This is a genomic window from Klebsiella sp. M041 (assembly GCF_059759695.1).
The window spans coordinates 1-55,439 of the sequence record NZ_JCAXWU010000002.1 but is presented as its reverse complement, the minus strand read 5'-3'; the positions used below and the strand labels follow the sequence as shown (position 1 = coordinate 55,439).

58 protein-coding genes and 1 riboswitch (1 of these 59 running past the window's edge) are annotated in these 55,439 nt (G+C 59.0%); of the genes, 19 read left to right on the top strand and 39 right to left on the bottom strand.

Annotated features, from left to right (window positions below):
* From AC6CWS_RS02345 to AC6CWS_RS02330, 4 genes are all read right to left on the bottom strand, one after another.
* Positions 1-568: the 5' end (the start) of a metallo-dependent hydrolase gene (locus AC6CWS_RS02345; protein WP_498256380.1), read on the bottom strand. It extends 596 nt beyond the left edge of the window; only the first 568 of its 1,164 coding nucleotides appear in the window; it begins with the start codon at positions 566-568; its stop codon lies beyond the left edge, outside the window.
* 12 nt (positions 569-580) lie between these two features.
* Positions 581-1,975, bottom strand: a complete 1,395-nt coding sequence (locus tag AC6CWS_RS02340; RefSeq protein WP_060589793.1) for a DASS family sodium-coupled anion symporter — start codon at positions 1,973-1,975, stop codon at positions 581-583.
* A 64-nt stretch (positions 1,976-2,039) separates the two neighbouring features.
* Positions 2,040-2,738, bottom strand: coding sequence for an RraA family protein (locus tag AC6CWS_RS02335; RefSeq protein ID WP_065882855.1), 699 nt, complete (start codon positions 2,736-2,738; stop codon positions 2,040-2,042).
* Between the two features lie 10 nt (positions 2,739-2,748).
* Positions 2,749-3,702: a hydroxyacid dehydrogenase gene (locus tag AC6CWS_RS02330; RefSeq protein WP_060589789.1), complete on the bottom strand. Its 954-nt coding sequence runs from the start codon at positions 3,700-3,702 to the stop codon at positions 2,749-2,751.
* Positions 3,703-4,037: 335 nt separating this feature from the next.
* Between AC6CWS_RS02330 and AC6CWS_RS02325 the strand changes: the two genes are divergently transcribed.
* Positions 4,038-4,313: a LysR family transcriptional regulator gene (locus AC6CWS_RS02325; protein ID WP_065882854.1), complete on the top strand. Its 276-nt coding sequence runs from the start codon at positions 4,038-4,040 to the stop codon at positions 4,311-4,313.
* A 34-nt stretch (positions 4,314-4,347) separates the two neighbouring features.
* Here AC6CWS_RS02325 and AC6CWS_RS02320 read toward each other — a convergent pair whose 3' ends face one another.
* From AC6CWS_RS02320 to AC6CWS_RS02285, 8 genes are all read right to left on the bottom strand, one after another.
* The gene (locus tag AC6CWS_RS02320; RefSeq protein WP_023291272.1) at positions 4,348-5,361 is read right to left on the bottom strand and encodes a magnesium transporter; all 1,014 of its coding nucleotides are present in this window, start codon (positions 5,359-5,361) and stop codon (positions 4,348-4,350) included.
* Positions 5,362-5,417: 56 nt separating this feature from the next.
* Positions 5,418-5,599, bottom strand: a riboswitch (M-box (ykoK) riboswitch).
* Positions 5,600-5,697: 98 nt separating this feature from the next.
* Positions 5,698-6,096, bottom strand: coding sequence for a nickel-responsive transcriptional regulator NikR (nikR, locus tag AC6CWS_RS02315; RefSeq protein WP_023291271.1), 399 nt, complete (start codon positions 6,094-6,096; stop codon positions 5,698-5,700).
* Entirely contained in the window at positions 6,084-6,875 is a 792-nt protein-coding gene (gene nikE, locus AC6CWS_RS02310) for a nickel import ATP-binding protein NikE (RefSeq protein ID WP_065883212.1), read from the bottom strand. The genes nikR and nikE overlap by 13 nt, the downstream gene beginning before the upstream one ends.
* Positions 6,872-7,636: a nickel import ATP-binding protein NikD gene (gene nikD / locus AC6CWS_RS02305; protein ID WP_023291269.1), complete on the bottom strand. Its 765-nt coding sequence runs from the start codon at positions 7,634-7,636 to the stop codon at positions 6,872-6,874. Before nikD ends, nikE begins: the two co-directional genes overlap by 4 nt.
* A complete protein-coding gene (gene nikC / locus AC6CWS_RS02300) occupies positions 7,636-8,469 on the bottom strand; it encodes a nickel ABC transporter permease subunit NikC (protein ID WP_065883207.1) in 834 nt (277 codons plus the stop codon). The genes nikD and nikC overlap by 1 nt, the downstream gene beginning before the upstream one ends.
* Complete coding sequence (gene nikB, locus AC6CWS_RS02295; protein WP_023291267.1) at positions 8,466-9,410, bottom strand: nickel ABC transporter permease subunit NikB; 945 nt, start codon at positions 9,408-9,410, stop codon at positions 8,466-8,468. Before nikB ends, nikC begins: the two co-directional genes overlap by 4 nt.
* Positions 9,410-10,978, bottom strand: a complete 1,569-nt coding sequence (gene nikA / locus AC6CWS_RS02290; protein WP_065883204.1) for a nickel ABC transporter substrate-binding protein — start codon at positions 10,976-10,978, stop codon at positions 9,410-9,412. Before nikA ends, nikB begins: the two co-directional genes overlap by 1 nt.
* Positions 10,979-11,115: 137 nt before the next feature.
* Complete coding sequence (locus tag AC6CWS_RS02285) at positions 11,116-11,976, bottom strand: LysR family transcriptional regulator (RefSeq protein WP_050534014.1); 861 nt, start codon at positions 11,974-11,976, stop codon at positions 11,116-11,118.
* Between the two features lie 97 nt (positions 11,977-12,073).
* Between AC6CWS_RS02285 and AC6CWS_RS02280 the strand changes: the two genes are divergently transcribed.
* From AC6CWS_RS02280 to arnF, 8 genes are all read left to right on the top strand, one after another.
* Positions 12,074-12,580, top strand: coding sequence for a phenolic acid decarboxylase (locus AC6CWS_RS02280; RefSeq protein WP_012540376.1), 507 nt, complete (start codon positions 12,074-12,076; stop codon positions 12,578-12,580).
* A 396-nt stretch (positions 12,581-12,976) separates the two neighbouring features.
* Positions 12,977-14,116 carry a UDP-4-amino-4-deoxy-L-arabinose aminotransferase gene (gene arnB, locus AC6CWS_RS02275; RefSeq protein ID WP_023291264.1) on the top strand — a complete coding sequence of 380 codons (1,140 nt, stop codon included), beginning with the start codon at positions 12,977-12,979 and terminating at the stop codon, positions 14,114-14,116.
* 1 nt (position 14,117) lies between these two features.
* Positions 14,118-15,101, top strand: coding sequence for an undecaprenyl-phosphate 4-deoxy-4-formamido-L-arabinose transferase (gene arnC / locus AC6CWS_RS02270; protein ID WP_065883203.1), 984 nt, complete (start codon positions 14,118-14,120; stop codon positions 15,099-15,101).
* Positions 15,098-17,083, top strand: a complete 1,986-nt coding sequence (gene arnA, locus AC6CWS_RS02265) for a bifunctional UDP-4-amino-4-deoxy-L-arabinose formyltransferase/UDP-glucuronic acid oxidase ArnA (RefSeq protein WP_065883202.1) — start codon at positions 15,098-15,100, stop codon at positions 17,081-17,083. The genes arnC and arnA overlap by 4 nt, the downstream gene beginning before the upstream one ends.
* Positions 17,080-17,982: a 4-deoxy-4-formamido-L-arabinose-phosphoundecaprenol deformylase gene (gene arnD, locus AC6CWS_RS02260; protein ID WP_065883201.1), complete on the top strand. Its 903-nt coding sequence runs from the start codon at positions 17,080-17,082 to the stop codon at positions 17,980-17,982. Before arnA ends, arnD begins: the two co-directional genes overlap by 4 nt.
* Complete coding sequence (arnT, locus tag AC6CWS_RS02255) at positions 17,982-19,637, top strand: lipid IV(A) 4-amino-4-deoxy-L-arabinosyltransferase (RefSeq protein ID WP_065883200.1); 1,656 nt, start codon at positions 17,982-17,984, stop codon at positions 19,635-19,637. The genes arnD and arnT overlap by 1 nt, the downstream gene beginning before the upstream one ends.
* Positions 19,634-19,972, top strand: coding sequence for a 4-amino-4-deoxy-L-arabinose-phosphoundecaprenol flippase subunit ArnE (gene arnE, locus AC6CWS_RS02250; protein ID WP_023291259.1), 339 nt, complete (start codon positions 19,634-19,636; stop codon positions 19,970-19,972). The genes arnT and arnE overlap by 4 nt, the downstream gene beginning before the upstream one ends.
* Complete coding sequence (gene arnF, locus AC6CWS_RS02245; protein ID WP_032454284.1) at positions 19,972-20,352, top strand: 4-amino-4-deoxy-L-arabinose-phosphoundecaprenol flippase subunit ArnF; 381 nt, start codon at positions 19,972-19,974, stop codon at positions 20,350-20,352. The genes arnE and arnF overlap by 1 nt, the downstream gene beginning before the upstream one ends.
* Here the strand turns inward: arnF and AC6CWS_RS02240 are convergent.
* From AC6CWS_RS02240 to AC6CWS_RS02145, 20 genes are all read right to left on the bottom strand, one after another.
* A complete protein-coding gene (locus AC6CWS_RS02240) occupies positions 20,349-21,398 on the bottom strand; it encodes an AI-2E family transporter (protein WP_004202085.1) in 1,050 nt (349 codons plus the stop codon). The genes arnF and AC6CWS_RS02240 overlap by 4 nt on opposite strands.
* A gap of 100 nt (positions 21,399-21,498) precedes the next feature.
* Positions 21,499-22,086: a 4'-phosphopantetheinyl transferase AcpT gene (gene acpT / locus AC6CWS_RS02235; protein ID WP_065883199.1), complete on the bottom strand. Its 588-nt coding sequence runs from the start codon at positions 22,084-22,086 to the stop codon at positions 21,499-21,501.
* A 1-nt stretch (position 22,087) separates the two neighbouring features.
* Positions 22,088-23,317: a beta-ketoacyl-ACP synthase gene (locus AC6CWS_RS02230; RefSeq protein ID WP_023291256.1), complete on the bottom strand. Its 1,230-nt coding sequence runs from the start codon at positions 23,315-23,317 to the stop codon at positions 22,088-22,090.
* The gene (locus tag AC6CWS_RS02225; RefSeq protein WP_023291255.1) at positions 23,314-24,045 is read right to left on the bottom strand and encodes a 3-ketoacyl-ACP reductase FabG2; all 732 of its coding nucleotides are present in this window, start codon (positions 24,043-24,045) and stop codon (positions 23,314-23,316) included. The genes AC6CWS_RS02230 and AC6CWS_RS02225 overlap by 4 nt, the downstream gene beginning before the upstream one ends.
* Positions 24,042-24,518 (bottom strand): hotdog family protein, encoded by a 477-nt coding sequence (locus AC6CWS_RS02220; protein ID WP_065883197.1) that lies wholly within the window; start codon positions 24,516-24,518, stop codon positions 24,042-24,044. Before AC6CWS_RS02220 ends, AC6CWS_RS02225 begins: the two co-directional genes overlap by 4 nt.
* Positions 24,515-25,684, bottom strand: a complete 1,170-nt coding sequence (locus AC6CWS_RS02215) for a beta-ketoacyl-[acyl-carrier-protein] synthase family protein (protein ID WP_048298523.1) — start codon at positions 25,682-25,684, stop codon at positions 24,515-24,517. Before AC6CWS_RS02215 ends, AC6CWS_RS02220 begins: the two co-directional genes overlap by 4 nt.
* A 1-nt stretch (position 25,685) precedes the next feature.
* A complete protein-coding gene (locus AC6CWS_RS02210) occupies positions 25,686-26,270 on the bottom strand; it encodes a DUF3261 domain-containing protein (protein ID WP_065883195.1) in 585 nt (194 codons plus the stop codon).
* Positions 26,267-28,585 (bottom strand): MMPL family transporter, encoded by a 2,319-nt coding sequence (locus AC6CWS_RS02205; protein WP_065883192.1) that lies wholly within the window; start codon positions 28,583-28,585, stop codon positions 26,267-26,269. Before AC6CWS_RS02205 ends, AC6CWS_RS02210 begins: the two co-directional genes overlap by 4 nt.
* Positions 28,554-29,159, bottom strand: a complete 606-nt coding sequence (locus AC6CWS_RS02200) for a LolA family protein (RefSeq protein WP_023291250.1) — start codon at positions 29,157-29,159, stop codon at positions 28,554-28,556. Before AC6CWS_RS02200 ends, AC6CWS_RS02205 begins: the two co-directional genes overlap by 32 nt.
* Complete coding sequence (locus AC6CWS_RS02195; RefSeq protein ID WP_032454265.1) at positions 29,156-29,578, bottom strand: acyl-CoA thioesterase; 423 nt, start codon at positions 29,576-29,578, stop codon at positions 29,156-29,158. Before AC6CWS_RS02195 ends, AC6CWS_RS02200 begins: the two co-directional genes overlap by 4 nt.
* Positions 29,579-29,581: 3 nt before the next feature.
* Entirely contained in the window at positions 29,582-31,273 is a 1,692-nt protein-coding gene (locus tag AC6CWS_RS02190) for a glycosyltransferase family 2 protein (RefSeq protein WP_065883190.1), read from the bottom strand.
* The gene (locus AC6CWS_RS02185; protein ID WP_023291247.1) at positions 31,264-31,617 is read right to left on the bottom strand and encodes an ApeI family dehydratase; all 354 of its coding nucleotides are present in this window, start codon (positions 31,615-31,617) and stop codon (positions 31,264-31,266) included. The genes AC6CWS_RS02190 and AC6CWS_RS02185 overlap by 10 nt, the downstream gene beginning before the upstream one ends.
* Positions 31,604-32,953 carry an AMP-binding protein gene (locus AC6CWS_RS02180; protein ID WP_065883186.1) on the bottom strand — a complete coding sequence of 450 codons (1,350 nt, stop codon included), beginning with the start codon at positions 32,951-32,953 and terminating at the stop codon, positions 31,604-31,606. Before AC6CWS_RS02180 ends, AC6CWS_RS02185 begins: the two co-directional genes overlap by 14 nt.
* Positions 32,950-33,531, bottom strand: coding sequence for a COG4648 family protein (locus AC6CWS_RS02175; RefSeq protein WP_023291245.1), 582 nt, complete (start codon positions 33,529-33,531; stop codon positions 32,950-32,952). The genes AC6CWS_RS02180 and AC6CWS_RS02175 overlap by 4 nt, the downstream gene beginning before the upstream one ends.
* A 6-nt stretch (positions 33,532-33,537) precedes the next feature.
* Positions 33,538-33,789: an acyl carrier protein gene (locus AC6CWS_RS02170; protein ID WP_023291244.1), complete on the bottom strand. Its 252-nt coding sequence runs from the start codon at positions 33,787-33,789 to the stop codon at positions 33,538-33,540.
* Positions 33,790-33,800: 11 nt separating this feature from the next.
* Entirely contained in the window at positions 33,801-34,058 is a 258-nt protein-coding gene (locus AC6CWS_RS02165) for a phosphopantetheine-binding protein (RefSeq protein WP_023291243.1), read from the bottom strand.
* Positions 34,039-34,872 (bottom strand): lysophospholipid acyltransferase family protein, encoded by an 834-nt coding sequence (locus AC6CWS_RS02160; RefSeq protein WP_171879206.1) that lies wholly within the window; start codon positions 34,870-34,872, stop codon positions 34,039-34,041. Before AC6CWS_RS02160 ends, AC6CWS_RS02165 begins: the two co-directional genes overlap by 20 nt.
* Positions 34,851-35,573 (bottom strand): beta-ketoacyl synthase chain length factor, encoded by a 723-nt coding sequence (locus AC6CWS_RS02155; RefSeq protein WP_065883184.1) that lies wholly within the window; start codon positions 35,571-35,573, stop codon positions 34,851-34,853. The genes AC6CWS_RS02160 and AC6CWS_RS02155 overlap by 22 nt, the downstream gene beginning before the upstream one ends.
* Before the next feature lie 20 nt (positions 35,574-35,593).
* Positions 35,594-36,655: a methyltransferase gene (locus AC6CWS_RS02150; protein ID WP_032454260.1), complete on the bottom strand. Its 1,062-nt coding sequence runs from the start codon at positions 36,653-36,655 to the stop codon at positions 35,594-35,596.
* A gap of 62 nt (positions 36,656-36,717) precedes the next feature.
* On the bottom strand, positions 36,718-37,113 hold the full coding sequence (locus AC6CWS_RS02145) for an LptM family lipoprotein (RefSeq protein WP_023291239.1): 396 nt from the start codon (positions 37,111-37,113) through the stop codon (positions 36,718-36,720).
* Positions 37,114-37,518: 405 nt separating this feature from the next.
* Here AC6CWS_RS02145 and AC6CWS_RS02140 point away from each other — a divergent pair, with 405 nt between their 5' ends.
* Entirely contained in the window at positions 37,519-38,739 is a 1,221-nt protein-coding gene (locus tag AC6CWS_RS02140; RefSeq protein WP_065883181.1) for an MFS transporter, read from the top strand.
* On the opposite strand, the gene AC6CWS_RS02135 is transcribed toward AC6CWS_RS02140, so the two are convergent.
* The gene (locus AC6CWS_RS02135; RefSeq protein WP_065883178.1) at positions 38,740-39,297 is read right to left on the bottom strand and encodes a DcrB family lipoprotein; all 558 of its coding nucleotides are present in this window, start codon (positions 39,295-39,297) and stop codon (positions 38,740-38,742) included. It lies immediately after the preceding gene.
* Positions 39,298-39,370: 73 nt separating this feature from the next.
* Positions 39,371-40,036 carry a 7-cyano-7-deazaguanine/7-aminomethyl-7-deazaguanine transporter gene (locus AC6CWS_RS02130; protein ID WP_023291236.1) on the bottom strand — a complete coding sequence of 222 codons (666 nt, stop codon included), beginning with the start codon at positions 40,034-40,036 and terminating at the stop codon, positions 39,371-39,373.
* A 206-nt stretch (positions 40,037-40,242) separates the two neighbouring features.
* Between AC6CWS_RS02130 and tusA the strand changes: the two genes are divergently transcribed.
* Positions 40,243-40,488 (top strand): sulfurtransferase TusA, encoded by a 246-nt coding sequence (gene tusA, locus AC6CWS_RS02125; protein WP_002920858.1) that lies wholly within the window; start codon positions 40,243-40,245, stop codon positions 40,486-40,488.
* Between the two features lie 277 nt (positions 40,489-40,765).
* Here tusA and zntA read toward each other — a convergent pair whose 3' ends face one another.
* Both zntA and AC6CWS_RS02115 read right to left on the bottom strand, forming a co-directional pair.
* Positions 40,766-42,976 carry a Zn(II)/Cd(II)/Pb(II) translocating P-type ATPase ZntA gene (zntA, locus tag AC6CWS_RS02120; protein WP_065883175.1) on the bottom strand — a complete coding sequence of 737 codons (2,211 nt, stop codon included), beginning with the start codon at positions 42,974-42,976 and terminating at the stop codon, positions 40,766-40,768.
* A 78-nt stretch (positions 42,977-43,054) separates the two neighbouring features.
* Positions 43,055-43,681 carry a lysoplasmalogenase gene (locus tag AC6CWS_RS02115; protein ID WP_004173987.1) on the bottom strand — a complete coding sequence of 209 codons (627 nt, stop codon included), beginning with the start codon at positions 43,679-43,681 and terminating at the stop codon, positions 43,055-43,057.
* Positions 43,682-43,831: 150 nt separating this feature from the next.
* On the opposite strand from AC6CWS_RS02115, the gene AC6CWS_RS02110 reads away from it, so the two are divergent.
* Positions 43,832-44,182: a DUF2500 domain-containing protein gene (locus AC6CWS_RS02110; protein WP_023291234.1), complete on the top strand. Its 351-nt coding sequence runs from the start codon at positions 43,832-43,834 to the stop codon at positions 44,180-44,182.
* 13 nt (positions 44,183-44,195) lie between these two features.
* Here AC6CWS_RS02110 and AC6CWS_RS02105 read toward each other — a convergent pair whose 3' ends face one another.
* The gene (locus AC6CWS_RS02105; RefSeq protein ID WP_004202092.1) at positions 44,196-44,471 is read right to left on the bottom strand and encodes a DUF1145 family protein; all 276 of its coding nucleotides are present in this window, start codon (positions 44,469-44,471) and stop codon (positions 44,196-44,198) included.
* Positions 44,461-45,057, bottom strand: a complete 597-nt coding sequence (gene rsmD / locus AC6CWS_RS02100) for a 16S rRNA (guanine(966)-N(2))-methyltransferase (RefSeq protein ID WP_023291233.1) — start codon at positions 45,055-45,057, stop codon at positions 44,461-44,463. The genes AC6CWS_RS02105 and rsmD overlap by 11 nt, the downstream gene beginning before the upstream one ends.
* A 182-nt stretch (positions 45,058-45,239) precedes the next feature.
* Between rsmD and ftsY the strand changes: the two genes are divergently transcribed.
* The 4 genes from ftsY to rpoH all read left to right on the top strand — a co-directional run bounded on the left by ftsY (position 45,240) and on the right by rpoH (position 49,615).
* Positions 45,240-46,772 carry a signal recognition particle-docking protein FtsY gene (gene ftsY / locus AC6CWS_RS02095; protein ID WP_065883170.1) on the top strand — a complete coding sequence of 511 codons (1,533 nt, stop codon included), beginning with the start codon at positions 45,240-45,242 and terminating at the stop codon, positions 46,770-46,772.
* 2 nt (positions 46,773-46,774) lie between these two features.
* Positions 46,775-47,443, top strand: a complete 669-nt coding sequence (ftsE, locus tag AC6CWS_RS02090; RefSeq protein ID WP_004202097.1) for a cell division ATP-binding protein FtsE — start codon at positions 46,775-46,777, stop codon at positions 47,441-47,443.
* A complete protein-coding gene (gene ftsX / locus AC6CWS_RS02085; protein WP_002920816.1) occupies positions 47,436-48,491 on the top strand; it encodes a permease-like cell division protein FtsX in 1,056 nt (351 codons plus the stop codon). Before ftsE ends, ftsX begins: the two co-directional genes overlap by 8 nt.
* Positions 48,492-48,760: 269 nt before the next feature.
* The gene (gene rpoH, locus AC6CWS_RS02080; protein WP_002920815.1) at positions 48,761-49,615 is read left to right on the top strand and encodes an RNA polymerase sigma factor RpoH; all 855 of its coding nucleotides are present in this window, start codon (positions 48,761-48,763) and stop codon (positions 49,613-49,615) included.
* Between the two features lie 45 nt (positions 49,616-49,660).
* Here the strand turns inward: rpoH and pdxR are convergent, their stop codons facing one another.
* A complete protein-coding gene (pdxR, locus tag AC6CWS_RS02075) occupies positions 49,661-51,184 on the bottom strand; it encodes a MocR-like pyridoxine biosynthesis transcription factor PdxR (RefSeq protein ID WP_065883168.1) in 1,524 nt (507 codons plus the stop codon).
* Positions 51,185-51,302: 118 nt separating this feature from the next.
* Between pdxR and AC6CWS_RS02070 the strand changes: the two genes are divergently transcribed.
* The 3 genes from AC6CWS_RS02070 (at position 51,303) to livJ (ending at position 55,321) form a co-directional block, all read left to right on the top strand.
* Positions 51,303-52,568 (top strand): 4-aminobutyrate--2-oxoglutarate transaminase, encoded by a 1,266-nt coding sequence (locus AC6CWS_RS02070; RefSeq protein ID WP_023291230.1) that lies wholly within the window; start codon positions 51,303-51,305, stop codon positions 52,566-52,568.
* Between the two features lie 147 nt (positions 52,569-52,715).
* A complete protein-coding gene (locus AC6CWS_RS02065; protein WP_060589716.1) occupies positions 52,716-53,960 on the top strand; it encodes an aromatic amino acid transport family protein in 1,245 nt (414 codons plus the stop codon).
* Positions 53,961-54,217: 257 nt separating this feature from the next.
* Positions 54,218-55,321: a branched chain amino acid ABC transporter substrate-binding protein LivJ gene (gene livJ, locus AC6CWS_RS02060; protein ID WP_002920812.1), complete on the top strand. Its 1,104-nt coding sequence runs from the start codon at positions 54,218-54,220 to the stop codon at positions 55,319-55,321.
* Positions 55,322-55,439: the final 118 nt, after the last annotated feature.

The window sequence follows — 55,439 nt, the reverse complement described above, 5'->3', positions numbered from 1 at the left end:
GCGCCAGGGAGACCGTAGCTAACAGCGGATCGCTGGCATACTGTTTGCCCCGGGCGATATCCTGGCTATAGCGTAATTTCAAGCCCAGAATGTTGGCTTTATTGTCATTCAGCGTCTGGGCAATTTTTTCCTCGTTGTAATTTGCTGGATTGGTATTTTCAAGATAGCCGGTTGGCCCACCGCCAAGGGTCGAAAGGCCAACGTTGACCACGTTTAAATAGCTCTTGATTTTCACCATCGCCGGATGAATCACGCTATTACGAAATAGCGAATAGTTTACCCATCCGCTGCTCCCGGCATCGACCATGCTGGTGACGCCGTTTGGTAAACAGACGATGTCGGGGTTGACGCTAATCGCCGTTCCGCCATGAAAAACGTGCCCATGAAAGTCGATGAGCCCGGGAAGAACAATACAGCCTGAGGCATCAATAACGGTTTCTGCCTGTCGTTCATCCTGATGCGTGATATCAACGATGCGGTTACCCTTAATACCAATATCGGCGTTGATATAAGTTCGGTTTTCCATATCGGCGATCTGGCCGTTTTTAATGACTATATCCAGTTTCATTTTATGCTCCTGTCAGATACCGATAAGCTTCCAGTAAGGAATACCGATTAAGAAAAATATCAATACGTTAACCACAACCATAATGGTGCCGAGCATCCAGAACGTTTTTTGCGGCACGTAGCCGCTGGAGAAGGTAAATACGCCAGCCCCATTACCATAGTGGGTCAATAACGCGCCATAGCCTGCGGAGAAGGCCAGAGAGAGCGCCACATACATAGGATGTGCCTGCGTGGTCATTCCGAGGGTAAAGAGTACCGGATAGAAAGAGACGACAAAGGCGCTGTTTGAGACGAAGAAATAGCGGACCGCGAGGCTGATAAACACCAGCACAGCAATCGCGCTGAATTCACTCAAATGCGAGAGATCGAGATAATTTTTAATCACGTCGACCAGGTAAACATAGAATCCGCCTTTTGACAGCGCGACCGCGCAGCCGTAGAAGGCGCCGTACCAGACAAAAGTCTGCCAGGCTGATTTTTCGCTGACTACGTCATTCCAGCTCAGTACGCCGAAAAGCAACAGACAAGCGAGGAAGGCGAGTCCCACGGGAATAAAGGCAATGCCGGTGATAGACCCCGTCATCCAGCCTAATACGCCAAGAATAAAGAACGCGATTAACAGCTTCTCTTCGCGTTTTACCGGCCCTAATTCATTGAGTCCTTTTTCCGCAATTTCATTGACGTTCGTAATAACTTTCAGTTCCGGAGCATAGATTTTATACAGGATCCAGGGCGCCAGAATGAGCACCAGTCCCGCCGGGACAATGGCGGCTTTAAACCAGGTCATCCACTCAAGATTAACCTTCATAATCTCATTGGCTAATGAAACGGTGATCGAGTTGGTGGCCATCCCGGTCAGGAACAGGCTGGAGGTGCCCATCGAGACGACGTACATCAAAATAGTCAGGTAGGCGCCGATTTTGCGGCTGCCGTCGTCGGGCTTCGAGCCAAGCGCTTCGGCGATATTCCTGAAAATGGGGTAGGTAATCCCTCCCGAACGCGACATGTTTGAACCGGTCGCTGGGGCCAGCACGGTATCGGTGACCATCATCAAATACCCGAGCGTCAGGGTATTTTTGCCGTAGCGTTTGAGTAACAGATAAGCAATGCGTTTACCTAACCCGGTAATGACAAACGCTTTGCAAATAATAAAAGCGCTGATAATAAACCATACCATTGGGCTGCCAAATCCAGCGAATAGCGGACCGGGGTCGAGTACCAGAGAGGCGAATCCCAAAATAATCAGCATAATCACCGAATCGGTAAACGGGCGTAAAACCAGGCCACAGAGCATGGCCAGATAAATACCAACCATATGCCATGTCGGGGCGGCAACGCCTTCCGGATGCGGTATTATCCAAAATAAAACAGGGAAAAAGATAATCGGCAAGAGTTTTAAATAAAGCATTTTTGTTACCTTTGCTTTAAGGCCACGGCAGTTAAATGACCGTGGCTTATATTATTCAATCGAATTAACGATATGTGTCGTCGATAAATTCGACGCCGGTTGCATCCAGCGATTTTCTAACCCATTGGCGGTTGGCGGTGCCGTTTTTGGCGGCATCCACTTTGCTGGAGTCGAGTTTGGCGTACTCTTTCGCTTTATCCAGCACAGTCTCTGCATCGCTCAGTGGGATGACAATGACGCCATCCGCATCACCGACAATCAGATCGCCGGGACAGACCGCGACGCCGCCCACGGCAATAGGGGTATTCACTTCCCCTGGACCCATTTTGAACGGGCCCGCCGGGTTCGAACCGGTGGCATAGAGCGGAAAATCAAGAACCGATAGCGCGTCGATATCGCGAATTGGCCCGTCGAGCACAATGCCGGCAATGTTCTTCATGTGATGGGCATACGCCACCATGATTTCGCCCATCAACGCCCGCGAGCGATCTCCTTCGTTAGAGACCACAATGACGTCATTTTCCCCCGCCATATCCAGGGCGGCATGGAGCATCAAATTGTCGCCGGCGCGTGCTTTTACCGTAATAGCGAAGCCGGCCATTATCGGTTTTTTGGGTGAGGAAATGCGCTTGATGCCGTTGCCTAATACCGCAATACGGTTCATGGTGTCAGCAATATTTGCCGCCGGCAGGTGCTCATATTCTTTCAGCAGTGCAATATTTCCCGCCGGACGTTTTAAAAATACACGGTTACCAATAGTCATCTCTTGCTCCTTAAAAACCTGGGACCGGCCAGGACGGTTTTTTACCCGATAACACTTCGTCAATGCCGATGGCGGAATGCAGGGAAGCCCGGTCAGTCGCTTCGATGGTGGCGGCACCGATATGAGGACCGATGACGATATTGCTCAATGCGAAAATAGGATCGTTGGCATCGAAGGGTTCTTTCTTTAAAACATCAACGCCGGCGCCCGCGATAATTTGCTGGCTTAAGGCGTGATAAAGCGCGCGCTCATCGACGAGCTTGCCGCGGGCGGTATTAATGAAATAGGCGCTGGGTTTCATCATCGAGAACTGTTTTTCGCCGACAAAGTCGGTGGTTTCCGCCGTTGTTGGGCAGTGCAGCGAAACGAAATCACTCTCTTTGAAAATACGGTCGAAATCGTCAGTGAGTTCGACACCTTCGGGGATCTGCTGCTGTGTTTTATAGGGATCATAGGCAATGACTTTCATATTAAAGCCATGCAGTGCTTTGATCGCGACGCGCGAGCCGATATTTCCTACGCCGATTAAACCCAGGGTTTTACCGTCAAGTTCAACTTTCGGCGTGCGCAATTTTGCCCAATAATAATCTTCAAGCATTTTCTCTTCGACCAGCTTGAAATTACGTGAGCAGTGCAGCATATAAAATATTGTCAGTTCAGCGACCGACATGCTATTGGCTAGCGGGGCATTTAATACCACAACGCCATGACGTTTGGCTGACTCCAGATCCACGGTATCGTAACCCGCGCCATGGCGGGCCACCACTTTCAGCTTTTTAGCGGCTTCAAATACGCGGTCGGACATTTTTGAAAGGCGTACGATAATACCGTCACAGTCGCCGATATCACGAATGATATCTTCCTCTTCCATCCCCGAACCTTTAATTAGCTGATAACCTCGGCTTTCCAGATACGCTCTCCCTTCGGCCATGATCTCTTGCGGGAGTAGAATTTTATACGTCATGTCAATTTCTCCAGTGTTGTTTACGAGGAGGGAAATGCATGCCGGATGCCATAAATGATCTCAGCGTTGATTTTATTTTTAATCAATTGAAATTTAAATGATTTTTATTTTGTTAATTATTGGTGAATTGTTTTCTTGGTGATGGATGTCACAAATTCATATTAGGCGTTATCGCCTGATTTTTTCATTATGAAATGGCTGGATTGCAAAATTAAATAACAGTGTTATGCATTTCACATTGTTGCTTGACAGAGCCTGGGTCGAGTGGCATTGACATTTTGTTGTCGGTTAACTAAAACGAAGCGGGATGAATAAATAAACAGGACGTATTGATCGTGAATAATACCCAGATTGAAATCTTCAGCATCATGGTACAAACGGAAAATATTCATCATACTGCGCAACGGCTTGGCATTGATGCTGCTGCTGTCACCACCAGTATTTGTGCGCTGGAGAACGAGATTGGTTTTAATCTCATCTTGCGAGGAAAAAATATCAGGAAGGTGATATTAACGGAAAAGGGAAGGGCTTTTTATAAGCTGACGCCGCAGATCCTCGGCATACTGCATGCTATCGCGACTATTCGCCGCGCAAAGCACCTGGCTGAATAAGCCCGGCGCCAGTCGGCCGGGCTGTGGCATGGCGTCAGTTCAACCCAAGAAAATACTGGGCGATTTTGAAATAGATGATCAGTCCGGTGCCATCGATCAGCGTGGCGATAAACGGCGCGGAAACCACCGCCGGATCGATGCCGATCCGTTTAAGCACCATCGGGATGACCGACGAGACAATCGCGCTCCACAGGGTAATGCATACCAGCGTCAGGCTGACGATCAGCGTGATTTCCATGCCGATGCCCATCATCCAGGCGCGCAGGCAGCCCGCCAGCCCAAGCGTTAAGGCAATCAGAAACGAGGTCGATACTTCTTTGCGGATCACCCGCCCCATATCGCGCAGCCGTACTTCTCCCAGCGCCATCGAGCGCACCAGCGTCGAGGTGATCTGCGTTCCGCTGTTGCCGCCGGTACCGATGAGCAGCGGAATAAAGAAGGCCAGCGCGATGGCCGATTCCAGCGCCTCTTCGAAATGCTGCAGCACGCTGCTGGTGTAGGCTTCGGCCACGAACAGCAGCAGCAGCCACACCGAGCGTTTCTTCCACAGCGTCCAGGGGCTGATGTCCAGATACGGTTTTTCCAGCGGCAGCGTCGCCCCCTGCAGTTGGGCGTCCTCGGTGACGTCATCCTCCAGCAGATGGGCGATCTCCTTTTCCATCAGGCAGCCGACCAGCTCGCCTTTATCGACGACGGGAACCAGGTCGAGGCCGCGCTCGTTGAGCTCGGCTATCACCTGCGGGCGTTCATCGTCAGGTTTGACGCGGAACAGGCAGCTGTCCATCAGGTAGCGGATAGACTGCCCGACATCCCCTTCCTGCAGTAGCTTTTTGACCGACAGGCTGCCGCGCAGCTTCTTGCCGGCGACCACAAACACCTGGCCGGGAATATCATCGCTGGTGAGCTGTGAGATAAAGTGCTCCCGCGCTTCATGGACGCTGAGATGTTCCTGCAGCGTAATAAAGTCGGTACGCATGTACTGGGCGATGGCATCGCCGTCGAAGCCAGAGGTCGCCTGATGGGCGGCGCAGAGTTGAATGGAAGACATGATTAAAATCCCTATAAAAAATCACTCATAGGGGCGAACAAGACAGGGTTAGCGCAGGCAGATCCCTACGTCCTGGTTTTAGCACTGCATAACGTATCTGAACGGTCATGACCGCCAGAAGTTACCTTGGCAACACCTTGATTCGATGGAAGCCTGTATTTCCCTGAGTGGTCTCTCTCGATACCAACAGGGCGGTAACTTGTATTTATGCAGGAGCCTCGCCATAACGAGATCGTTAAATGAGGCGCCATTATTGGCGAAGAGGGATAATTCACCAAGCGTATAGTTTAGGTGGTTTATCAACTGTTGATAAACCACCCAGGCATTTTCAAATAGTTAATCATCCGCTAAACACTGCAAATGCCCATGGCGCACACCGCGCTGGGCAATCACGTCGTCGGCAAAATGCTGCACCTCGGCCATGTCTCCCTTCAGCACCGCAATCTCCAGGCAGTCGTCATGACTGATATGCACATGCAGCGTGGCGACGGAGAGATCGTGATGATGATGCTGGGTGGCCACCAGTCGGCTCGCCAGTTCGCGTTTTTCATGCTCGTAGACATATGACAGGACGGCATAACCGCGCCGCGGCTCCGACGGCGCGGGATCCTGGTTGAGGGCGTCGCGCAGAATATCGCGTACCGCCTCCGAACGGTTATGGTAGCCGCGGCGGGCGCTGAGCGCATCGAGAGCGGCCAGCAGGTCATCATCAAGGGTCAGGGTTACGCGCTGCATGGCATGGCCTCGTTGAGCAGAGTGGCAGGAAAAGGTGGCAGCACCGCCTGCTGGAGCGCCTGTCCGGCAGGAGAGCGCAGGCGCAGCGGTAGACTGACCGTTGCGGTTTCGACGATGCGTCCGTGCTCCATCACCAGCACCCGCTGGCAAAAGCACTCCACCAGCCGCAGGTCGTGGGTAATGAACAGGCAGGCGGTGCCAAACCGGGCCTGCAGGCGCTTCAGCAGGGCGATAATCTCCGCCTGCAGCAGCAGATCGAGATTCGAGACCGCTTCATCCAGGATCAACAGCTGCGGCCGCACCGCCAGGGCGCGAGCCAGGCAGACGCGCTGCAGCTGTCCGCCGCTGAGCTGCGCCGGGCGTTTATCGAGCAGCGTCGTGGAAAGGTCGACCGCGTGCAGCATCTCTTCCACCCGCCGTGCGCGCTCCTCGCGCGACAAGCGGAACAGATGGCGCAGCGGCTCGCTGACGATCTCGCGCACCGTTTTGCGCGGATTCACCGCGCTGAAGGCGTCCTGAAACACCAGCTGAATATCACGGCGGAAGGCGCCGACGGCCTCGCCCTTCAGGGCGGTCAGCGGTGTGCCGCGCCAGACAATATCGCCGCGCTGCGGCGTTTCCAGGCCCACCAGCATCCGCGCCAGGGTGCTCTTGCCGCAGCCGCTGCGCCCGAGCAGGGCCACCGTTTCGCCGGGGGCGATGGCGAGTTGGATCTCGTGCAGGACCCTGCCGTGGTGGGGGTAATCGTGGCTCACCCCGTTGACGCTGAGTAAATTCATGCTGTTTTCTCCAGTCCGTACAGCGCCAGATGCGCCGCCAGCAGGCGCTGGCTCAGCGGGTGCTGTGGGGCGCTGAACAGCGTGTTTACATCGCACTGTTCAACGAGGCGACCGTTCTCCATGACCGTCACGTCATCCGCCAGCCGCGCCACAACGCCCATGTCATGCGTCACCAGCAGTAGCCCCAGACCGCGGCTGGCGACGATATCCGCCAGCAGATCGAGGATCCGCGCCTGGGCGATGGCATCGAGGTCGGTGGTCGGCTCGTCGGCGATGATAAAGGGCGCGCGGCTGAGCAGGGCGAGGGCGATCATCATCCGCTGCAGCATGCCGCCGCTCATCTCGAAGGGATAGCGGCTGAGCAGCGAGCGCGGATTATCCAGACCCACCTCTTCCATCACCGCCAGCAGGGCGGCGTCATTCGCTTCGCGTCCCGCCGCCCGGCAAGTTTCCCGGGCGTGGGCGGCCATGGTATGCAGCGGATTAAAGGCGCTGCGTGGGTTCTGCATGATGGTGGCGATAGTCGCGCCGCGCAGCTGTTCGCCGTGCACCGGCATGCCGTCAAGCAACACCCGGCCGGCGGTCTGGCTGACGCCGGGCGGCAGCAGGCCCAGCGCGGCGGCGCAGGTAAGCGATTTCCCGCTGCCGCTGCTGCCGAGCAGCGCCAGCACCTTGCCGCGGCGCAGGGTAAGAGAGACGTCGCTGACCAGCGGGCGGTCGGCGGCAAGGGCGATCTGTTGCAGTTGGATCTTTTGCGGCATCAGTGGCTATGCTCCGCGATCAGGTGAGGATCGAGGCGATCGCGCAGCGCGTCGCCCAGCAGGTTAAAGGCCATCACGCTGATGAACAGCGCTAGCCCCGGCCAGACCATCTGCAGCGGCTGGGTCCAGATATACTGCCGGGCGTCGTTGATCATCACCCCCCATTCCGCCGTCGGCGCGCTGACGCCGAGGCCAAGGAACGACATGCCGGCCACGTGAAGCATCATATGGCCGATATCCAGTGAGGCGAGCACCAGCAGCGAGGGGATCACCGCCCCTGCCAGATGGTCGCTGAACAGCCGCCACTGGCTGGCGCCGCTCAGGCGGGCGGCGAGGATAAATTCGCGCTGGCGCAGGGAGACCACCAGATTACGCACCATTCTGGCGTACCAGGCCCAGTGCGATAGCGCAATGGCGAGGATCACGTTGGTCAGCCCGGTGCCGAGCACCCCCACCATAAAGAACGACAGGATCGAGGTTGGAAAGGTCATAAACAGTTCGGCGAGGCGCATCAGGCCGCGGTCGGCGCGGCCGCCCAGCAGCCCGGCGCTGCCGCCAACCGCCAGACCGATCAGCAGCACCAGCAGCAGGCAGGCCATTACCGCCCCCAGCGAGACGCGGGTAGCGGCCAGCAGGCGCGAGAAAATATCCCGTCCTAGATGATCGGTCCCCAGCCAGTGCGCTGCCCCTGGCGGCAGCAGCCGCTGCTGCAGGTTAATCGCCGCCGGATCCCAGGGTAGCCACCAGCCGCTGCCGATGGCGATGGCCGCCAGCAGCGCAATAACCAGCAGGGCCAGTTTCACCGGCCAGCGGAAGTTTCGCAGCCATCTCATACGCTCACCTCCTCATGGCGGCGCAGGCGCGGGTCGAGCGCCGCGTTGAGCACATCCACCGCCAGGTTAGCGAGCACGAACACCGTGACCATCATCAGCGTAAAGCACTGAATCACCGGGTAATCGCGATTGAAGATCGCGGAAACCGCGTAGCGGCCGACCCCCGGCCAGGCAAAGATATTTTCAATAATCATGGTGCCGCCGATCAGCTCGCCAATGTGCATGCCCATGGCGGTCACCACCGGCAGGGTGGCGTTGCGCAGGATATGCCGCCGCTCCACCTGGCGCGCGCTCAAGCCGCGCAGCCGCGCCCACACCACGTGACGCTGACTGGAGACCTCCAGCATGCTGGCGCGCAGCAGGCGGGCGTTGATCGCCAGCGACATAAAGGCGATGGAGACGGCGGGCAATATCAGGTGCTGCCAGTCGCCGTACCCCATCGCCGGAAGCCACTGCAGATGCACGGAAAAGAGCATCACCAGCAGAAAGGCCAGCCAGAAGTTCGGCATCGACACGCCGAGGAAGGCAATCAGCCGCACAGCAAAGTCCGGCAGGCGATCGCGATGGCGCGCCGCCCAGATCCCCAGCGGCAGCGAGGTGACGAGGATCAGCGCCAGCGCCGCGCCGGTGAGCAGCAGGGTGGCCGGCAGGAAGTGCAGCAGGTCATCCAGCACCGGGCGCCGGGTGGCATAGGAGAGGCCAAAGTCCAGGTGCAGCGCCCGCCACAGCCAGTGCAGATACTGCATCGCCAGCGGCTGGTTGAGCCCCAGCAGTTCGCGGGTCGAGGCGACCATCTCTTCAGTGGGCGGCAGGTTCGACAGGCGTAAATAATCCAGCGCCGGGTCGCCGGTGCCGAGCCGCAGCAGCAGAAAGATGATGGCGGAGGCGGCGAGCAGCAGCGGGATCAGCAGCAGCAGGCGGCGTAAAATATAGCGTAACATTATGGCGTTACCGGTTTAATCTGGTCGAAAGGGATCTCGGTGCTCACCGGCGCGAACGGGATCTCCCCGACCTCCCGGCGCGCAACCGACATCAGCGAGACATAGCTGATGGGCAGGTACACCGCGTCCTGGTGCAGGCGGCTCAGCACATCGTGGTACAACCGTTTCCGCTGCGCCTCGTCGCTGGTGGTCAGCACCTCGCTAATCTCTTTATCAATCAGCCCTTTGTCGGGCAGGCCGCGCTGGGCCTGATAATCGGCATGGGAGGGCACGCGCATCGAGCTTAAAAAGGCATGCGGATCGTAGGGGGCGCCCCAGGTGCGATTGAAGATCATGCCGAACCGCCCTTCGCGCTGGCGCGCATAGATGCTGCTCTCCTCCTCGCCCACCAGGGTGACGCGGACGCCGACCTCCCGCAGATTGGCCTGAATAATTTCGGCCATCGATTTAGCCAGCGCGTCGGTGCCGATAAACGCCAGCTCAATCGCCAGCGGTTGCCCGGCCTTTTGTCGCCAGGGCTGGCCTTCCGGTTGCTGCCAGCCGGCCTGCGCCAGCAGGGCGCGGGCTTTTGCCGGGTCGTAACGGCGCGGCGTCAGATCCTGCGGGGCGTAGGGGACCGAGGGCGCAAACAGGGTGTCGGCAACCTGCTGGGTGCCGTAGAGCACGCTATCGACGAGGGTCTGCTTGTCGACGGCGTAGTTGAGCGCCTCGCGAACCGCCTGCTCGCGGGTCGGGCCCTGGCTGGCGTTCAGCGCCAGCATCACCGTCTCCGCCGGGGCGGAGAGACGAGCCGCGTAGCCGGGGTGATGACGAAAGCGTTCGAAGGTATCCAGCGGCAGCAGCCCCTCGTCGCCGTAGAGCATGTCGATTTCTCCGGTTTCGAACGCCACCGCGCGGCTGGTGGCGTCGGGGATCACTTTGATGGTGATTTGCTGTAGCGCGGGTTTATTACCCCAGTAGCGTTCGTTGCGTACCAGCACGTCGCGCTGATTGAGCTGCGAACTCGCCAGTCGCCACGGCCCGGTGCCGATCGGGGCTTTGATGCCGTTGGCGGTGCCGCCATCGATAAACTGCGAGGGGGCGATAAAGCGGAACGGGCGGGGCAGAGCCAGCTCTTGTAGTAAGGGGGCGTAGGCGCTTTTCAGAGTGAGCTGCAGCTCGCTGGCGCTGAGCGCCCGCGCGTCGGTTATCTGATTGGCGAGCTCAAGCCAGGCGTGGCGTTGGCGGTTGGCGAGCACCGCCTGGAAATTAGCCGCCGCGGCCTGGGCGTTAAAGGGTTCGCCGTTGGAGAAGGTCACATCCTCGCGCAGGGTAAACCACCAGGTTTTACCATCGGCGGAGTGGCGCCAGCGGGTCGCCAGCCAGGGCTGCACGCTGCCGTCAGCCTGATACTTCACCAGCGGTTCATAGACCATGCTTTGGGCAAACATCTGGTTGGGCGTATAGAGATGCGGATTCAGCGGGCCGACGTTCACCGGCCAGGCGGTAGTAAGCGAGTGCTGCGCGGCCTGAGCCAGCAGAGGGGCGCAGGCGACCAGCGCCAGCAGAGTGAGGCGGAAAATAGACAAGACGGCGTTCTCAGCGACAGGAAAGTATGACGATTTTAGTGATTCATCATACTTTCGGAGTAACCTGGATCAATATTGCGCCGGAAAGTATAAGTAATCCGTATGATTATGCGCAGGGGCAGGCGCCGCCTTACCCCTCAGGGCGCCCGGAACAACCCCAGCAGCGTGGCCACCTGTTCGTCGATCGGCGCCAGATCCCGCTTGACGATCAGATGCAGCGGCGTCGCGCGGCGCGCGCCGTGGCTGAGGGGCAGCCGCTTCAGCACGCCCTGATCGAGATGGGAACGAATGCGCTCTTCCGGCAGCCAGCCGAAGCCGACCTGATACATCACCGCATCAATGGCCGCGTCAATGGTGGAGAAGGTCCAGGCGTCACGCGTCGCCTGGCCATCGCCGGTCTGGTCGGCAATGCGCACCAGCGGCCATGGCGCCAGCGCGCTATCCTCCAGCGGACCGTCGAGGGCGGCGAGAGGATGGTCGCGGTGGGCGACGGCGATAAAATCAATATTCATCAGCCACTCTCCGCGGCCGGTAATATCCTGGCGGCGGGTCAGAACCATGACATCGGCTTCCGTTCGCGCCGCGCCCTCGTCATCAATATTTTCCAGCACTTCGGTGAGTCTGACCTGAGTCTGCGGATAACGCTGCTGAAACTGGCGCAAAATGGCGAACAGCCGCTGGCGTGGGAAAATGCTGTCGACCACCAGGTCCAGACGGGTGCGCGCCCCGTTGCGCAGAGTGGCAGCATGCGTCTCAACGTAGGCGAAGGCCTGCAGCAACGGTTTGACCTGATTCAGCAGCAGTTCGCCGGCCGGGGTCAGCACCGCCCGCCGACCGGACGGCGCCAGCAGCGCCACCCCTAAGCGCTCCTGCAGCAGCGCGAGGTTATAGCTCACCGAAGACTGACTGCGGTTGGTCTCCTCCGCCGCTCTGGCAAAGCTCCCGAGTTCCACTACCTTTTCCAGTAATGCCCACTGCTCCAGGGTTGTCTTGTGCATAATCAATCTAAAATTTGGATGTATTTAATCCAAACATAGCGTTATTCATTCAATTTTTAAAGACGTATGCTGTTCTCAACAACACAGAGGAGAACAAATGATGAGCACTTTCGACAAACATGACCTCAGCGGCTTTATCGGTAAACATCTGGTCTACACCTACGACAACGGCTGGAACTACGAAATTTACGTCAAAAACGGCCATACCCTCGACTACCGTATTCACAGCGGCATCGTCGGCAATCGCTGGGTGAAAGATCAGGAAGCGTACATCGTGCGGGTGGGGGAAAGTATCTACAAAATCTCCTGGACCGAACCGACCGGTACCGACGTGAGCCTGATCGTCAACCTGGGCGATAAACTGTTCCACGGCACCATCTTCTTCCCGCGCTGGATCATGAATAACCCGGAAAAAACCGTCTGCTTCCAGAACGATCACATTCCGCTGATGAATTCTTACCGCGATGCCGGCCCGGCCTACCCGACAGAAGTGATTGACGAGTTCGCCACCATCACCTTCATTCGCGACTGTGGCGCAGATAATGATGAGGTAATTAATTGCCCGGCGAGTGAATTGCCTGCGGATTTTCCTGCAAATTTGTAATTAAGCAGAAATAACTTTGTGATCTGCGCTAACTTTTTGTCATCAAGCGTGACAAAGACAGCGTCATTAATTGTTATCTGGTTTAACCCCCGTTTACTTTCCGCGATAGCGTTCCTGTTTGCTTTTCCAGACAGGAACGTTTTTTTGTCAAAATTCTGCCATAAATAAAACCTATCATTCTGTTTCTTAATGATTTATTTGGCTATACTGAGAAAAGATTAATTTCTTAATATTATCCTAAGCAAGGTCAACTACATTAATAGTGGTCGAAATACCCTGAAATGGAATGCCGCGCTGAACTCACTTCATTTTAATTTCGTTTAAGTCCACAGGCGCAGGATATTTTATTCTAACGACCCTGATTTGTGCGTGGGTCATCTACAGAACAGGATGATGATGAGCGATTTTTTGCCTTTTTCGCGCCCGTCGATGGGCGACGCAGAGCTGGCAGCGCTGCGTGAAGTTTTAGCGTCGGGCTGGATCACCACCGGGCCGAAGAATCAGGCACTTGAAGCGGCATTCTGCCAGTTGACCGGCAACCGCCACGCGATTGCCGTCAGTTCAGCGACCGGCGGGATGCACGTGACCCTGATGGCGCTGGGTATTGGCCCCGGCGATGAAGTCATTACGCCGTCCCAGACCTGGGTCTCCACCCTCAATATGATCTGCCTGCTGGGCGCCACGCCGGTGATGATCGATGTCGATAACGACAATCTGATGATCACCCCTGAGGCGGTGGCAGCGGCGATCACCTCGCGGACCAAAGCGATTATTCCTGTGCACTACGCGGGGGCGCCAGCCGATATCGACGCCATTCGCGCGGTGGGCGAGCGCCATGGCATCCCGGTGATCGAAGACGCCGCCCATGCGGCGGGGACCCACTATAAAGGCCGCCACGTAGGCTGGCAGGGGACCGCGATTTTCTCGTTCCACGCGATCAAAAATATGACCTGCGCTGAAGGCGGGCTGGTTGTCACCGACGACGACGAGCTGGCCTCCCGCATCCGTAGCCTGAAATTCCATGGCCTCGGCGTGGACGCCTATGACCGCCAGACCCACGGCCGCGCGCCGCAGGCGGAGGTGATCGCTCCGGGCTTTAAATACAACCTTGCCGACATCAACGCCGCGCTGGCGCTGGTCCAGCTGGAAAAACTGCCTCACGCCAACCAGCGCCGGGCGGAAATTGCCCAGCGCTATCTGCGCGAGCTGGCGGACACGCCGTTTACGCCCCTGACCGTCCCGGCCTGGGATCACCAGCACGCCTGGCATCTGTTTATCATCCGCGTCGATGAGGCTGCGTGCGGCATCAGCCGCGACGCGTTGATGGAAAAGCTGAAGGCGATGGGTATCGGCACCGGTCTGCACTTCCGTGCGGCCCATACGCAAAAATATTACCGCGAGCGCTTCCCTGAGGTTTCCCTGCCGAATACCGAATGGAACAGCGCCCGCATCTGTTCTCTCCCGTTGTTCCCGGACATGACCGATGACGATGTCACTCGCGTCATTTCCGCACTGCGCCAGCTGTCAGGACGTTGATATGCTTACTTACCCTCCCGTGAAGAAGGTCTCGGTGGTTATCCCGGTTTATAACGAACAGGATAGCCTGCCGGAGCTGCTTCGTCGTACGGAAGCCGCCTGCGCCACGCTGGGGCGGCAATATGAAATTCTGCTGATCGACGATGGCAGCAGCGACGATTCCGCGCGCATGCTCACCGAAGCCGCCGAGGCGGAAGGCAGTCACGTCGTCGCCGTGCTGTTAAACCGTAACTACGGCCAGCACTCGGCGATCATGGCCGGCTTCAGCCATGTGACGGGCGATTTGATTATTACCCTTGATGCCGACCTGCAAAACCCGCCGGAAGAGATCCCGCGGCTGGTGGCGAAGGCGGATGAAGGTTACGACGTGGTGGGCACCGTCCGTCAGAACCGTCAGGACAGCATCTTCCGCAAAACCGCCTCGAAGATGATCAACCGCCTGATCCAGCGCACCACCGGCAAAGCGATGGGCGACTACGGCTGCATGCTGCGCGCCTACCGTCGCCACATTATCGACGCGATGCTCAACTGCCACGAGCGCAGCACCTTTATCCCGATTCTGGCGAATACCTTCGCCCGTCGCGCGGTGGAGATCCCGGTGATGCACGCCGAGCGTGAATTCGGCGACTCCAAATACAGCTTTATGCGCCTGATCAACCTAATGTACGACCTGGTGACCTGTCTGACCACCACGCCGCTGCGTCTGCTCAGCATTTTCGGCAGCGTGATAGCCCTGCTGGGCTTCGCCTTCGGCCTGCTGCTGGTGGTGCTGCGTCTGGCCTTTGGCCCGCAGTGGGCGGCGGAAGGGGTGTTTATGCTCTTCGCCGTGCTGTTTATGTTCATCGGCGCTCAGTTTATCGGTATGGGCCTGCTCGGGGAGTATATCGGACGCATCTATAACGACGTGCGCGCGCGTCCCCGCTACTTTATTCAACGTGTTGTTCGCCAGCCGGAAACGGCATCTAAAGAGGAAGATCGTTCATGAAAGCCGTAGTCTTCGCTTATCACGATATGGGCTGCACCGGTATCCAGGCTCTGCTGGACGCCGGGTATGATATCGCTGCTATTTTCACCCACCCGGATAACCCTGGCGAAAACCATTTCTTTGGCTCCGTGGCGCGCCTTGCTGCCGAGCAGGGCATTCCGGTGTGGGCGCCGGAAGACGTGAACCATCCGCTGTGGATTGAGCGTATCCGCGAGATGAAGCCGGACGTGCTGTTCTCCTTCTACTACCGCAATCTGCTGGGCGATGAGATCCTCCGTCTCGCGCCGAAAGGGGCGTTTAACCTGCACGGTTCGCTGCTGCCGAAATATCGCGGCCGCGCGCCGCTGAACTGGGTGCTGGTCAATGGCGAAAGCGAAACCGGCGTCACCCTGCACCGAATGGTGAACCGCGCCGACGCGGGGGATATCGTCGCCCAGCAGGCCGTGGCGATTGGCCCGAATGACGCCGCCCTGACGCTGCACCGCAAGCTGTGCGCCGCCGCCACCGGGCTGCTGGGACAGGCGCTGCCGGCGATCCTCGCCGGAACCACCGATGAACGTCCGCAGGATCACAGCCAGGCGACCTATGTGGGGCGTCGTACCCCGGAAGATGGCCGCCTCGACTGGGAGCAGCCGGCGCAGACCCTGCACAATCTGGTGCGCGCGGTCTCCGATCCGTGGCCGGGCGCCTTCGGCTACGCCGGCGCGAACAAGTTTATCGTCTGGAAATCCCGCGTCCGTCATGATCTGCCGGCAGCTAAACCGGGTACCGTTATCTCCGTTGCGCCGCTGATCGTGGCGTGCCAGGAGGGAGCGCTGGAGGTTGTCACCGGCCAGACCGAACGCGGGGTGTACATGCAGGGCGCCCAGCTGGCGCAGGCGCTGGGCCTGGTGTCCGGGGCGGTGATCAGCAGCAAACCGGTGGTGGCGGTTAAGCGTCGCACCCGGGTGCTGATCCTCGGCGTCAATGGCTTTATCGGTAACCATCTGACCGAACGCCTGCTGCAGGACGACAACTATGAGATTTACGGCCTGGATATCGGCTCCGACGCCATCAGCCGTTTCCTCGACTGCCCGCGTTTCCACTTTGTGGAAGGCGATATCAGCATTCACTCCGAGTGGATCGAATATCACATTAAGAAATGCGACGTGGTGCTGCCGCTGGTGGCCATCGCCACCCCTATCGAGTACACCCGCAACCCGCTGCGCGTCTTCGAGCTGGATTTCGAAGAGAACCTGAAGATCATCCGCGACTGCGTGAAATACAATAAGCGCATCATCTTCCCGTCGACCTCGGAAGTGTACGGCATGTGCACTGATAAAAACTTCGACGAAGACACTTCCAATCTGGTGGTCGGGCCGATCAACAAACAGCGCTGGATCTACTCGGTCTCCAAGCAGCTGCTGGACCGCGTGATCTGGGCCTATGGCGATAAGAATGGCCTGAAGTTCACCCTGTTCCGTCCGTTCAACTGGATGGGGCCGCGTCTGGATAACCTCAACGCCGCGCGTATCGGCAGCTCCCGCGCCATCACCCAGCTGATCCTCAACCTGGTGGAAGGCTCGCCGATCAAGCTCATCGAAGGCGGTAAGCAGAAGCGCTGCTTCACCGACATCAGCGATGGTATCGAAGCGCTGTTCCGCATCATCGAGAACAAAGACGGCCGCTGCGACGGGCAGATCATCAACATCGGTAACCCGGATAACGAAGCGAGCATCAAAGAGCTGGCGGAGATGCTGCTGGCCTGCTTCGAACGTCATCCGCTGCGCGATCGCTTCCCGCCGTTTGCCGGCTTCCGCGAAGTGGAAAGCAGCGACTACTACGGCAAGGGCTATCAGGACGTTGAGCATCGCAAACCGAGCATCCGCAACGCCAAACGCTGCCTGAACTGGGAGCCGAAGGTGGAGATGGAAGAGACCGTTGAGCATACGCTGGACTTCTTCCTGCGCACGGTTGAACTGGTGGACGCTAAACATCCATGAAACAGGTCGGCTTACGCATAGATGTCGATACCTTTCGCGGCACGCGGGACGGCGTTCCGCGGCTGCTGGACCTGCTGGGTCAGCACGGGATCCAGGCAAGCTTCTTCTTCAGCGTCGGGCCGGACAATATGGGACGCCACCTGTGGCGCCTGGTAAAACCGAAGTTTCTGTGGAAGATGCTGCGCTCCAGAGCGGCCTCGCTGTACGGCTGGGATATTCTGCTGGCCGGCACCGCCTGGCCGGGACGCCGCATCGGCGCGGGGAACGAAGCGGTGATCCGCGCCGCCGCCGAGTCTCATGAAGTGGGCCTGCACGCCTGGGACCACTACAGCTGGCAGGCGTGGAGCGGCGTCTGGCCGCAGGAACGGCTGACGCTGGAGGTTGAGCGCGGCCTGCTGGAGCTCGAACGCATCATCGGCCGGCCGGTCACCTGCTCGGCTGTCGCCGGCTGGCGCGCCGATCAGCGAGTGGTGAAAGCCAAAGAATCCTTCGATTTCCTCTACAACAGTGACTGTCGCGGCACGCGGCCGTTTCTGCCCCAGCTCGGCAGCGGTGTCTCCGGTACGGTGCAGATCCCGGTCACGCTGCCGACCTGGGACGAGGCGGTGGGCACGGCGGTGGAAATCGCCGGCTTTAACCGCTATCTCCTCGACTGCATCCATCGCGACCCGGGCGTGCCGGTCTATACCATTCACGCCGAAGTGGAAGGCATTGCCTACGCGGATCAGTTCAATGAACTGCTGACCATGGCGGCGGAAGAAGACATTCAGTTTTGCCCACTGAGCCAGCTGTTGCCCGCTGACTTTAGCGAGCTGCCGTCTGGCAAAGTGGTTCGGGGTGAACTGGCTGGCCGGGAAGGCTGGCTCGGACGTGAACAATTACTGACTTCGGGTGTTTGATGAAAAGCATTCGCTATGGCGTCTCTCTGATTGCGCTGTTTGCGCTGTATTACCTGCTGCCGCTTAATTTCCGTTTGCTCTGGCAACCCGATGAAACCCGCTACGCGGAGATCAGCCGTGAAATGCTGGCCACCGGCGACTGGGTGGTGCCGCATTTTCTCGGATTGCGCTATTTCGAAAAGCCGATTGCCGGTTACTGGATCAACAGTATCGGTCAATGGCTGTTTGGCCATAATAACTTCGGCGTACGCTTTGGGTCGGTCTTCGCCATCACCATGACCGCCGTGCTGGTGGCCTGGCTGGCGTGGCGCGTCTTTCGCGACAAAAAGGTAGCTGTCCTGTCGCCGGTGATTTTTCTCACCGCGATGCTGGTGTATGCGATTGGCACCTATGCGGTGCTGGACCCGATGATCACCCTGTGGCTGGCGCTGGCGATGTGCTGTTTTTGGGGCGCGACGCAGGCGCAGAGCCGCAGCGGCAAAATACTGGGTTACGCGCTGCTGGGCGTCGCCTGCGGTATGGGGGTGATGACCAAAGGCTTCCTTGCGCTGGCGGTGCCGGTAGTGGGCGTTCTGCCGTGGGTGATCGCCCGTCGACGCTGGCGTGAAGTGCTGACCTACGGTTGGCTGGCGGTGGTCGTCTGTACGCTGGTGGTGCTGCCCTGGGGGCTGGCTATCGCCCAGCGCGAGCCGGACTTCTGGCGCTACTTCTTCTGGGTCGAGCATATTCAGCGTTTCGCCGAAAAAGACGCCCAGCACAAAGCGCCGTTCTGGTACTACCTCCCGTTCCTGATCGCCGGCAGCCTGCCGTGGCTGGCCCTGCTGCCGGGGGCGCTGAAGCGCGGTTGGCTTGAGCGCGATGAGGCCCGCGGCGCGCTGTATCTGTTAGGCTGGGTGGCGATGCCGCTCCTGTTCTTCAGTATCGCCAAAGGCAAACTGCCGACCTATATCCTGCCGTGCTTTGCGCCGCTGTCGATCCTGATGGCGCGCTACGCGCTGGAGGCGGCGAAGACCGGCGCGAAAGCGTTACGGGTCAACGGGATGATCAACCTGGGCGTCGGCCTGCTGGGGCTGATCGCCGTGCTGGTGGTCTCGCCCTGGGGCGTGATGCACAAGCCGGTGTGGACCAAGATTGAGCTGTATAAATGTCTGCTGGCGGCGATCGCCTTCGCCGTCTGGGCGCTGATGGGCTGGCTGGCGATGAAAGACGCTGGCCGCCGCTGGAGCCTGGCGGCGCTTTGCCCGCTCGGCCTGGCGCTGCTGGTGGGCTTCGCCATCCCGGACCGGGTTATCGACAGCAAACAGCCGCAGTTCCTCGTGGATATCGTCAGCGAATCCCTGCAGCCCAGCCGCTACGTCCTGACCAACAACGTCGGGATCGCCGGCGGCCTGGCCTGGGAGCTGAAGCGAAGCGATATTATTATGTTCGACAAACAGGGTGAGCTGAAGTACGGTCTCGACTGGCCGGACGCTCAGGGAAGCTTTGTCAGCCAGGCCGGGTTTGCCGACTGGCTGGCCGCGCATCGTCAGCAGGGGCCGGTCTCGCTGGTGCTGTTGATGGATAAAGGAGAGAGTATGCTCGACTTACCGTTACCGAAACCCGATAACGCTTACGAGCTGGGGCGGGTCGTTTTCCTTCAGTATCTGCCGCAATGAGCGTCTGGATCTGTCTGGTGTTCGCCAGCCTGCTGAGCTGCGCCGGACAGCTGTGCCAGAAACAGGCGACCCGCCCGTCCCGTCGCGGACGGCGGAGTCGTCATATACTCTTCTGGCTGGGGATGGCGCTGTTATGCCTCGGCTGCGGCATGCTGCTGTGGCTGAGCGTCCTGCAGTCAATTCCGGTGAGCATCGCCTATCCGATGCTGAGTCTGAACTTCGTCTGGGTCACCCTCGCGGGCTGGGGCATCTGGCATGAGCCGGTCGCTCCCCGCCACTGGTTTGGCGTCGGGTTGATCGTCGTGGGCATTGTCATTCTGGGGACCAGCGTCTGATGGGCTTTCTCTGGGCATTATTCAGCGTCGGCCTCGTCAGCGGCGCGCAGCTGCTACTGCGCAGCGCCATGGTGGTGTTGCCGCCGCTGACCGATATTCTGGCGTTTCTCCAGCATCTGTTGCATCTCCAGCCCGGCACCTTCGGCCTGTTTTTCGGCCTGCTGGGCTACCTGCTGTCGATGGTCTGCTGGTACTTTGCCCTCCACCGTCTGCCGCTGTCGAAAGCGTATGCGCTGCTGAGCCTGAGCTATATCCTCGTTTGGGCCGCCGCCATCTGGCTGCCCGGCTGGCATGAGCCGTTCCACTGGCAATCACTGCTGGGCGTGGCGATTATCGTCGCCGGCGTATTGACCATCTTCTGGCCGGTGAAACGCCGCTAGCCGGGGAGCCGGCTTTTGGGGCGCCCCGGGCCGAGCAGGATCGCCAGCTTGCTGCCCCCGACGGTGGTCTCCATCCAGATTTTACAGACGCTGGTTAACGGCACCGAGAGCAGCATTCCCACCGGCCCCAGCAGCCAGCCCCAGACCAGCAGCGACAGGAACACCACCAGGGTCGACATCCCCAGCCGGTGGCCCATCATGCGCGGCTCCACCATGTTGCCCAACACCATATGCACCACCAGAAACAGCGCCCCGACCAGCAGGCACTCATAGATGCCGCTGAACAGCAGCGCCTGCAGCATGGGCGGGATGGCGGAGATGGCGGAGCCGATATTCGGCACATAGTTCAGCAGGAACGCCAGCACCCCCCACATCAGCGCGAACTGCACCCCCATCGCCAGCAGCCCCAGCCAGACAATCAGGCCGGTCCACAGGCTGATCAGCGTTTTCAGCGCCAGATAGTGGGTGACGCCTTTCAGCGCCCGGTGCAGCCCGGCGATATGCAGGCGAGGGTTATTGAGGGCAAAACGCAGTTTGTAGGGCAGGTGGCGCACCTCAAACAGCATAAAGATCACCGTCATCACCAGCAGCACAATGCTGGCCATCGCCCCGGAAAGCTGGGTCATCAGCGTCGTGGCCCAGGTCATCAGCCGTTCTGAATCCATACGTCGCAGCATGCGCTCCGGATTGATATGCAGGTTGAGAAAGGGGAGATACTCCTGGAGCTGGACGATCTTACGCGTCAGGGCGCGGTTGAAATCGGGCAGCATGGCGACAAAATCATTGAGCGACGCCGCCAGCACGCCAAGCAGCGCGGTCAGCATGACCAGCATTGCCGTCACCACCAGCGTAATGGCGAACGGGCGCCGCACCCCGCGGCGAATGAACCAGGTGACCAGCGGGTTGAGGACAATAGCGAAAAACAGCGCCAGCAGGAGCTGCACCAGAATATCGGCGGCGGCGTGGATCCCGGCGAGGATAATCACCAGCGCCGCCAGCTTAAGTAAAATATGGAGCCCGGCTTTATCAGCCTGCGGAGGGGACATAGGTATTCCTTTTGTGAGTCGCGCCTGATAAGTGTAGCGGTTCGCTGGCTGCCAATATTCCGAAAGGCGAGCGGCTTTTCCGCCATCATCTTTTGATCGCTTAAACCGCGCCGCTGAAATGTTGAATGCGCGCGTCCGTCAGCGTGAACGGCGTCGGCGTACAGACCGCAATACTTAACCCATCGTGCAGAATCTGGCTGAGCGACAGCGGGCCGTGACAGGCGCTGTCAACGGAGGCCATCTGCCAGGCGCTGCCGCCGCGCTGTTTCACCAGCGCCTCTTTGCGCGTCCAGATACGCCAGAAGACCGTGAGCTGCTGCGCCGGCGAAGCCTGCGCCAGTTCCTGGTGCTCGCTTTCGCTGAACAGGGCGTTAGCCAGGCGGCGCCAGCCTTCGCGCGGGCGAATCACTTCGATGTCGCAACCCACCTCGCCTTTATCGCTGAGCAGCAGGGCAATATCGTCGCCGCTGTGGCTAAGGTTAAACCACAGCCCGCGCGCGACGGGGAAGGCAGGCTTGCCCTGTTCGCCAAGCTGAATATCCGTCAGCGGGGCAGCCGCCTGCGCCAGCAGCGCGCGGCCGGCAAGCCAGCTGGCTCGTCGCGGTCCGTCCGGCGCCTGCGCCATCAACGCAGGCGGTAACGGCAGGGCGCTAAGGGCGGAGATCTTACCCAGAAAAAGCTGATACATTTCAAGGCCAGCGTCGAATAATGATTGAGGTGTTAATGCCGCCGAAGGCGAAGTTGTTGCTCTGCAGGAATTCACACTCCAGTTTGCGCTTTTCCCCCATGATGTAATCCAGTTCGCCACAGTTGGCGTCCGGTTTATGGAGATTCAGCGTTGGCGCAAACCAGCCTTCGCGCATCATCTGCAGGCTCATCCACGCTTCTAACGCCCCGCAAGCGCCAAGCGTATGGCCGAAATAGCTTTTCAGCGAAGAGATCGGCACGCTGTCGCCGTAAACGGCCGCCGTTGCCTGGCTTTCCGCGATATCGCCGCGATCGGTGGCGGTGCCGTGGGCCGAAATATAGCCGATGTCCCGGGGGCTTAAGCCCGCCATGTTTAGCGATTGTTCCATGCAGATCTGCATGGTTTCGCGCTGCGGCTGGGTAATATGGGCCGCATCGCAGTTAGTGGCGAACCCGACGATTTCACCGTAGATGGTTGCGCCGCGCGCTTTGGCATGCTCGAGATCTTCAAGGATCAGCGTGCCGGCGCCTTCGCCAATCACCAGACCATCTCGCTGTTCATCGAACGGAGAGGGGGTGAGGGCCGGTTCGTCATTGCGTTGGCTGGTGGCGAAGAGGGTATCGAATACCGCGGCTTCCGAAGGGCAGAGCTCCTCGGCACCGCCGGCCACCATCACCGTTTGGTAACCATGGCGAATGGCTTCCCAGGCGTAGCCAATCGCCTGGCTGCCGGAGGTGCAGGCGCTGGAGGTGGGGATCACGCGCCCCCGCAGACCGAAGAATAATCCGGTATTCACCGCGGTAGTATGCGGCATCATCTGCACATAGGTAGTGCCGGTGATATTGTTGGTATGTTTCTCCGTCAACATGGTGGCGAACTCGCTCACCGGACCGGTACTACCGGTTGACGAGCCGTAAGCGATGCCGGTTTGGCCGTTGGTCAGCACGGTGTCGCCGATAAGCCCGGCCTGCTCCAACGCGAGTTCAGTGGCGCGGGTGGAGAGTCGCGATACCCGGCCCATCGCGCGGATACGCTTGCGGGTATAATGCTCCGGCAGGGTGAAATCGTCGATTGGCGCCCCCAGCAGCGTATGCAGTCCGTCATACGCCAGCCATTCCGGCATCTTACGCACCGCATTTTTATATTCCCGCAGCCTGGTGGCGACATCCTGCCAGTTTTCGCCAAACGCGGTCACCCCGCCCATCCCTGTAATGACCACCCGGCGTATCATAGCATCCCCCCGTTGATGGAAATGACCTGGCGGGTGACGTAGCCCGCGATATCCGACATTAAATAGCTGGCAAGCCCGGCCACCTCGTCGGCCTGACCCATGCGTTTCATCGGGATCATGGTCATCGCCTCTTTCAGCGCGTGCTCTTCCATGTCAATCATCCCGGTGTCGATAAGACCCGGCGCAATACAGTTAACGGTGATTTTGCGTTTTGCCAGTTCTATCGCCAGCGCTTTGGTGGCGCCGATAATGCCCGCCTTGGCGGCGCTGTAGTTGACCTGGCCGCGGTTGCCCATGACGCCGGAAACCGAGGAGAGGGTGATGATACGTCCGCCCTGGCGCGCGCTAATCATCGGCATGATGCAGGGATGAATGACGTTATAAAAACTGTCGAGGTTGGTGTGGATCACAGCGTCCCAGTCGTCATCGCCAAGCGCCGGGAAGGCGCCGTCGCGGGCGATGCCGGCGTTGCTGACAATGCCATACCACGCGCCATGGTCGGCCATATCCTGCTCCAGTACCTCGCGGCATTGCTGACGATCGGCGACGTCAAAACTCAGCAGCCGGCCGTCGCCGCCAGCGGCGGTTATCGCCTCCAGCGTCTGTTGCGCCCCCGCGCGGTCGCGATGATAGTGGACGCCCACCACAAAACCGTCCGCTGCCAGCTGGCAGGCGATAGCGCGACCGATGCCTTTGCTGGCGCCGGTAACCAAAACTGAACGACTCATTCTGACGCTCCTTGTTGAAATAAAGTGCTAAGTTCTTCTGTTGTGGGCTGGAAGGTGTTGACCCGCCCGCTGGCCAGGACGTCATCGTCCGCCATAATGGTGCCTTCGAAGCTGCCGAAACGTTCATCCTGCATCAAGAGCTTCACGCTGATGGAAAGCGTCTTTCCGCCCGGCAGGCTCCCGGCCGCGCAAACCAGTTCGCGCGCGCCCAGCACCATGCCTAAAGCGAGCGATGTTTGTCCTTGCTGCTGGCGGTGCCAGCCGGACCAGACGCCGACGGTCTGCGCCATTAATTCAAGGGCGAACCAGCCGGGAAGATCGCCGTTGGTATCGAGAAATGGCGCCAGAACGCTGCCGGGTGAGACCGCGACGCGGCAGGTGGCGGTGTCGGCGGTCACCGCCTCGACCTCTTCCAGCAGCAGCATCGGCGCGTCGTGCGGCAGGTAACTGCCGGGTGATAAAAAGTGGCTCATGACATTCTCCCGAGCAGGATGCTGGTGTTATTGCCGCCAAAGGCAAAAGAGTTCGACAGGATAACTGGCCGCGACAGCGGCTGCGGATGTTCAATGAGCCCGCACGGCGGTAGCGTGTCATCCTGCGGAGACTGGCTGAAATCCTGTGCCGGTAACAACAGATTGCGTTGCAGGATCAGCATGCCGATGGCGGCCTCGGTGATCCCTGCCGCACCCAGCGTATGTCCGGTCAGATGTTTGGTGGAACTACAGGGCACCCTTTCGCCAAACAGCGCATTGATCACCCGGGCTTCTATCTGGTCGTTAAGCCGCGTAGCGGTGCCGTGCAGGTTAATGTAACCCACCTGCTCCGGCATGATGCCCGCGTCGTCCAGCGCCTGCTGAATGGCGCGCATCGCCCCTTCTCCTTGGGGATGCGGGGCGGAAATATGCCAGGCGTCGCTGGATTCGCCGATACCCAGCAGCGCGATGGGCTGCGGCTCGCGGGTCAGCAGCATCAGCGCCGCCCCTTCGCCGATGGTGATCCCGCAGCGGTCGCGGCTAAACGGCTGGCACTGCGTCGTGGAGAGCGACTCCAGGCTGTGAAAGCCGTTGATGGGCATCCGGCTAAGGGTATCCGCGCCGCCGACGATCGCCACATCTGCCAGCCCCGCCTCAATGAGCCGCCGTCCGCTGATTATCGCCCGCGCGCTGGAGGAGCAGGCGGTTGACAGGGTATATGCTGGACCATCCAGCGCCAGCCAGCGGCTGAGAAAACGCGACGGGTCGCCCAGCTCCTGCTGTGGATAGCGCCAGGCCTCGCTCGCCTTGCCGTTAAGCGTCAAATTAACGTGTACGTCGCCTTCATCCAGCCCTGACGTACTGGTGCCCAACACCACGGCGACCCGAGCCCGGCCATAGCGGGCGATGGCGCGATCCACCTGCGGCTGGATCTGCGCCAGCGCCGCCAGCAGCAGCTGATTATTGCGCGAACGATGGTCGCGAAAGGTATCGGGAATGGCGGGTAGTTCGCCGTCCACCCCCGCGAAAATCGCCTGCGGATGCCCCTGTAACCACCCTTCACGCGGGCGCATGCCGGGCGCTATACCGCGGGCCAGATTGGCGGCGATTTCATCATTATCGCGTCCCAGGGCGTTAATCATGCCGACAGCAGAAATGAAGATCATCTCAGTCACCCAGGTATTGAATGGTGATGTGGTATTTAAAGACGTGCTGCTCGATGCTAATCGGCACGCGCTTGCCTTTGCGGTTGATATAGGTGATGTCGGTGACCAGTTTTCCGTGCGCGTTACGCAGTTCGCGTTTGTCGCCGCGGTCGGTTAGCGTCCAGCCTTTCGGCAGCTGCGGCAGCCATGCGCTAAGCGGCCAGTGGCTGAGCATCACATCGGCCAGCACCTGGCTGGCGGGCGGCAGTTGCGGGATCACCATCGACTGTTCCGCGCGCAGCCCTTGTTGATCATAGGTCACCAGGAACAGGCGGATACCGACGGACGACAGGCCCGCCAGCGTGAGCTTTTTATCATCGGCATTGAGCAGCACCAGCAGCGACTGGGTTTGGCCGTTGAAGCGGCCGGTCAATAACTGCTGGGAACTGATGGCCGGCGAGATGCCCGGCGGCGGTAACGTGACGCGCGTACCCGGCTCCAGCCACGCCTGCGGACGGCCTTGCGGCTCCGGCGGCGAATGACTGCAGCCGGCCAGCAATAAGGCGGCGAAGAGCGCGAAGGCGCGCCAGAATGATGGTCTTCTCATCGTCTTTTTTTCTCTTTTTTGCTCGGCATCGCCAGCGGCGACAGCAGGAAAGCGGTGAAAATACCGCTGACCAGGACAGTGCCAAAGCTGCTGATGGCCTGGGTGGCGCTAAACACCAGCATGCCAAGCGTTAATAAGGTGGTCATCATCGCCAGGGTAACCGCCAGCAGCGATGTCAGCGGCGTGCCGCGCGGGTTGCTGAAAAACAGGGTGTAGTTGATGCCAATCCCAAGTACCAGCACCAGCGCCAGTAAGGAGAACAGGTTAACGGCGTGGCCGGTGAGCGCCAACGCCCCCAGGCCGCATCCCAGCGACAATACCGACGGCACCAGGCTTATTAAGCCCTTGCGCCAGCCAAGGCGGATAGCGGCGCCGCAGGCAATCACCGCCAGCGCAACGCCGAGCAGCCCGGTTAAAATATGACGGTAGAGCGCGAAAAGCTGGTCGAAATCGCTTTTACGATCGACCCACGCCACGCCAGCCTGGGTTGTGCTGAGCGCCTTCAGCGCCGCGCTATCTTTCACCCCGCTCACTGGCACCAGTACGCCGCTTTCGCCATCCGGCAGCGTCAGCCATAGCAGCCGCCAGCCTTCGCTGGCCGGACTGGCAAGCCAGTCGCCGACTGTCACCGGCATCGGCCGCAGGTCGGGGTGAACAGCGGTGAGTCCGGCGTTATTCAGCGCCTGGCCGATGGCCGGCGCCGCCTGCTTCAGCAGGGCCAGATCCTGCTGCTGGCGGGCCAGTGAATTGAGCGGAATGGCGCGATACCCGCCAAGCATACCGTCGGTTTGCGCTTTAGCCAGTGCGGGCATAAAGGCTTCAAGCCGCTGCAGCGTTTGTTGCGCCGTGTCGCCGTAAACCACGAACCACTTTTGATCGACGCTTTGGCCAGTGAGCGCGGTGATGGCATGCTCCTGGGAGAGGATATTCTGCGGTAGCGCCTGCAGCTGTGAGATATCGTCATCCACCCGCAGGAGAGCGAGCCCCGTCAGGGAGAAAATGGCCAGAACCACCGGCAGACCGATGGCGAGTTTTTTGTTACGCCGCCATGCCGCGAGCCAGCGCGACATCAGCACCATCGCTGGAACGGGACGCACCGGGAGCCCATGGCACAGCCATGGCTGCCAGAAAATCACCGTCAGGCATGAGGCGCTTAGCCCCACGGCCGCAAATAGCGCCATCTGGCGAATGGCCGGGAAGGGGGCCAGCATCATGATTAAATAAGCCGCCACGGTGGTAAGCAGCGCCAGCAGCAGCGCTTTCCGTACTTTAACAAGGCTTTGCCACGGTGAAGCCGCTGCGCCATGGACCATCCGTTCGGTCAGGTAATAGAGCGTGTAATCTGCGGAAATGCCAATAATGCTCATGCTCATCACCAGGGTCATCAGATGCAGCTCGCCAAACAGCAGCAGCGTGGCAACGGTGCCGGCCAGTGCGCCGATAGCGATAGAGATCGCGCATAACAGCAGCGGACGCAGCGAGCGGAACACGGCCACGATCAACAGGATGACGCCGAACAGGGTGGCCGCGCCGAGAGTGGAGATATCGCGCTTCGCCTGCTGGCTGGCGTAATCACTGTAAAATACGGTGCCGCGCGACAGCAGCTGCGCCTGCGGGTGGCGCGCTTTTAATTCCTTTTCAAGCTGCGCGAGGGTGGTCACCAGGCGGTGCGTCTGTCGCATATCGAACGACGAACCCGCCAGCTCGCCGTGCAGCAGATACCAGACGTTGCCTCGCGCGTCTTTGCTGGTCAGCCACCCGTCCTGCAGCTGCATCCGCTGGCCGCTATTCGCCATCGCCAGCTGTGAGCCGCGCATCAGCATCAGCGGGTCGTTTTGTAACTCTTTACCGCTGACCCCGGAAAACGCCGAATAGAGCTGCGAAAGGATCCACTGGGCCTGCGCTTCGCCGCCCTCCTGCAGACGTGCGCGGGTGGCGGGGTCGATTAACGCATTGCGATGTTGCCAGAAAAACGTTCCCCAGGCCTGCTGACTGGCGGCATCCATTGGGCCTTTGACCTCGGCCAGTGCGTCTGAGGTTTGCAGCAACCGCAGCCAGTCGCGAGCCACCTGCGGGTCGGCCTGTTTACCGGGGCTGACCAGCCAGACCAGCTGGCGATCCAGACGCTGCATAAAGCCGTCGTTCAGCGCGGGGGGGATCGCGCCGAGCGTCTGTTTGGGCAGCATCGCCAGCACGCTGCTGTTGAGCCGGGCCTGCGGCAACAGCGCCAGCAGCGCGCCCGCCAGTATCAGGCAGACGACGCCCCAGATCAGCGCAGGACGTTTACTGGGCGGCAAAGCGTTGGCGTTCGTCATCGGTCAGTTGCGCTGGCGTCAGTTGATGTTGGGAAAGGGCGATATCGGTGCGATCGCCTTGTTTATCATTGAGTTGAATATGCTCCAGGTAGGTTTTTCCGGCGAGATCGATGCTGGCGAAAATCTTATCCAGCGGCGTGGTGACAGGCGTCAGGCGCAGCGTCCATCGCCCGTCGCCTTTATCGGCGAATTCCACGCGGAAGTTCTCCTCCAGCACGTTACGATCGGCCTGGAACAGCGCGCGCAGCAGATGGTTGAACTGGAACATCTGCGGGTTGTTTTCGGCGGTGACGGTCTGCGGCGGCTGGCCGTTAATCGCCTGCACCATCCGTTTGTCATCCAGCAGTAGTTGCATCGGGAACGGTGAGGTTTGATCCCACAGCAAGCCCTGGTCGCGGGCGATCAACATCCGCCCCTGGGATCGCAGCGGCTGCGGAAGATCCTTTATGGTGCGGGTTTGATCGAAGTGGGCGCGCACCACCGGCTGTTCGCTAAATTGTTTTTGCAGGTCATCGAGCGTCAGCGCGCTGACCAACGGACTGATGAACAGTCCCACCAACAGCAGCAATCTCATGGCGTGACCCCCATGCGTTCAAACAGAACTTGCGGGCTGACAAAACACATCTCGCCGCTTTTTTCGTCCACCGCGACCTGGATGGTGTAGCCGGTGGTGGTGCGTTTGCCGCTCTCGGCGGCAAAAATTTCATAGCCAATGCGCAGGCGGTTTTCGAACTCTTCCAGACGCGCGCGGACGCGAATACGCTGCTCGAAGGTGATAACGTCCCGGTACTTCACGCGGGTATCCACCACCGGCCACAGATAGCCGGAGGCTTTCATCTGCCGGTAGCCGTAGTTGAACTGGTTAAGCAGCGCCTCGCGGGCAATTTCGAAGTAGCGGAAATAGTTGCCATGCCAGACGACGCCCATCATATCGACGTCGTGAAAGGGAATGGTTAGCTCTACTTCAGCAGTAAAACGGGGATCGTTAAGCACCCTTTACTCCTTATCTTTGGGCTCCGGCAAACGCCAGAAATCGAAAAAGTTAAACCAGTCGAGCGGCGACTGCAGCGCGTAATATTCCAGCCGTTCGGCGTAGCGATCGATGATATGTTGCAGTGCCTGCTGGCGATTGGCGCGCGGCAGCGGCAGCGGGTCAGCGAACGGCTCACAGTAAATGCGCAGCTTGCCCTGCTGACGCAGAGCGAACATCAAATTGACCGGGCAGCGCAAAATAGCCGCGAGGATAAAGGGCCCCTGCGGGAAGGGGGCCGGTAGCCCCATAAAACGGCTCCAGCAGACGCGCCACTCGCCGCCGCGCTGCGGATTGACCGCAATACGATCGCCGACAATGGCGATCCATTCTCCGCGATCCAGTTTTTCCTGCAGCAGCATGGCGGTCTCCGGGCCGATATCGGTGACCGGCAGCAGGTTGAGTCCGGCCTGCGGGGCCATCTCCGCCATAATCTGCTTAAAGCGTTGGGCATTGTCGCTGAACACCAGCGCGTTGATGGTCTTGCTGCCCTGCAGCTGCGCCAGCGCACGGCAGGCTTCAACATCGCCGAGATGTGAGGCCAGCAGTAGTTTGCCGCGCGGATCGTCGATATTGAGCGTCTCTTCGGCTCCTGCGGCAAACACCACATCGCGACCAAACTGCAGTTCGCCGCGCCAGCTGGCGATTTTATCCAGCATCGCGTTGCCAAAGCGCAGGAAGTGACGATAGCTACTGAGTTCGCCCGGCTCCGGCAGCTGACGAGCGGCTAACTGGTCGCGCACGCGGGTAAGCCAGTTTTGTGAAGCGCGGCGCGCGGTGCTGGCCGTTAGCCAGTAGACGCCGACCACCGGGTAGAGCAGCAGCGAAAACGCGTGTCGTCCCAACAGCCGCCACACCAACAGCATCAGGCGCATGCCCCATAAGCCTTTGACCTCCTTCTGACGCGCCCAGTGCGGCGAAGCGCGGCGAAACAGCAGCGAGGGGATCCGCGGCAACATGCCGAGGAACAGTCGGGTATGCATCAGCGAGATGCGGCAGTTATCTCTGAGGGCATCGAAATGCGACAAACCGTCCGGCGGATAGGTCACACGGGTCGGGACAAAGTAGCTGGTGTTACCCTGCCAGTAGAGGCGCACCATCACTTCGGTATCAAAATCCATTCGCTTGCCGAGGGGCACGCGCTTAGCCAGCTGCAGCGTCGGCGCCAGCGGATAGACGCGAAAGCCGCACATGCTGTCTTTTAGCTGCAGCGATAGCGTTTCAATCCATACCCAGACGTGGGTGATCCAGCGTCCGTACAGGCGCGAGCGCGGGATTGAGTCGTCGTAAACCGGCTGGCCGGAGATCAGCGCCTCGGGATGCTTCTGCGCCAGCGCCAGCAGCTGCGGAATATCTTCGATGGCGTGCTGTCCATCGGCATCGACCTGCACCGCGTGGCTGAACCCGGCTTGCGCTGCGGCCTGTAATCCGCAGATGACCGCGGCGCCTTTTCCGGCGTTCTGCGGTAAGCGGATCAACGTCAGATCCGGGGTTTCCAGCGCCAGTCGCTCCAGCTCCAGCTGTGTGCGACTGTCGCTCCCGTCGTCCACCACGATACAGGGAAGATCAAACGGCTGCAGGCGCGCCAGCACCCGCGACATCATCGCGCCGTGGTTATAGCACGGGATCACCACGCAGGGGGAGAAGGTTAGCGACATAAGCGAATCTTCCCGCTGCTGGCGGTATGTCGTGTTTCGCCATCGTGGCGCTGATAGCTGAAGGTGATGAGCTGACGCGCTTCCTGCCAGCTAAGAGTGAGCGTCACGATCGCCCCCGGCAGGAGCGGCGACTGGAATTTCACATTGTGAATATCGTGAAAGCGCCAGCCGGGCGCCAGCAAGGTGGTGGCGTAATGCATCGCCCAGTCAATCTGCGCGACGCCTGGCAACAAGGGCTGAACGGCAAAGTGGCCGCGAAACCAGAATAACGCCGGATCCACCGATAAAATGATTTCAACCCGATCGGCTTGTGGCTGACGGCGCTCAATTTCATGGGGCTGCATGAAATAACTCCTGTAACTGCGCGTAGACACGCTTGTTCATACTATTGACGGGGATCTCGTCGATAACCCGCCAGTAGCGGGGAATGGCGACCGGTTCCAGCAGAGGGCGCAGTGCTTTTCGCCAATGAGTCTCCTGGCTTTTTCCCCAGCGCTGGCGGGCATGGTTATCCAGCACCAGCAATACGCCAATACTCTGACGGCTTCCGCGGGTGATGGGTAACACGGCGGCATCAATGATGCCTTCAAGTTCCAGCAGGCGCTGCTCCACTTCGCTCAGCGATATGCGCTTCTCTTCAATTTTGACCACGCGATCCCGACGGCCTGCCAAATGGAAGTGGCCACTCTCGCGAAAATGCAAAATATCCTCGAGCAGCTGGCCGCGGTTATCGGTAATAAGCGGAGAAAAGAGGCGGAACGCATCGCCTTCTGGCTGAAAGCGGATGCCGGGAAACGGTTGCCATGGCGCCTCATCCTGCACGCGCTGGCGGCAGGCGATGACGCCGCTTTCCGTACTGCCGTAAATTTCATCCGGCCAGGTATTGCACCAGCGGGCGGTTTGCACGGCATCCTGCCAAAGCAGCTTGCCGCCTGCGGACACGATCATTTCGATCGGCGGAGGGGTAAGCCGGTGGTCGAGACGTTTAAGGAAGGCCGGACTACTAATAAACAGATAGCGATGCTTCCGGCTTAACGCTGTTAACTGCTCGGTGTACTCCAGCATGTCCGCGTGAAGCGGTAAACCCAACGCCATTGGCAAGAACAGTCGAAACGTCAGGCCATACAGATGCTGCGGCGCTACGGATGCCACCACCCGACAGCCTGCCAGACGCCCGGCATAGCAGGCGGATAACAGCGCCGCCTCGCGGTCGAGCGATCCGATCGGTTTGCAAATTCGCTTCGGTTGACCGGTGGAACCGGAGGTGAATAATTCAATGCAAGCCTCTTTGCCTGGCGCGGGAAAATGCATCTGGCCGCTCGTTACCGCCATCGTGGACTCGACAATCACCAGCGCGCCATCCCATGCCAGCGCTTTATCGCTGAGGATGCCGTCAAACAGCGCCTTCTGCTCATTTAACAGCGAAATGCGGCCGTGGCCGGGAAGGACCGGCGTTTTGCCGGCATGCAGGGTTGCCAGCAGAGCGACGATAAACAAGTAGCTATTTTCAATGCACAACGCCCAGCGCATGGCTGGCTGCTGACGCAAGTGCGTGAGCAGGTGGGCGACATCATGGCGCAGATGTGCAAGCGTCCAGAGGTGCGTGTCCTGCCAGGCGATCGGCGTTTCCGGCGAACGCGCGGCGCTGAGCCACTGGTCCAACGGGAGAGGCTGCTTCATGGTTTATCTCGTTTTATCACCCGCTGGCGCACCAGCCACTCGCCGGCCATGAGCGTGCCCATCAGCAGATAGGAAATCATGCCGTTCCACGCCGTCCACAGGGACAGATCGCCATACAGCGCGGTAAAAAGCGCAATGCCACCGTTAATGATGAAAAAGGCGCACCAGATTTGGGTGACGCGCCGGGTATAGCGTACAGCCCGCTCCGGAAGATCCGGTTCACGCAGTCGCGCCAGACGCTCGATTATCGGCATCGTGGACCATAGCGAACCGCCAAACACCGCCAGCATCACACTGTTCACCACCACCGGGTAAAATAGCAGTAACTGATGGGTTTTCAGCAGGTAGCTGGCAATACACAGCGTCATGCCGGCCACCGCCACAATCTGAGTGACCACGCTCAGCGCTCCCGCCCGTCGCCGGGTCTGACGAAAGCGTAAAAACAACATCAGCGCCATGAGCGGTAACAACCCTTGCAGGCTGTTATGCGCGAGGCCGAACCAGATTATAAACGGCCAGGCCAGCAGCAATATGCCCGTCAGCAATGGCACAACTGGCAGTGAGCGAATGCCCGACACGGTGAATTATTCTTCTTTGAACAGGCGTTCTACCGCATCGACCACATCCTGCACGGTGCGGACAGTTTTGAACTCTTCTGGCTTGATTTTCTTGCCAATTTTCTTTTGCAGATGGACGATCATGTCGATGGCGTCGATACTGTCCAGTTCAAGATCTTCGTACAGGCGGGCCTCAGGCGTAATATCCTGCGGATCGATTTCAAACACGTTCACCAGCAGCGCGGAGATTTCTTCGTAAATGGCTTGTTGTTCATTCATAACCACTCTCCTCAGGCGCGCTGTGCTTGAATAAATGCCGCCAGCGTGGCGACAGAGTAGAAATGCTGACGCATCTCTTCACTTTCAGCCGACAGCACCACGCCGTACTGATTTTTCACCGCCAGACCCAGCTCCAGCGCATCAATTGAGTCCAGGCCCAGACCATCGCCAAAAAGCGCGGCGTCGGTGTCGATATCATCAGCGGACAGCTCGTCCAGGTTCAATGTACTGATGATCAGATTTTTAATTTCAAGATAGAGCGCTTGCATCATTCATTCCTGTTTCAGGGAGAGTGCCTGTTTCTAATTTAAGCAAAATATGACGGTTCAACTGTCTTGCGGCCAGCGCCGGTTCTTGTTTATTGGCATCATAAAACTGATGTATTGGCAGCCGCTCTCCAACCTCGACGGTAAACCGCGGCTTAGTTGGCGGCGCGTCGTACCATTTGCTTTGTTTACCCAGCATATGCTCGGTACAGCGGATGACGACAATGCGTAAATCGCTGCCACAGCGTACCGCGATATTAGCCGCCCCCCGCTGTAGCTGCATTTTTTTCCCCGGCACGGTGCGCGTGCCTTCAGGGAAAATCAAAATCGTATCGCCTTGCTGTAAACGCTGCCGGCTTGCCGGCAGCAGGGCATCGGCCTGATCGTTAATCAGATAATCGGCGGCGCGGATCACGCCGCTGACGAATGGATTTTTCAGCAGCGCGCTTTTTACCATGCAGTCGGTCTCCGGCATCACCGACGCCAGCATCACGTAGTCAATAAGGCTGGGGTGATTGGCGACCACCAGGCAACCGCGCTCCGCGCGCAAAATATCGCGGCCATCGATACGGTAATCGAGAACGCCGACGCTTTTCACCACGCTGAGGAATACGCGAAAGCTAACGGAAATGCTGCGCCGCGCGATACGGCGTCGGCGGGTTTTATTACGTACCAAAACCAGCAGCAGATTAAACCAGATGAGCGAGAGCAGCAGGCCGCCAATGCCAAACAGTGCGAAGCAGAAACCGGTCATCGCTGCGCGCCAGAGCCGATTAAGCCGGTGGAAAAACGGCTTCATGCGCGGCTCCATTGCCATTGCACGCGATCGCCGGGAAGCGTGAACGTGCAGGCATTCTGCAAATAGTACTGCAAGAACAGTAAACTTTGCGGTAATGGACTTTCAGCAACGGCTGCATGAGGCTGGGCGTGGCATTGCCACTGGCGACCGGGCTCAATCACCCAGGCTGCCGCATAGGGCCAGGTGGTGATACCTGACGGCAACTGAGCGTGGTAAAACTCAGGGAGAAAACCGTCGAAATCAACCATCAACACGCGCTGATAACCCGCCTGTAGCAGGCCCATCACTTCGTATAATCCCTGCTGAAACGTATCGCGCCCGGCAGAAAGGGATGACGACATAATCGCTTTTTTTGCAGCAATCGTCAGATTACCCACGGCGGAATTATGCACCGATAAGGCGAAATCGGTCGGCGAGATCGCTTGCTCCATAGCCAGCGCATGGAGGATCCGATAGTTGCGCTCCAGTTCGCCGTGACGGCTGGTATAAAGAACGGCATCGATTTCATGGCGACGGAGCATAGCCAGACCGCATTCCACAGCCAGCTTACTTCCCGAGCTGAGCCGGCGTGCGGTCATCATCGGCAATTCGCTGAGTTTGGGTGGCGCCGCGGCGGGATCGATGGCGTGCAAATGCTGTGACCACCGTTGCCATTGCTCGGGGCCACTGACGCCAGGCGCGAAGGCCTGCCAATCAACAATGTTAAATGAAAATGTCATCCACTCGCATCCGCGATCAATCAATTATTCTTGTGGCATATCAACAAGGTATGCCCAACGCCTAAATTATCGTGACGCTGTTCTACTTCGAACCCCGCCATTTCAAGATAGCGATAAAACTTCTCTACGCTGTAGAAACGGCTGTTGCCGTTGGCCATACAGGTAAAATAGAGTGAAGACGCATTCAGACTAAATGATGCTGCTTCAAATTTCTGCGCATCCCAGAACAATTCCAGAATGTACAGGCGGGCGCCAGGTTTCATGACCTGTGCCACGTTACTGAGTATGGTGATGATTTGTTCTGGCGAGAAACAGTCCAGGAACTGACTCATCCACCAGATATCCGCTTCTCCGGGTAGGGGGGCGTCACTCAGCATATCCACAGCATGAAAATCGATGCGATGGGCAAGGCCAGCATTTTCTATATTTTCCCGTGCCAGTGCAATTTGTTGCGGTAAATCTAATAACGTGACCGCGATATTTTCATCGTACTGGCAACAGCGTAGCGCCCATTTCCCGGTATTACCGCCTACATCGTACAGCCTTGCGGGCTGGCTGGCGAATACATAGGGCAGCGCTGCAGTGAAAGCGCCATCAGAATAGTAATGGTCGAAGGCAAACCAGCTTTTGCGCGCCGCGGGTGGTAGCTGTGACAAGGCAGGGTAAATCGTTGGCCACTCACCAAAAACTTTTAATCCTGAAGGCTTTCCCTCCTGGAGCGCATTTTCCAGAAAGAATAATCCTTGATAACAAACGTCTTGAGTAAAATCCATATTTACTCGCGTCATCGGATCATGAAGTAAGAAATGTCCTATTTTAGAGAGGTGGTAGCGTTCCTCTTTATAGGTCAGGATACGACCGCTTAATCCCATATCGAGCAAAACGCTAACGGCATATTCTTTTCCGTCGAAAATTTCACTGATGGCTGCAAACGTTGCACCGCGTTTACCTTGTTGGTCCAGATAACCCAGAATACCTGAGTTGCGTAGACATAATGCGGTTTGAAAGAGCATGGGGGCAAAAGCAATACGCTGCGCTTCAGTAATGGCATCAAGTGCGCTGAGAGAATCCTTTTGGTACACGTTCGGTACAACCTTATTACAAATAATCGGCGAAACGGGTCAGTAGTGACCCGTATGTATATTTATTGTTGCAGAGCGGTGTTTGCTGCCAGCGTAACCTGAATATCTTTATCGAGGTTGTGTACCCAGCGGTTATAGTTTCTATGAATTTTTCCGTTGGCGGCCATGAGATTAATGCTACTCACATAGACAATAGAATAACTTGTTGCGGAGTAGTTAATTTTAATATCCGCGACATGGTCGCGATTTTGCAATTTACCTTTTATGACGCCAGGGCCCGCGTCAGACATAATCCATTGGCGCTGAGCACCTGCTTTGATAATGGCATCCTTGACCTGCGCTTCCGTATGGCCGGCGCTCACTATCGCATTGACCTGTTCAATAGGGGCTGTCCGTGCGCAACCGGCGAGCGCACCGACAACCGTAGCGGCAATCATCCAATGAATAATTTTTTTCATGAATACTCCATGTCAATATATTGGCTACTGGCATTAACTTATGCCACGTAAGAAACTTTTATATAGGCTGATATGCTGTGGTTGTTCTGTCAGGCAATATGTTCATCTGTATTAAAACGGGCCGGAGGGGGAAGTATGATGTTATTGAAATATTAACATCATGATAAACAATGAGGCGCTATCAGAGCCGTGAGGAAGTATAAGTAATTTAACCCTGCTCAGGCAATAGCGATAATTATTAATATGTATTTATCCTTCCATTAAGGAAAGTCGAATAATCGTCGCGGCAATTTATGCTGATGAGCGCGGCGATGGCGCCGCTGAGGTTATTGCCATCGGAAGGCTGCTTTTCAACAGAAGTCGTGGTAATAGTGGCTCTGTATAGTACAAATCTGGTGGAACCTGATGCCCGAATCCGTCGCCGAACCGGCGCTCAATGGACTGCGCCTCAATCTGCGGATTGTCTCCGTGGTTATTTTTAACTTTGCCAGCTACCTCACCATCGGCTTGCCGCTGGCGGTACTTCCTGGCTATGTGCATGATGTAATGGGCTTTAGCGCTTTCTGGGCCGGCCTGGTGATTAGTCTGCAATATTTCGCCACGCTGCTCAGCCGCCCGCACGCCGGGCGCTACGCTGACCTGCTGGGGCCCAAAAAGATTGTCGTCTTCGGCCTCTGCGGCTGCTTTTTAAGCGGTCTGAGCTATCTGCTGGCCGCCTGGAGCAGCGGCTGGCCGCTGGTTAGCCTGCTGCTGCTATGCCTCGGGCGAGTCATTCTCGGCATCGGCCAGAGCTTTGCCGGCACCGGCTCGACGCTGTGGGGCGTCGGCGTTGTTGGGTCGCTGCATATCGGGCGGGTCATCTCATGGAACGGCATTGTGACCTACGGGGCGATGGCGATGGGCGCCCCGCTCGGCGTGCTGTGCTATTCGCAAATTGGCCTCAGCGGCCTGGCCGGGGTCATTATGGCGGTTGCGCTGGTGGCTATCCTCTGCGCGCTGCCCCGCGCAGCGGTGAAGGCGGCGAAAGGCAAAGCAATGTCGTTTCGCGCGGTGCTCGGGCGGGTGTGGCCCTACGGCATGGCGCTGGCCCTGGCCTCCGCCGGTTTCGGGGTTATCGCCACCTTTATCACGCTGTTTTATGACGCCAAAGGCTGGGACGGGGCGGCCTTCGCCCTGACGCTGTTCAGCTGCGCGTTCGTTGGCGCGCGGCTGCTGTTTCCCAACGCCATTAACCGCCTCGGCGGGCTGAACGTGGCGATGCTCTGCTTTATCGTGGAGATCATCGGCCTGCTGCTGGTCGGCTTTGCCGATACGCCGCTGCTGGCGAAAATCGGCACCTTTCTTACCGGGGCCGGGTTCTCACTGGTCTTTCCGGCGCTGGGCGTGGTGGCGGTGAAAGCGGTGCCGCAGCATAACCAGGGGTCGGCGCTGGCCACCTATACCGTGTTTATGGATTTGTCGTTAGGCGTCACCGGGCCGCTGGCCGGCTTGCTGATGGCGTGGACCGGGATCCCGGTGATATATCTGGCGGCGGCAGGTCTGGTGATGGCGGCGCTGCTGCTGGGCTGGCGGTTAAAAAAACGGCCCCCGGTCAGCGAACCGGAGGCCGTCGCACCAGGCCAGTAATTACTGGATGGTGAGGGTGCTGATGATGCTTTCCGCTTCGGTCTGCGCCTGCTGCTGGTTGTCCGCCGGCAGGGTGACCTGCAGGGTCAGCAGTTTGTCATCCACTTTGCCGAGGAGCACGGAAGACCAGGCGGTCTGCCCCTTGGCGGAGATGATGCTGTCCAGCTGCTGCAGGGTGTGACCTTTGATCTCCAGCGATTTATTGCTCACCACCTGCAGCTGCGGGTCGCGGCTACGCTGCTGATCTTCCAGGCGTTTCGCCAGCACCGCCAGGTCTTCATTGGTGCTGTCGCCGACGATGACGATGACTGCTTTCTGGCCGGTGGCGTCAGAAAAGACGTGCATGTTGTTCGCCTGAGTACCCAGTTTGCCGCTCTGGTCGGCCATGCCCGCAGGCAGGGTGAAGCTCAGTTTGCCATCCAGCAGGCTGATCGCCTGGCCGCTGGTGTTGCTCTCCGCTGCTGCCCCAACGGTTGGCGCTTTTGAATCGCTGTTATCGCAGGCGGCAAGCCCCATCACCAGCAGGCCAATACCGACATATTTAACCAAATTGCGCATTGACATCTTCCTTTCGATAAACGGCCACTAATGGCTCATCCGGCTATCTTAACACATCAGCCCGCGAGTACCTTTAACTCGGCTGCAATGCCGACAAATCAGATTTATCCGCCAGCCTTTTCAACAGCATATTTAACAGTACGCCGTACATCGGCAGGAAGAAAATGATGCTGATAAGCACTTTAAAGCTGTAGTCGACGAGGGCGATTTCCCCCCAGTGGGCGGCCATAAACGGATCCGGGCTGCGCCAGAAGGCGATGAAGAAGAACGCCACGGTATCGCTGATGTTGCCGAACAGCGTCGAGGCGGTGGGGGCCAGCCACCAGCGGCGGCTCTGCCGCAGGCGGTTGAAGACGTGGACGTCGAGGATCTGCCCCAGCGCATAGGCCATAAAGCTGGCGATGGCGATACGCGCGACGAAGAGATTAAAGGTGCCCAGCGCCGCGAAACCCTGCCACTCGCCCATGTAAAACAGGGCGGAGATGGCGTAGGAGATGACCAGCGCCGGGACCATCACCGCAAAAATAATGCGTCGCGCCAGCGGTGCGCCAAAAATTCGCACCGTCAGATCGGTGGCGAGGAAGATAAACGGAAAACTGAACGCCCCCCAGGTGGTATGGAAACCAAAGATGGAGATCGGTAGCTGAACCAGATAGTTGCTGGAGGTGATCACCAGCAGATGAAATAGCGAAAGCCAGACGAGCGCTTTTTTGCGCTGTACGGTAGTAAACGGATTCATATTGTGACCTTTTTATGCCCGTCATGCTTCAGGTAAATGAGCAATCGGCAGCGGAACGTTGGGGTGAGGGAACCCAATGAAAAACGGCTGCATGATACTGCGTTGCCGGCGTAATGCAATGGTTGTTTTTCGCGCAAACGTTAACCTGGCTTGCGTACTGGCGAACTGGGGGTAAACTAGGGCCGTTTTGTTGATGTGAGACTAAAATGAGCGAACTTTTCTCCACTCCAGACCACACTCTGGATGCCCTGGGACTGCGCTGCCCGGAGCCGGTCATGATGGTGCGTAAAACCGTGCGGACAATGCCCGTCGGCGAGACGCTGCTGATTATTGCTGACGATCCGGCCACTACCCGCGATATCCCGGGATTCTGCCGCTTTATGGAGCATGAGCTGGTGGCCCAGGAAACCGAAGCTCTGCCGTACCGCTACCTGATCCGCAAAAGCCACTGAGCCTCTCCCGGATGGCGGCGCGTAGCGCCTTATCCGGGCTACCCGACGGTCCGGAACCGTAGCCCTGCTATGCGTAGCGCGAGCAGGGAATACCCCGGATAGCGGCGCGTAGCGCCTTATCCGGGCTACCCGACGGTCTGGAACCGTAGCCCTGCTAAGCGTAGCGCGAGCAGGGAATATCCCGGATGGCGGCGCGTAGCGCCTTATCCGGGCTACCCGACGGTCTGGAACCGTAGCCCTGCTAAGCGTAGCGCGAGCAGGGAAGCCGGTATCTATGCTACAACTTCTTACGCAATAACCGCAGCGCGTTAGCCGTTACCAGTACGGTGGCGCCGGTATCCGCCAGCACCGCCAGCCACAGGCCGGTCAGGCCGAGCAGGGTGGTGACAAGGAAAATCCCCTTCAGCCCTAAGGCAATCGCGATGTTCTGGCGAATATTCGCGTGGGTCGCCCGCGCCAGGGAGATCATCTGCGCCAGGCCGGTCAGACGGTTGTGGGTCAGCGCGGCGTCGGCGGTCTCCAGCGCCACGTCGGTGCCGCTGCCCATGGCGATGCCGATGGTCGCCGCCTTCATCGCCGGGGCGTCGTTGATGCCGTCCCCGACCATCGCCAGCGGCGCATCGGCATTCAGCGCCATCACCGCTTCGACTTTGTCCGCCGGCAGCAGGCCGGCGCGGAATTCCAGACCCAATTCGCTGGCGATGGCCGCCGCGGCGCGCGGGTTATCCCCAGTAAGGATCACCCCCTGCACCCCCAGCTGGTGTAAGGCATCCACTGCCTGACGCGCGTCGTCGCGCAGGGTGTCGCGCAGCGCCAGGATGCCGAGAAGCGTCTCGCCGCGCATGACCAGCACCACCGTTTGACCGGCGCTCTCCAGCTGCTGGATCTGCTCCTCATGCTCTGACGGGGCGGCTTTGCTGGCCGCGCAGATCACGATACGGCTGTCGTTGACCTCGGCTTCGATACCGGAGCCGGCCAGCGCCCGCTGGCCGCTGGCCTGCGGAATACTCAGCTGACGCCGCTGCGCTTCGCGGACAATGGCCTGCGCCAGCGGATGGCTGGAGCCTTGCTCAACCGCCGCCGCCAGCGCCAGCAGCGTGTTATCGTCATTCTCAGCCGTGGCGATGACCGAGGTCACCTGCGGCTGGCCGACGGTCAGGGTGCCGGTTTTGTCGAACGCCACCTGGCGCACCTGGCCCAGTTGTTCCAGGGCCGCGCCGCCTTTAATTAACGCTCCGCGTCGAGCGGCGACCGCCAGGCCGGAAGTGATGGCTGCCGGGGTGGAGATGACCAGCGCGCACGGGCAGCCGATCAGCAGCAGCGTCAGCCCTTTATAAATCCACGGCAGCCAGGCGCTGGCGAAGAGCAGGGGCGGGACAATGGCGACCAACAGGGCCACCACCATAATGGCCGGAGTGTAGATCCGGCTGAAGCGATCGATAAAACGCTCGATCGGCGCCCGACGCTCCTCCGCCTCTTCAATCAGCTTCAGGATGCGGTCGATGGCGCTCTCGCCCGGTTCGGAGATTACGGTCAGCTGCACCAGGCGGTCGACGCTGGTGGCGCCCGCCGCTACGCGTTCTCCGGCCTGGCGCTCCACCGGCACCGACTCGCCGGTCAGAGCGCTTTCATCAAAGCTGGCAAATGGCGACAGCAGCTGACCATCCGCCGGCAGACGCCCACCGGCGGCCACTTCGATCACATCCCCGGGGCGCAGATCGCGCTGGGCGACGGTTTCCTGCACGCCGTTGCGCAGGCGAATGGCGGTGTCGGGCTTCAGCGCCATCAGCGCGCTCACCCCCTGTCGCGCGCGGCTGGCGGCCCAGCCTTCGAGACGCTCGCCGATCAGGAACAGCAGCAGGACCATCGCCGCCTCTGCGGTGGCGCCGATAAACAGTGCCCCGATGGCGGCGACGCTCATCAGCGTTTCAATGGCGAACCAGCTCCCGCTCTTGATCAGACGCAGCGCCTGGCGGGCAACCGGCCACAGGCCGACCAGGGTGGTGGCAATAAAGGCTAACTGACCGGCAGGGTGGTTGGCCTGCTCCAGCCCCCAGCTCAGGGCCATCATCATGATCAGCGTCAGCAACGGTAAATTGTCGCGCAGTCGCGAGCCTTGAGTTTTCTCTGACGCGGGGGCATCGGCATCGCGCAGCGTATAGCCTGCCTGACGTACCGCCTGCTCAACCTGAGTCCGAACGTCGCCTTCGGCGTTAACCAATAATTTTTCAGTGGCGAACAGCACCTGAACCTGACTGACGCCGGGCACCTGACGAACCGCCGTTTCCACCTTGCGGGCGCAGGCGGCGCAGTCCATGCCTTCAACCTGCCAGCTGTAGCGGGCGTCGCTGAGCGCTTCGGCGGCAGGCGCGCTCTCTGCGGCGCAGGCGTGGTCTGTGCAGCAGCTTTCCGCCGGGGCGGGCGCTGGCCGCATGGTGAATGACGAGAATTGTGGGACTTTTTTATCCTGCGCGTCTGGAGTCGACATGGCACCCTCCGGTAAATGATAATTTTCTCATTAGCCGTAGGATACACTCTGGAGTCGACTCCAGAGTCAAGGACTAAATTACAGGTACAGCGCGCGCACGATGAGGAAGTGGCCGGCAAAGTAAAACGCGGCGGCAATGGCGTTATCGGCGCGGAAACGGCGGCGATAGTGGCTCACCAGCCACACGGCATTGCTCAGCAGCAGCAGAGCGGCGCCGGCGAATCCGGACAGCGCGGTGTTGGTAGGGCGGGCAAACCACAGCTCACCGGCCAGCCAGACCATCACCAGCGTCATGCCGATAAAGGTCAGCACCGGCATTTTCATCTCTTCCAGCCGGCTCCAGATCACCGCCATCAGCAGGGCGCCGAATACCAGCAGCACCAGCGGCAGCGGCCAGAAGAACGACAGCGTCAGCTGGCTGGCGAACCAGATGGTATACAGCAGATGCGACAGGAAGAAGGCGCCCACCGCGTACATCACCCGCTGGCGCGGCAGCAGGGTCAGGGCATCGCCGAGCAGGGAGGCGCACAGGCCGGCCAGCACCAGGTAGCTGATGGCATTGAACATCGGCGCCTGCCAGGCCAGCAACAGCAACAGAATCAGGGTGACAGGTTTAAATACCCAGCGTCGCCAGGCCGGCCCGCGATAGGATGCATCGACATAAAGCCATGCGGAGAAACAGACAGCAATAAATGACCAAAGCATAGTAAGTCCCTGTATCTGTTATCATAAGGAAAGTTACGGATGCGTGAAGCTACCACTCAGTGTAGTGGTTTGGCGCAGCAGATGACAATGTTATTCCAGTCGCAGTATGCTGATTCCTGATATTTTTTATGGGTAACCTTAATGAGTAAAATGCCGCTCTTTTTTGTTCTGGTCGTCGCGGTGATTGTGGTGGCGGCTTCGTTTCGCTATGTGCAGCAGCGCCGCGAAAAACTGGCGAACGACGCCGCGCCGGTGTTGCAAAAGCGGGTGATCGTCAGCAATAAGCGGGAAAAAGTGATTAACGATCGGCGTTCGAGGCAGCAGACGGTGACGCCTGCGGGCAGCGAGATGCGCTATGAAGCGAGCTTTCGCCCTGAGAACGGCGGGCTGGAGGTGGTGTTTCGCCTTGACGCGCCGCAGTATCATGCGCTGAGCGTCGGCGATCGCGGAATGTTAAGTTATAAGGGCACAGCGTTCGTGGCGTTCACGCCCGATCCCTGAGCCCTTGTCAGGACTATTTCTTCAGCGTCGCCTTCAGTTTTTTCTGCCAGGCGACGAGCTCAAACACGCCGAAGATAAAAATGCGGATTTGCTCAAAGCGGCCCAGCGGCGGGGCATCCTTCGGCTGCGTCGCCTTGAGCAGCGTCAGCTGCAGACCGTGCATCAGGATCATAAAAATCAGCGCGACGTTGACGAAGATATTCAGCGGCTTCGGGAAGGGCTGAAACAGATTCAATAACAGAAAGGCCCAGACGCACAGCATCAGCAGGCGGCCTAAATTAATCAGCATGGTTCTCTCCTTGGGCCTCACGTTGGTAAAGACGATACGCGACCTGTCCGGCCACTTTTTCACGATACAGATGCCAGTTCGCCGGTACCGGCGGTAAACCGTTTTCGACTTCGCTTTCGACGTACACCAGGGCCTCGTCGGCCAGCCAGCCCTGCGTTTCCAGCAGGCGCAGCGTCTCCTCCAGCAGCCCCTGACGGAACGGCGGGTCGACAAACACAATCTGATGCGGCGTGCCCGGTTGGCTCAGGAAGCTGAGGGTGTTAGTCGCGATCACCTTGCCGCGATCCGCTTTCAGGGTGGCCAGGTTTTTTTGCAACTGCTGAGCGACGCCGCGCTCCATCTCCAGTAGCGTGGTGCTGGCCGCATAGCGGGACAGCGCCTCAAGCCCCAGCGCGCCGCTGCCGGCAAAGCAGTCGAGGCAGTGCGCGTCAACGATGGACGGCGCCAGCCAGTTAAAAAGGGTTTCGCGAACCCGGTCGGTGGTCGGCCGCAGGCCCGGGCTCTCCGGCACCGGTAATTTACGGCCGCGCCATTGCCCGCCGATGATGCGGATCTGGCCGCTGCCCGCGTGGTTTGGTTTTTTCATCTCTCTGCTCAAGTCTCAACTTCCGGCCTGCTATTCTAGCGATCGACGGCGGTTGACGAAACCTTAATCCGGGGGCGGTGCTGCGAGTTAAGTTAAGTGATAGACTATCCAACTAATTTCATCATTTTTTCAGCTTCTGATGAAGCTGCGCCATGAATAAACAGCGAGGAGTGTGGTCGCAAATGGCAAAAGAGAAAAAACGTGGCTTCTTTTCCTGGCTGGGCTTTGGACAGAAAGAGCAGGCACAGGAAACCGAGACTGAACAAAAAGTAGAAGAACAACAAGCGGTTGCCGATGAGACGCCGGCGGCGGCAACCCCTGCCGAGCCGAGCGCGCCGAAAGCGGACCCGGAGGCGTTTGCCGAAGAGGTCGTCGAGGTCACCGGGACGGTGGTCGAAAACGAAAAGGCCCACCTCGCGGAGCCTGGCAGCGCGCCGGAAGAAGAGGCGGCGCCAGCGCCTGCTTTGGTTGAAGAGGCGCCGGTCGTCGCGCCGGAGCCTGCGGTCAGCGAACCGCTGAAGGCGGAGGAACAGCCGGCAGCGGTTGAGTCGCTGGTGGAGGACGTTATCGCCGAACCGGTGGCGGCGGAGGCCGTGGCTGAGCAGCCTGTAGAGGATGTCGTGGCCCAACCTCAGGAGACGGAAGCGCCGGAAGAGGACGCGCCGTTAAGCGATGAAGAGCTGGAAGCGCAGGCGCTGGCGGCCGAGGCGGCGGAAGAGGCGGCGGTGGTGGTGCCGGCGCCAGAGGAAGAGGCGCCGGTGGAAGCGCTGGTCCAGGAGCAGGAAAAACCGACGAAAGAAGGCTTTTTCGCCCGCCTTAAGCGTAGCCTGCTGAAAACCAAACAAAATCTCGGTTCCGGATTTATCAGCCTGTTCCGCGGTAAGAAGATCGATGACGATCTGTTTGAAGAGCTGGAAGAGCAACTGCTGATCGCCGACGTCGGGGTGGAAACTACCCGCAAGATCATTACTCATCTCACCGAGGGCGCCAGCCGTAAGCAACTGCGCGATGCGGAAGCGCTGTACGGTCTGCTGAAAGAAGAGATGGGCGATATCCTCGCCAAAGTGGATGAGCCGCTGAATGTTGAAGGCAAAACGCCATTTGTTATTCTGATGGTCGGCGTGAACGGGGTGGGGAAAACCACCACCATCGGCAAGCTGGCGCGTCAGTTTGAGCAGCAGGGCAAATCGGTGATGCTGGCGGCGGGGGATACCTTCCGTGCGGCGGCGGTGGAACAGCTGCAGGTCTGGGGCCAGCGTAACAATATCCCGGTGATCGCCCAGCACACCGGCGCCGATTCCGCCTCGGTGATTTTCGACGCCATTCAGGCTGCGAAGGCGCGCCATGTTGATGTGCTGATTGCCGATACCGCCGGGCGTCTGCAGAATAAATCGCACCTGATGGAAGAGCTGAAGAAGATCGTCCGGGTGATGAAAAAGCTGGACGTCGACGCGCCGCATGAGGTGATGTTAACCATCGACGCCAGCACCGGGCAGAATGCCATTAGCCAGGCCAAACTGTTCCATGAAGCGGTAGGTTTGACCGGGATCACCCTGACCAAGCTGGATGGCACCGCCAAAGGCGGCGTGATCTTCTCGGTGGCCGACCAGTTCGGCATTCCGATTCGCTATATTGGCGTCGGCGAGCGTATTGAGGATCTGCGTCCGTTTAATGCGGGCGACTTTATTGAGGCACTTTTTGCCCGAGAGGATTAAGAATGATTCGCTTTGAACAAGTCAGCAAAGCCTATCTCGGTGGGAGACAAGCGCTGCAGGGGGTGAACTTCCACCTGCAGCCGGGCGAGATGGCGTTTCTGACCGGCCACTCCGGCGCAGGGAAAAGTACCCTGCTGAAGCTTATCTGTGGTATCGAACGGCCCAGCGCCGGGAAAATCTTCTTCAGCGGTCATGAAATCAGCCGTCTGAAGAGCCGTGAGGTGCCGTTCCTGCGCCGCCAGATCGGCATGATTTTCCAGGACCACCATTTGCTGATGGATCGTACCGTGTATGACAACGTGGCGATCCCGCTGATTATCGCCGGCGCCAGCGGCGATGACATTCGTCGCCGGGTCTCGGCGGCGCTGGATAAGGTCGGGCTGCTGGACAAAGCGAAGAACTTTCCGATTCAGCTCTCCGGCGGCGAGCAGCAGCGCGTGGGGATCGCTCGCGCGGTGGTCAACAAGCCGGCGGTGCTGCTGGCGGATGAACCGACCGGTAACCTCGACGAGGCGCTCTCGGAGGGGATTTTACGTCTGTTTGAAGAGTTTAACCGCGTCGGGGTGACGGTACTGATGGCCACGCACGATCTGGGGCTTATCTCCAGCCGTCCGTACCGCGTGCTGACGCTCAGCGATGGCCATCTGCATGGAGGCATTCGGGGTGAATAAGCGCGACGCAATGAACCAAATCCGCCAGTTCGGCAGCAAGTTCGATCGCCTGCGCAACGCGGCGGGCGGCGGCGGCGGCGGGCGCAATGCGCCAAAACGGCCGAAAGCGGCGCCTAACCCGGCCTCGCGTAAGAGCAACGTGTTCAACGAGCAGGTGCGCTACGCCTGGCACGGCGCGCTCCAGGATTTAAAAAGCACGCCGCTGGCGACCTTCCTGACGGTGATGGTTATCGCCATCTCGTTGACCCTGCCAAGCGTCTGCTACATGGTCTACAAAAACGTCAGCAGCGCGGCGTCACAGTACTATCCCTCGCCGCAGATCACCGTGTATCTGGAAAAAACGCTGGATGACGATGCGGCGGCGCGGGTGGTCGGCCAGCTGCAGGCGGAGCAGGGCGTCGACAAGGTGAACTATTTGTCACGTGACGAGGCATTGGGTGAATTCCGTAACTGGTCCGGCTTTGGCGGCGCCCTGGATATGCTGGAAGAGAACCCGCTGCCGGCGGTCGCCATCGTGGTGCCGAAGCTGGATTTCCAGAGCACGGAAGCGCTGAACACCCTGCGCGATCGGGTATCGCGGATCCAGGGGGTCGATGAAGTACGGATGGACGACAGCTGGTTTGCCCGCCTCTCCTCGCTCACCGGGCTGGTGGGCCGCGTGTCGGCGATGATCGGCGTGCTGATGGTGGCGGCGGTGTTCCTGGTGATCGGCAACAGCGTGCGCCTGAGCATCTTCGCCCGCCGCGATACCATTAACGTGCAGAAACTGATCGGCGCCACCGACGGCTTTATCCTGCGTCCATTCCTCTACGGCGGGGCGATGCTGGGCTTCTCCGGCGCGTTTTTATCGCTGATCCTGTCGGAGATTCTGGTAATGCGCCTCTCGTCGGCAGTGACCGAGGTGGCGAAGGTGTTCGGCACCCAGTTTGAGCTGAGCGGCTTAGGCTTTGACGAGTGTCTGCTGATGCTGATCGTCTGCTCGATGATCGGGTGGGTGGCCGCCTGGCTGGCGACAGTGCAACATTTACGTCACTTTACTCCCGATTAAAAAAAGCGTGATATAATCTTTCCCTGCTGCAATGAGTTCCTGTTCGCAGGGAAAGATACCGCAAGCTTGTTCTCCTTTTCCTGCCCTCACTTTTTCATCGTGGTGTCACATTTTGTGCGTAATTTATTCACACCGTTGCAGGGAACTTGTGGATAAAATCACTGTCTGATACTAATGTGAGTGATATTCTCGTTGCTCATGAATGCTGGCATGCTTGTTGCTTGATGGGGACAAGACCACGTCAGAAGATATCAATTGAGAGGATTTGAATGACCAAAGAAATGCAAACTTTAGCTTTAGCCCCCGTTGGTAACCTGGAATCGTACATCCGGGCCGCTAACACTTGGCCGATGCTGTCGGCTGATGAAGAGCGGGAGCTTGCTGAAAAGCTGCATTACCAGGGCGATCTGGAAGCAGCGAAAAAGCTGATTCTGTCTCACCTGCGCTTTGTTGTTCACATTGCTCGTAACTACTCGGGCTATGGCCTGCCGCAGGCGGATCTGATCCAGGAAGGCAATATCGGCCTGATGAAAGCCGTGCGTCGCTTCAACCCGGAAGTGGGTGTGCGCCTGGTCTCCTTCGCCGTGCACTGGATTAAAGCCGAAATTCACGAATACGTGCTGCGCAACTGGCGTATCGTGAAGGTCGCTACCACCAAAGCACAGCGTAAGCTGTTCTTTAACCTGCGTAAAACCAAACAGCGTCTGGGTTGGTTCAACCAGGATGAAGTGGAAATGGTGGCCCGTGAGCTGGGCGTGTCGAGCAAAGACGTCCGCGAGATGGAATCCCGTATGGCGGCCCAGGACATGACGTTCGACATGTCGTCGGACGATGAATCCGACAGCCAGCCGATGGCGCCGGTCCTTTATCTGCAGGACAAAACGTCAAACTTTGCCGACGGCATTGAAGACGACAACTGGGAAGAGCAGGCGGCGAATAAGCTGACTGACGCGATGCAGGGCCTGGACGAGCGTAGCCAGGATATCATCCGCGCCCGCTGGCTGGACGAAGACAACAAGTCCACGCTGCAGGAGCTGGCTGACCGCTACGGCGTCTCCGCAGAGCGCGTGCGTCAGCTGGAAAAGAACGCCATGAAAAAACTGCGTGCCGCGATCGAAGCCTGATACGCCACCCCTGCCTGACGCCAGGCACCCCGATAACGCCCCGCCTCAGGTTGGGGCGTTTTGTTTTTCTGCGCCATCCATGGGCAGCAGCACCTCTGGACAGTGCGTCCGCAGGCAGCCTATCAGCACGCTGAACGCCGGCGCCATCTGCTCCTCAGGCTGGCTGGCAAATCCCATCAATAATCCTTTCTTACGCGCCGCCGTCAGGTAGTAGCGCGAGAGCGGCCGCACCAGAATGTGGCGCGCATTGGCCTCGCGGGCGATCGCCACATCGTCCGCCTCCTCCGGTAAATTGAGGATCAAATGCAGTCCGGCATTATCGCTGAAGTCCGACAGGGCGTCGGGCATACAGTGCCGCTGAATCAGCTCGGTTAAAAAGGCGCGACGACGGCTGTAGAGCAGCCGCATGCGGCGGATATGCGCCGAGTAGTGACCAGCGGTAATAAACTCCGCCAGCGCCATCTGGATCAGCGAATGGCCGCCGCGATAAAGCTCGGCGTGGGCGTGCTTCAGATCGCTGACCAGCGGGCGGGGGATCACCACATAGCCCAGGCGCAGGCCGGGATAGAGCGTCTTGCTGAAGGTGCCGATATAGACCACCGGCGCATCGGCCACCAGCCCCTGCAGGGCGGGGATGGGCTGCCCGGAAAAGCGAAACTCGCTGTCATAATCATCTTCGACGATCCAGCTGCCCTGCTGGCGGGCGAGCGCCAGCAGCCGCTGACGGCGTTCAAGGCTCATCACCGCGCCCAGCGGATACTGGTGAGAGGGGGTGACGAAGATGATCCGCGGCGCATCGTCAACCGTTTCTGGCGGGCACAGCCCATTGGCATCGACGGTGATGGGGGCCGCCCGGACGTCGTTCATCGCCAGCACATGGCGAATGCCCCAATAGGAAGGCTCCTCCACCCACGCCAGGTCGCCGTTGTCGCACAGCATGCGAGTGACCAGGTCAATCGCCTGGTGGATCCCCTCGGTGATAAGAATTTGATCTGCCTGACAGTGGACGCCGCGCGATACGCGCAGATAATCCACCAGCGCCTGCTGTAGCTCCGGGGTACCGCCGTTGCAGCTGTAGCTGAGCCGCTCCGGCTTTGGGCGACGGCTGATGCGGGCCTGGATCTTGCTGAACAGCGGATGGGGAAAGGCGTTAACGTCCGGTACGCCGGGAATAAACGCTCCCCACTGGCGTGGACTGGCGCTGACCTGGCTGAGCAGATGCTGGCCGCGGCGTGAAAGATGCGCCGTCGATGTCGCGATACTGCTGTTTTCCCGCTTCCCCTTAGCGGTCAATGAACTTTCAGGCGCGGTTTTGGCAACGAATGTTCCGCTTCCCCGACGGGAAACCACATATCCTTCCGCCAGTAATTGTTCATAAGTTGTTAATATGGTGTTTCTTGATACGCCGAGCTCTCCCGCCAGGTCCCGCGACGGCGGCAGGCGGCTTTGCGGCGCCAGCGAACCGTCAAGGATCGCGCGGCGAAGCGCGTTGTATAAGCGTTTGTGCAGAAGAGGGTCGCGCTCTTCCTGCAGACGGACCAGCACCAGGTCACCCACCAGCGAACGCAATTGGATCCCTCAGATATTCAAAATTGGTACTCGATTATAGGGCCAACTCCTGTGTAAATAAACGACATCGTTTCTAATTTGTTGCGATAACGTGACATACACGACAGGAGATTCGCAGGTGAAAAGCTCAGAACTGAATCAACGTCGCCAGCAGGCGACGCCGCGCGGCGTAGGCGTAATGTGTAACTACTTTGTCGAGAAGGCGGAGAACGCCACGCTGTGGGATATCGAAGGCAATGAGGTGATCGATTTCGCCGCCGGTATCGCCGTGTTAAATACCGGTCACCGTCATCCGAAGGTGGTTGCCGCGGTCGCTGACCAGCTGCAGGCGTTCACCCACACCGCCTATCAGATTGTGCCGTACGAAAGCTATGTCACGCTGGCGGAACGTATCAACGATCTGGCGCCGATTGACGGGCCGGCAAAAACGGCCTTCTTCACCACCGGCGCGGAAGCGGTCGAGAACGCGGTGAAAATTGCCCGCGCTTACACCGGCCGTCCGGGGCTGATTACTTTCGGCGGCGGCTTCCACGGCCGTACCTTTATGACCATGGCGCTCACCGGTAAGGTCGCGCCCTACAAAATCGGCTTCGGCCCCTTCCCGGGCTCGGTGTATCACGGTGTCTACCCGAATGCGGCGCACGGCGTCTCCACCGCGGATGCGCTGAAAAGCCTGGAGCGCATTTTCAAAGCGGATATTGCGCCGGATCAGGTCGCGGCCATCATCCTCGAGCCGATCCAGGGAGAAGGCGGCTTTAACGTCGCGCCAGCCGATTTCATGCAGGCGTTGCGCGATCTGTGCGATACCCACGGCATTCTGCTGATCGCCGATGAAGTGCAGACCGGTTTCGCCCGTACCGGCAAGCTGTTCGCCATGCAGCACTATGATGTGAAACCGGATCTGATGACGATGGCGAAAAGCCTCGCCGGCGGTTTCCCGCTGTCGGGCGTCGTTGGTCGCGCCGAGGTGATGGATGCCCCAGCGCCAGGCGGCCTGGGCGGAACCTATGCCGGTAACCCGCTGGCGGTAGCCGCGGCGCACGCGGTGCTGGATGTGATTGCTGAGGAGCAGCTGTGCCAGCGCGCTGAACAGCTGGGTAGCCATCTGCAGGAAGTGCTCAACCAGGCGCGCGCCACCTGTCCGGCGATTGTCGATGTCCGCGGTCGGGGGTCGATGGTGGCGGTGGAGTTTAACGATCCGCAAACTGGCGAGCCGTCGCCGGAGTTCACCCGCCAGGTGCAACAGAAAGCGCAGGAGAACGGCCTGCTGCTGCTGAGCTGCGGCGTCTACGGCAACGTGATCCGCTTCCTCTATCCGTTGACGATTCCGGACGCCCAGTTCTCGAAAGCGCTGGATATTCTGGCGCGCGTACTGAAGAGCTAACATCTCCCCGGTGGGCTGCGGCGGCAGGGAAGCCGAACAGAAACAGGAAGCCGCAGCCGGCTGTTCATGCTCAGCGTGAGTGGTTTATCACCCTGATATCACCTTTTTTCCGGCGGAGAAAACCGCCGGAGTAAAACGGAAAGTATTATGTCTGAAAACTCCACCTTCTCTCCCGCCCTCACCGGCCGGGAACGTACGGCTGTCCCTGCAAAATCTCTGAGCTTCGTCGAAGGGGTATCGATGATTGTCGGTACCAATATCGGCGCGGGTGTCCTCTCCATCGCCTATGCGTCAAGCAAAGCAGGCTTCTTACCGCTGCTGTTCTGGCTGGTGCTGGTGGGCAGCCTGACCACGGTGACCATGCTCTATGTCGCGGAATCTACGCTCCGCACGCGTAAACATCTGCAGCTCAGCGGATTATCAAAGCGCTACGTCGGCGGCTTTGGCGCGCTGATGATGTTCCTCTCCGTCTGCGTCAACAGCGTCGGCGCATTGACGGCTTATATGACCGGCAGCGGCAAGCTGCTCTACTCCCTGTTTGGCATTTCGCCGGCGCTGGGCAGCGTGCTGTTTTTCGTCCCGGCGGCAGGGGTGCTGTATCTGGGGCTGAAGGCGATCGGCCGCGGCGAGAAATTTATCAGCATCGGTATGGTGGTGATGATCTCGGTGCTGGTGATTGCCACGCTGCTGAAAGAGACCACCCGCGTGGGCTATCTGCTCGACGGCAACTGGCTGTATATGGTTCCGGTCTTCAACGTCGTGGCGTTCTGCTTCTCGGCACAGTATATCGTCCCGGAAATGGCGCGAGGCTTCGCCGACAAACCGGAAAAATTGCCTAAAGCCATTATGGTCGGTATGGCGCTGACCTTTACCCTGCTGGCGCTGGTGCCGCTGTCGGTGATCTCGCTTAATGGCCTGGACAATATTTCGGATGTGGCCACCATCTCCTGGGGCAGGGCGCTTGGCGAATGGGCCTTCTTCTCCGCCAACCTGTTTGCGCTGTGCGCGATGTTGACCTCCTACTGGGGACTGGGCGGCAGCTTCCTGACCAATATCTTCGATCAGTTCCGCCTGGGGAATGATGAACAGCCCGCCCGCCGCTTGATGGTGCTGCTGGTGGTGGCGATCCCGCCGTTCGTGCTGGCCTACAGCGGTATGGTCTCTTTCGTCAACGCGCTCTATTTTGCCGGGGTGTTCAGCGGCGTTATTTTATCGATTATGCCGATCCTGATGCTCAAGGGCGCCCGCCAGCGTGGCGACCTGACGCCGGGCTGGACCTGTCCGGCCTGGATGACCCATCCGCTTATCCAATGCTTCATTGTGTTGTTGTATCTTTGCAGCGCCGTCTACGCGGTAGCGTCCGCGGTAGGCTACCTGCCCGCTGGCTGGTAATCAGGGCCTGTTTTGCACCGCGTCCGGTTCATGCTGGCGCGGTTTTTTTATTTGTCACTTATCTGTTACATAGCCCGCAATTTAGTCGTTTCAAATTCCTCAGAATGACGGTATGTTTAGCATAGTGTGCTGCAAAAGCGCGAGCAGCCCCCGGTTGGTTAGCTATCATATGCTTTTCCTATCGATATAAACAAAATAATGCGCTAACAAACAACATCACAACAAATGCAAAAACCATAATAATGGGGAGCCTCAGGATGAATATGAAGGGTAAAGCGTTACTGGCAGGATGTATTGCCTTAGTTATGAGCAGCGCGGCGCTGGCGGAAGATATCAAAATCGCGGTAGTCGGGGCGATGTCCGGCCCGGTGGCCCAGTACGGCGATCAGGAGTTTACTGGCGCCGAGCAGGCGGTAGCGGATATCAACGCGAAGGGCGGCATTAAGGGCAATAAGCTGCAAATCGTAAAATATGATGACGCTTGCGACCCGAAACAGGCGGTAGCGGTCGCCAACAAAGTGGTCAACGACGGGATCAAATACGTTATCGGCCACCTGTGCTCCTCTTCCACTCAGCCGGCGTCTGACATCTATGAAGACGAAGGCATTCTGATGATCACCCCCGCAGCGACCGCGCCGGAACTGACCGCGCGCGGCTATAAGCTGATCCTGCGCACCACCGGTCTGGACTCCGACCAGGGACCAACCGCGGCGAAATACATTCTCGACAAAGTGAAGCCGCAGCGTATCGCAGTCGTGCATGACAAACAGCAGTACGGCGAAGGTTTGGCCCGTGCGGTGCAGGATGGCCTGAAAAAAGGCGGGGCGAACGTGGTCTTCTTCGACGGGATCACCGCCGGTGAGAAAGATTTCTCCACTCTGGTGGCGCGCCTGAAGAAAGAGAATATCGACTTCGTCTACTACGGCGGTTACCACCCGGAAATGGGCCAGATCCTGCGTCAGGCCCGCGCTGCCGGTCTGAAAACCCAGTTTATGGGCCCGGAAGGCGTAGCGAACGTCTCCCTGTCTAACATCGCCGGCGAGTCGGCGGAAGGCCTGCTGGTGACCAAGCCGAAGAACTACGACCAGGTGCCGGCGAACAAACCGATCGTGGATGCGATCAAGGCGAAGAAACAGGATCCGAGCGGCGCCTTCGTCTGGACCACCTACGCGGCGCTGCAGTCGCTGCAGGCGGGCCTGAATCAGTCTGACGATCCGGCGGAAATCGCTAAATACCTGAAAGGCGCGACGGTAGACACCGTGATGGGCCCGCTGTCGTGGGATCAGAAAGGCGACCTGAAAGGCTTCGAGTTCGGTGTCTTTACCTGGCATGCTAACGGTACGGCGACCGACGCCAAATAATTTAACCGGCGCCTTTCACGCTGCAAATGCGTTGTCTGCGCCCCTCAACCCCGGTCACTTACTGATGTAAGCTCCCGGGGATTTCGGGTCTTGACGCCTTTTTGCAACGCGAAATGCT

What these genes read in the sequence shown, in the direction of transcription:
- zntA (WP_065883175.1), bottom strand. Translation starts at nt 42,976, where the DNA reads ATGTCGACTCCAGACGCGCAGGATAAAAAAGTCCCACAATTCTCGTCA.
- arnE (WP_023291259.1), top strand. Translation starts at nt 19,634, where the DNA reads ATGAGCGTCTGGATCTGTCTGGTGTTCGCCAGCCTGCTGAGCTGCGCC.
- arnB (WP_023291264.1), top strand. Translation starts at nt 12,977, where the DNA reads ATGAGCGATTTTTTGCCTTTTTCGCGCCCGTCGATGGGCGACGCAGAG.
- AC6CWS_RS02330 (WP_060589789.1), bottom strand. Translation starts at nt 3,702, where the DNA reads ATGACGTATAAAATTCTACTCCCGCAAGAGATCATGGCCGAAGGGAGA.
- arnT (WP_065883200.1), top strand. Translation starts at nt 17,982, where the DNA reads ATGAAAAGCATTCGCTATGGCGTCTCTCTGATTGCGCTGTTTGCGCTG.
- AC6CWS_RS02190 (WP_065883190.1), bottom strand. Translation starts at nt 31,273, where the DNA reads ATGTCGCTAACCTTCTCCCCCTGCGTGGTGATCCCGTGCTATAACCAC.
- ftsE (WP_004202097.1), top strand. Translation starts at nt 46,775, where the DNA reads ATGATTCGCTTTGAACAAGTCAGCAAAGCCTATCTCGGTGGGAGACAA.
- AC6CWS_RS02280 (WP_012540376.1), top strand. Translation starts at nt 12,074, where the DNA reads ATGATGAGCACTTTCGACAAACATGACCTCAGCGGCTTTATCGGTAAA.
- AC6CWS_RS02240 (WP_004202085.1), bottom strand. Translation starts at nt 21,398, where the DNA reads ATGTCCCCTCCGCAGGCTGATAAAGCCGGGCTCCATATTTTACTTAAG.
- livJ (WP_002920812.1), top strand. Translation starts at nt 54,218, where the DNA reads ATGAATATGAAGGGTAAAGCGTTACTGGCAGGATGTATTGCCTTAGTT.
- AC6CWS_RS02135 (WP_065883178.1), bottom strand. Translation starts at nt 39,297, where the DNA reads ATGCGCAATTTGGTTAAATATGTCGGTATTGGCCTGCTGGTGATGGGG.
- rpoH (WP_002920815.1), top strand. Translation starts at nt 48,761, where the DNA reads ATGACCAAAGAAATGCAAACTTTAGCTTTAGCCCCCGTTGGTAACCTG.
- AC6CWS_RS02320 (WP_023291272.1), bottom strand. Translation starts at nt 5,361, where the DNA reads ATGTCTTCCATTCAACTCTGCGCCGCCCATCAGGCGACCTCTGGCTTC.
- AC6CWS_RS02115 (WP_004173987.1), bottom strand. Translation starts at nt 43,681, where the DNA reads ATGCTTTGGTCATTTATTGCTGTCTGTTTCTCCGCATGGCTTTATGTC.
- AC6CWS_RS02155 (WP_065883184.1), bottom strand. Translation starts at nt 35,573, where the DNA reads ATGACATTTTCATTTAACATTGTTGATTGGCAGGCCTTCGCGCCTGGC.
- arnA (WP_065883202.1), top strand. Translation starts at nt 15,098, where the DNA reads ATGAAAGCCGTAGTCTTCGCTTATCACGATATGGGCTGCACCGGTATC.
- rsmD (WP_023291233.1), bottom strand. Translation starts at nt 45,057, where the DNA reads ATGAAAAAACCAAACCACGCGGGCAGCGGCCAGATCCGCATCATCGGC.
- acpT (WP_065883199.1), bottom strand. Translation starts at nt 22,086, where the DNA reads ATGTATCAGCTTTTTCTGGGTAAGATCTCCGCCCTTAGCGCCCTGCCG.
- AC6CWS_RS02185 (WP_023291247.1), bottom strand. Translation starts at nt 31,617, where the DNA reads ATGCAGCCCCATGAAATTGAGCGCCGTCAGCCACAAGCCGATCGGGTT.
- nikR (WP_023291271.1), bottom strand. Translation starts at nt 6,096, where the DNA reads ATGCAGCGCGTAACCCTGACCCTTGATGATGACCTGCTGGCCGCTCTC.
- AC6CWS_RS02180 (WP_065883186.1), bottom strand. Translation starts at nt 32,953, where the DNA reads ATGAAGCAGCCTCTCCCGTTGGACCAGTGGCTCAGCGCCGCGCGTTCG.
- AC6CWS_RS02130 (WP_023291236.1), bottom strand. Translation starts at nt 40,036, where the DNA reads ATGAATCCGTTTACTACCGTACAGCGCAAAAAAGCGCTCGTCTGGCTT.
- AC6CWS_RS02200 (WP_023291250.1), bottom strand. Translation starts at nt 29,159, where the DNA reads ATGAGATTGCTGCTGTTGGTGGGACTGTTCATCAGTCCGTTGGTCAGC.
- arnC (WP_065883203.1), top strand. Translation starts at nt 14,118, where the DNA reads ATGCTTACTTACCCTCCCGTGAAGAAGGTCTCGGTGGTTATCCCGGTT.
- AC6CWS_RS02110 (WP_023291234.1), top strand. Translation starts at nt 43,832, where the DNA reads ATGCCGCTCTTTTTTGTTCTGGTCGTCGCGGTGATTGTGGTGGCGGCT.
- AC6CWS_RS02105 (WP_004202092.1), bottom strand. Translation starts at nt 44,471, where the DNA reads ATGCTGATTAATTTAGGCCGCCTGCTGATGCTGTGCGTCTGGGCCTTT.
- AC6CWS_RS02215 (WP_048298523.1), bottom strand. Translation starts at nt 25,684, where the DNA reads ATGATCTTCATTTCTGCTGTCGGCATGATTAACGCCCTGGGACGCGAT.
- AC6CWS_RS02285 (WP_050534014.1), bottom strand. Translation starts at nt 11,976, where the DNA reads ATGCACAAGACAACCCTGGAGCAGTGGGCATTACTGGAAAAGGTAGTG.
- arnF (WP_032454284.1), top strand. Translation starts at nt 19,972, where the DNA reads ATGGGCTTTCTCTGGGCATTATTCAGCGTCGGCCTCGTCAGCGGCGCG.
- AC6CWS_RS02170 (WP_023291244.1), bottom strand. Translation starts at nt 33,789, where the DNA reads ATGAATGAACAACAAGCCATTTACGAAGAAATCTCCGCGCTGCTGGTG.
- ftsY (WP_065883170.1), top strand. Translation starts at nt 45,240, where the DNA reads ATGGCAAAAGAGAAAAAACGTGGCTTCTTTTCCTGGCTGGGCTTTGGA.
- tusA (WP_002920858.1), top strand. Translation starts at nt 40,243, where the DNA reads ATGAGCGAACTTTTCTCCACTCCAGACCACACTCTGGATGCCCTGGGA.
- nikC (WP_065883207.1), bottom strand. Translation starts at nt 8,469, where the DNA reads ATGAGATGGCTGCGAAACTTCCGCTGGCCGGTGAAACTGGCCCTGCTG.
- AC6CWS_RS02205 (WP_065883192.1), bottom strand. Translation starts at nt 28,585, where the DNA reads ATGACGAACGCCAACGCTTTGCCGCCCAGTAAACGTCCTGCGCTGATC.
- AC6CWS_RS02220 (WP_065883197.1), bottom strand. Translation starts at nt 24,518, where the DNA reads ATGAGCCACTTTTTATCACCCGGCAGTTACCTGCCGCACGACGCGCCG.
- AC6CWS_RS02140 (WP_065883181.1), top strand. Translation starts at nt 37,519, where the DNA reads ATGCCCGAATCCGTCGCCGAACCGGCGCTCAATGGACTGCGCCTCAAT.
- nikD (WP_023291269.1), bottom strand. Translation starts at nt 7,636, where the DNA reads ATGCCGCAAAAGATCCAACTGCAACAGATCGCCCTTGCCGCCGACCGC.
- AC6CWS_RS02165 (WP_023291243.1), bottom strand. Translation starts at nt 34,058, where the DNA reads ATGCAAGCGCTCTATCTTGAAATTAAAAATCTGATCATCAGTACATTG.
- AC6CWS_RS02340 (WP_060589793.1), bottom strand. Translation starts at nt 1,975, where the DNA reads ATGCTTTATTTAAAACTCTTGCCGATTATCTTTTTCCCTGTTTTATTT.
- AC6CWS_RS02230 (WP_023291256.1), bottom strand. Translation starts at nt 23,317, where the DNA reads ATGATACGCCGGGTGGTCATTACAGGGATGGGCGGGGTGACCGCGTTT.
- AC6CWS_RS02160 (WP_171879206.1), bottom strand. Translation starts at nt 34,872, where the DNA reads ATGGCAATGGAGCCGCGCATGAAGCCGTTTTTCCACCGGCTTAATCGG.
- nikB (WP_023291267.1), bottom strand. Translation starts at nt 9,410, where the DNA reads ATGTTACGCTATATTTTACGCCGCCTGCTGCTGCTGATCCCGCTGCTG.
- nikE (WP_065883212.1), bottom strand. Translation starts at nt 6,875, where the DNA reads ATGAATTTACTCAGCGTCAACGGGGTGAGCCACGATTACCCCCACCAC.
- AC6CWS_RS02210 (WP_065883195.1), bottom strand. Translation starts at nt 26,270, where the DNA reads ATGAGAAGACCATCATTCTGGCGCGCCTTCGCGCTCTTCGCCGCCTTA.
- AC6CWS_RS02335 (WP_065882855.1), bottom strand. Translation starts at nt 2,738, where the DNA reads ATGACTATTGGTAACCGTGTATTTTTAAAACGTCCGGCGGGAAATATT.
- AC6CWS_RS02225 (WP_023291255.1), bottom strand. Translation starts at nt 24,045, where the DNA reads ATGAGTCGTTCAGTTTTGGTTACCGGCGCCAGCAAAGGCATCGGTCGC.
- AC6CWS_RS02145 (WP_023291239.1), bottom strand. Translation starts at nt 37,113, where the DNA reads ATGAAAAAAATTATTCATTGGATGATTGCCGCTACGGTTGTCGGTGCG.
- arnD (WP_065883201.1), top strand. Translation starts at nt 17,080, where the DNA reads ATGAAACAGGTCGGCTTACGCATAGATGTCGATACCTTTCGCGGCACG.
- AC6CWS_RS02065 (WP_060589716.1), top strand. Translation starts at nt 52,716, where the DNA reads ATGTCTGAAAACTCCACCTTCTCTCCCGCCCTCACCGGCCGGGAACGT.